The sequence below is a fragment of the Flagellimonas alvinocaridis genome (assembly GCF_004916895.1).
Taxonomy (GTDB): Bacteria; Bacteroidota; Bacteroidia; order Flavobacteriales; family Flavobacteriaceae; genus Flagellimonas; species Flagellimonas alvinocaridis.
Genome location: NZ_SNTZ01000006.1, coordinates 1 through 57,671 on the forward strand (window position 1 = coordinate 1; position 57,671 = coordinate 57,671).

General features: G+C 41.6%; 52 protein-coding genes, 2 tRNA genes and 1 other RNA gene. 27 read left to right on the forward strand and 28 right to left on the reverse strand.

Annotation, left to right across the window (positions count from 1 at the left end; all coding sequences use genetic code 11):
- A partial coding sequence (locus tag EZV76_RS17320; protein WP_236640914.1) for a hypothetical protein occupies positions 1-295 on the forward strand: 295 nt, incomplete at its 5' end.
- A gap of 17 nt (positions 296-312) precedes the next feature.
- On the opposite strand, the gene EZV76_RS11720 is transcribed toward EZV76_RS17320, so the two are convergent.
- The 3 genes from EZV76_RS11720 to EZV76_RS11730 form a co-directional block, all read right to left on the reverse strand.
- Positions 313-387 (reverse strand) — tRNA-Pro (locus EZV76_RS11720).
- 33 nt (positions 388-420) lie between these two features.
- Positions 421-504 (reverse strand) — tRNA-Ser (locus tag EZV76_RS11725).
- A gap of 112 nt (positions 505-616) precedes the next feature.
- On the reverse strand, positions 617-2,653 hold the full coding sequence (locus tag EZV76_RS11730; RefSeq protein WP_136566859.1) for an HD family phosphohydrolase: 2,037 nt from the start codon (positions 2,651-2,653) through the stop codon (positions 617-619).
- A 112-nt stretch (positions 2,654-2,765) separates the two neighbouring features.
- On the opposite strand from EZV76_RS11730, the gene EZV76_RS11735 reads away from it, so the two are divergent.
- Both EZV76_RS11735 and EZV76_RS11740 read left to right on the forward strand, forming a co-directional pair.
- Complete coding sequence (locus EZV76_RS11735) at positions 2,766-3,941, forward strand: acetyl-CoA C-acyltransferase (protein WP_136566754.1); 1,176 nt, start codon at positions 2,766-2,768, stop codon at positions 3,939-3,941.
- A gap of 20 nt (positions 3,942-3,961) precedes the next feature.
- Positions 3,962-4,714 (forward strand): C40 family peptidase, encoded by a 753-nt coding sequence (locus EZV76_RS11740; RefSeq protein WP_136566755.1) that lies wholly within the window; start codon positions 3,962-3,964, stop codon positions 4,712-4,714.
- 49 nt (positions 4,715-4,763) lie between these two features.
- On the opposite strand, the gene EZV76_RS11745 is transcribed toward EZV76_RS11740, so the two are convergent.
- Both EZV76_RS11745 and gyrA read right to left on the reverse strand, forming a co-directional pair.
- Positions 4,764-6,026, reverse strand: coding sequence for a tetratricopeptide repeat protein (locus EZV76_RS11745; RefSeq protein WP_136566756.1), 1,263 nt, complete (start codon positions 6,024-6,026; stop codon positions 4,764-4,766).
- Positions 6,027-6,056: 30 nt separating this feature from the next.
- Positions 6,057-8,585, reverse strand: a complete 2,529-nt coding sequence (gene gyrA / locus EZV76_RS11750) for a DNA gyrase subunit A (RefSeq protein WP_136566757.1) — start codon at positions 8,583-8,585, stop codon at positions 6,057-6,059.
- Between the two features lie 258 nt (positions 8,586-8,843).
- Here gyrA and EZV76_RS11755 point away from each other — a divergent pair, with 258 nt between their 5' ends.
- Complete coding sequence (locus EZV76_RS11755) at positions 8,844-11,399, forward strand: ATP-dependent Clp protease ATP-binding subunit (RefSeq protein WP_136566758.1); 2,556 nt, start codon at positions 8,844-8,846, stop codon at positions 11,397-11,399.
- Between the two features lie 156 nt (positions 11,400-11,555).
- Positions 11,556-11,960: an STAS/SEC14 domain-containing protein gene (locus tag EZV76_RS11760; RefSeq protein ID WP_136566759.1), complete on the forward strand. Its 405-nt coding sequence runs from the start codon at positions 11,556-11,558 to the stop codon at positions 11,958-11,960.
- 17 nt (positions 11,961-11,977) lie between these two features.
- On the opposite strand, the gene EZV76_RS11765 is transcribed toward EZV76_RS11760, so the two are convergent.
- On the reverse strand, positions 11,978-13,513 hold the full coding sequence (locus tag EZV76_RS11765; RefSeq protein ID WP_136566760.1) for an NAD(P)H-hydrate dehydratase: 1,536 nt from the start codon (positions 13,511-13,513) through the stop codon (positions 11,978-11,980).
- 259 nt (positions 13,514-13,772) lie between these two features.
- Here EZV76_RS11765 and thrA point away from each other — a divergent pair, with 259 nt between their 5' ends.
- The 10 genes from thrA to EZV76_RS11815 all read left to right on the forward strand — a co-directional run bounded on the left by thrA (position 13,773) and on the right by EZV76_RS11815 (position 23,412).
- On the forward strand, positions 13,773-16,217 hold the full coding sequence (thrA, locus tag EZV76_RS11770) for a bifunctional aspartate kinase/homoserine dehydrogenase I (protein ID WP_136566761.1): 2,445 nt from the start codon (positions 13,773-13,775) through the stop codon (positions 16,215-16,217).
- Between the two features lie 2 nt (positions 16,218-16,219).
- Positions 16,220-17,143 carry a homoserine kinase gene (locus EZV76_RS11775; protein ID WP_136566762.1) on the forward strand — a complete coding sequence of 308 codons (924 nt, stop codon included), beginning with the start codon at positions 16,220-16,222 and terminating at the stop codon, positions 17,141-17,143.
- 3 nt (positions 17,144-17,146) lie between these two features.
- Complete coding sequence (gene thrC, locus EZV76_RS11780) at positions 17,147-18,442, forward strand: threonine synthase (protein WP_136566763.1); 1,296 nt, start codon at positions 17,147-17,149, stop codon at positions 18,440-18,442.
- A gap of 102 nt (positions 18,443-18,544) precedes the next feature.
- Entirely contained in the window at positions 18,545-19,636 is a 1,092-nt protein-coding gene (gene gcvT, locus EZV76_RS11785) for a glycine cleavage system aminomethyltransferase GcvT (protein ID WP_136566764.1), read from the forward strand.
- 3 nt (positions 19,637-19,639) lie between these two features.
- Positions 19,640-20,461 carry a sugar nucleotide-binding protein gene (locus tag EZV76_RS11790; protein WP_136566765.1) on the forward strand — a complete coding sequence of 274 codons (822 nt, stop codon included), beginning with the start codon at positions 19,640-19,642 and terminating at the stop codon, positions 20,459-20,461.
- A 130-nt stretch (positions 20,462-20,591) separates the two neighbouring features.
- Positions 20,592-21,473, forward strand: coding sequence for a carbohydrate-binding family 9-like protein (locus EZV76_RS11795; RefSeq protein ID WP_136566766.1), 882 nt, complete (start codon positions 20,592-20,594; stop codon positions 21,471-21,473).
- The gene (locus EZV76_RS11800; RefSeq protein WP_136566767.1) at positions 21,457-21,744 is read left to right on the forward strand and encodes a 4a-hydroxytetrahydrobiopterin dehydratase; all 288 of its coding nucleotides are present in this window, start codon (positions 21,457-21,459) and stop codon (positions 21,742-21,744) included. The genes EZV76_RS11795 and EZV76_RS11800 overlap by 17 nt, the downstream gene beginning before the upstream one ends.
- A gap of 77 nt (positions 21,745-21,821) precedes the next feature.
- A complete protein-coding gene (locus EZV76_RS11805) occupies positions 21,822-22,532 on the forward strand; it encodes a YebC/PmpR family DNA-binding transcriptional regulator (protein WP_136566768.1) in 711 nt (236 codons plus the stop codon).
- A gap of 216 nt (positions 22,533-22,748) precedes the next feature.
- Positions 22,749-23,222, forward strand: a complete 474-nt coding sequence (locus EZV76_RS11810) for a hypothetical protein (RefSeq protein WP_136566769.1) — start codon at positions 22,749-22,751, stop codon at positions 23,220-23,222.
- Complete coding sequence (locus tag EZV76_RS11815) at positions 23,212-23,412, forward strand: helix-turn-helix transcriptional regulator (protein WP_136566770.1); 201 nt, start codon at positions 23,212-23,214, stop codon at positions 23,410-23,412. The genes EZV76_RS11810 and EZV76_RS11815 overlap by 11 nt, the downstream gene beginning before the upstream one ends.
- A gap of 20 nt (positions 23,413-23,432) precedes the next feature.
- Here EZV76_RS11815 and EZV76_RS11820 read toward each other — a convergent pair whose 3' ends face one another.
- Genes EZV76_RS11820 through EZV76_RS11845 form a run of 6 tightly spaced genes read right to left on the reverse strand, consistent with a single transcriptional unit; the run spans position 23,433 to position 28,604 of the window.
- The gene (locus EZV76_RS11820) at positions 23,433-23,978 is read right to left on the reverse strand and encodes a lysophospholipid acyltransferase family protein (protein WP_136566771.1); all 546 of its coding nucleotides are present in this window, start codon (positions 23,976-23,978) and stop codon (positions 23,433-23,435) included.
- A 25-nt stretch (positions 23,979-24,003) separates the two neighbouring features.
- Positions 24,004-25,128 (reverse strand): iron-containing alcohol dehydrogenase family protein, encoded by a 1,125-nt coding sequence (locus EZV76_RS11825; protein WP_136566772.1) that lies wholly within the window; start codon positions 25,126-25,128, stop codon positions 24,004-24,006.
- On the reverse strand, positions 25,128-25,832 hold the full coding sequence (locus EZV76_RS11830) for an HAD family hydrolase (RefSeq protein ID WP_136566773.1): 705 nt from the start codon (positions 25,830-25,832) through the stop codon (positions 25,128-25,130). Before EZV76_RS11830 ends, EZV76_RS11825 begins: the two co-directional genes overlap by 1 nt.
- Positions 25,823-26,536 (reverse strand): 3-deoxy-manno-octulosonate cytidylyltransferase, encoded by a 714-nt coding sequence (gene kdsB / locus EZV76_RS11835; protein WP_201741857.1) that lies wholly within the window; start codon positions 26,534-26,536, stop codon positions 25,823-25,825. The genes EZV76_RS11830 and kdsB overlap by 10 nt, the downstream gene beginning before the upstream one ends.
- 40 nt (positions 26,537-26,576) lie before the next feature.
- Positions 26,577-27,140, reverse strand: a complete 564-nt coding sequence (locus EZV76_RS11840) for a DUF4126 domain-containing protein (RefSeq protein WP_136566860.1) — start codon at positions 27,138-27,140, stop codon at positions 26,577-26,579.
- A 30-nt stretch (positions 27,141-27,170) separates the two neighbouring features.
- On the reverse strand, positions 27,171-28,604 hold the full coding sequence (locus EZV76_RS11845) for an ATP-dependent DNA helicase (protein ID WP_136566775.1): 1,434 nt from the start codon (positions 28,602-28,604) through the stop codon (positions 27,171-27,173).
- A gap of 195 nt (positions 28,605-28,799) precedes the next feature.
- On the opposite strand from EZV76_RS11845, the gene EZV76_RS11850 reads away from it, so the two are divergent.
- The 3 genes from EZV76_RS11850 to EZV76_RS11860 are packed head-to-tail and all read left to right on the forward strand — an operon-like array spanning position 28,800 to position 30,797.
- Entirely contained in the window at positions 28,800-29,447 is a 648-nt protein-coding gene (locus EZV76_RS11850; RefSeq protein ID WP_201741858.1) for a hypothetical protein, read from the forward strand.
- Entirely contained in the window at positions 29,428-30,261 is an 834-nt protein-coding gene (locus tag EZV76_RS11855; protein ID WP_236640915.1) for a DUF3822 family protein, read from the forward strand. Before EZV76_RS11850 ends, EZV76_RS11855 begins: the two co-directional genes overlap by 20 nt.
- Positions 30,261-30,797 (forward strand): RsmD family RNA methyltransferase, encoded by a 537-nt coding sequence (locus EZV76_RS11860; RefSeq protein ID WP_136566778.1) that lies wholly within the window; start codon positions 30,261-30,263, stop codon positions 30,795-30,797. The genes EZV76_RS11855 and EZV76_RS11860 overlap by 1 nt, the downstream gene beginning before the upstream one ends.
- Here the strand turns inward: EZV76_RS11860 and rnpB are convergent.
- Positions 30,795-31,097, reverse strand: an RNA gene (gene rnpB, locus EZV76_RS11865) — RNase P RNA component class A. The genes EZV76_RS11860 and rnpB overlap by 3 nt on opposite strands.
- A 108-nt stretch (positions 31,098-31,205) precedes the next feature.
- Here rnpB and EZV76_RS11870 point away from each other — a divergent pair.
- Positions 31,206-32,942 carry a DNA polymerase III subunit gamma/tau gene (locus EZV76_RS11870; protein WP_136566779.1) on the forward strand — a complete coding sequence of 579 codons (1,737 nt, stop codon included), beginning with the start codon at positions 31,206-31,208 and terminating at the stop codon, positions 32,940-32,942.
- Positions 32,943-32,989: 47 nt separating this feature from the next.
- Positions 32,990-33,571, forward strand: coding sequence for a MiaE family protein (locus EZV76_RS11875; RefSeq protein ID WP_136566780.1), 582 nt, complete (start codon positions 32,990-32,992; stop codon positions 33,569-33,571).
- Here EZV76_RS11875 and EZV76_RS11880 read toward each other — a convergent pair.
- From EZV76_RS11880 to rpsA, 9 genes are all read right to left on the reverse strand, one after another.
- The gene (locus EZV76_RS11880) at positions 33,568-34,455 is read right to left on the reverse strand and encodes a Ppx/GppA phosphatase family protein (RefSeq protein WP_136566781.1); all 888 of its coding nucleotides are present in this window, start codon (positions 34,453-34,455) and stop codon (positions 33,568-33,570) included. The genes EZV76_RS11875 and EZV76_RS11880 overlap by 4 nt on opposite strands.
- A gap of 11 nt (positions 34,456-34,466) precedes the next feature.
- Complete coding sequence (ppk1, locus tag EZV76_RS11885) at positions 34,467-36,542, reverse strand: polyphosphate kinase 1 (protein ID WP_136566782.1); 2,076 nt, start codon at positions 36,540-36,542, stop codon at positions 34,467-34,469.
- Positions 36,543-36,545: 3 nt separating this feature from the next.
- The gene (locus EZV76_RS11890; protein WP_136566783.1) at positions 36,546-37,031 is read right to left on the reverse strand and encodes a SixA phosphatase family protein; all 486 of its coding nucleotides are present in this window, start codon (positions 37,029-37,031) and stop codon (positions 36,546-36,548) included.
- Positions 37,032-37,042: 11 nt separating this feature from the next.
- Positions 37,043-37,690, reverse strand: a complete 648-nt coding sequence (gene pdxH / locus EZV76_RS11895) for a pyridoxamine 5'-phosphate oxidase (RefSeq protein ID WP_136566784.1) — start codon at positions 37,688-37,690, stop codon at positions 37,043-37,045.
- A gap of 81 nt (positions 37,691-37,771) precedes the next feature.
- Entirely contained in the window at positions 37,772-38,677 is a 906-nt protein-coding gene (locus tag EZV76_RS11900; protein WP_136566785.1) for a ribonuclease Z, read from the reverse strand.
- A complete protein-coding gene (locus tag EZV76_RS11905; protein WP_136566786.1) occupies positions 38,674-39,006 on the reverse strand; it encodes a ribonuclease Z in 333 nt (110 codons plus the stop codon). Before EZV76_RS11905 ends, EZV76_RS11900 begins: the two co-directional genes overlap by 4 nt.
- A gap of 1 nt (position 39,007) precedes the next feature.
- Positions 39,008-39,934 (reverse strand): aspartate carbamoyltransferase catalytic subunit, encoded by a 927-nt coding sequence (locus tag EZV76_RS11910; protein ID WP_136566787.1) that lies wholly within the window; start codon positions 39,932-39,934, stop codon positions 39,008-39,010.
- A 6-nt stretch (positions 39,935-39,940) separates the two neighbouring features.
- Positions 39,941-40,477 (reverse strand): bifunctional pyr operon transcriptional regulator/uracil phosphoribosyltransferase PyrR, encoded by a 537-nt coding sequence (pyrR, locus tag EZV76_RS11915; protein WP_136566788.1) that lies wholly within the window; start codon positions 40,475-40,477, stop codon positions 39,941-39,943.
- A gap of 117 nt (positions 40,478-40,594) precedes the next feature.
- On the reverse strand, positions 40,595-42,430 hold the full coding sequence (gene rpsA, locus EZV76_RS11920) for a 30S ribosomal protein S1 (protein WP_136566789.1): 1,836 nt from the start codon (positions 42,428-42,430) through the stop codon (positions 40,595-40,597).
- A gap of 257 nt (positions 42,431-42,687) precedes the next feature.
- On the opposite strand from rpsA, the gene EZV76_RS11925 reads away from it, so the two are divergent.
- The 3 genes from EZV76_RS11925 to EZV76_RS11935 all read left to right on the forward strand — a co-directional run bounded on the left by EZV76_RS11925 (position 42,688) and on the right by EZV76_RS11935 (position 44,236).
- Positions 42,688-43,068 (forward strand): LysM peptidoglycan-binding domain-containing protein, encoded by a 381-nt coding sequence (locus EZV76_RS11925; protein ID WP_136566790.1) that lies wholly within the window; start codon positions 42,688-42,690, stop codon positions 43,066-43,068.
- A gap of 261 nt (positions 43,069-43,329) precedes the next feature.
- A complete protein-coding gene (locus tag EZV76_RS11930) occupies positions 43,330-43,557 on the forward strand; it encodes a hypothetical protein (RefSeq protein ID WP_136566791.1) in 228 nt (75 codons plus the stop codon).
- 163 nt (positions 43,558-43,720) lie between these two features.
- Positions 43,721-44,236 carry a DUF4304 domain-containing protein gene (locus tag EZV76_RS11935; RefSeq protein ID WP_136566792.1) on the forward strand — a complete coding sequence of 172 codons (516 nt, stop codon included), beginning with the start codon at positions 43,721-43,723 and terminating at the stop codon, positions 44,234-44,236.
- A 176-nt stretch (positions 44,237-44,412) separates the two neighbouring features.
- On the opposite strand, the gene cmk is transcribed toward EZV76_RS11935, so the two are convergent.
- On the reverse strand, positions 44,413-45,105 hold the full coding sequence (gene cmk / locus EZV76_RS11940; protein ID WP_136566793.1) for a (d)CMP kinase: 693 nt from the start codon (positions 45,103-45,105) through the stop codon (positions 44,413-44,415).
- Positions 45,106-45,158: 53 nt separating this feature from the next.
- Positions 45,159-47,609, reverse strand: a complete 2,451-nt coding sequence (gene lon / locus EZV76_RS11945) for an endopeptidase La (protein ID WP_136566794.1) — start codon at positions 47,607-47,609, stop codon at positions 45,159-45,161.
- Positions 47,610-47,826: 217 nt separating this feature from the next.
- Between lon and EZV76_RS11950 the strand changes: the two genes are divergently transcribed.
- From EZV76_RS11950 to EZV76_RS11965, 4 genes are read left to right on the forward strand one after another with little or no spacing between them, the layout of a single operon-like run.
- Positions 47,827-48,390, forward strand: coding sequence for an RNA polymerase sigma factor (locus tag EZV76_RS11950; protein ID WP_136566795.1), 564 nt, complete (start codon positions 47,827-47,829; stop codon positions 48,388-48,390).
- Entirely contained in the window at positions 48,387-48,947 is a 561-nt protein-coding gene (locus tag EZV76_RS11955) for a hypothetical protein (protein WP_136566796.1), read from the forward strand. Before EZV76_RS11950 ends, EZV76_RS11955 begins: the two co-directional genes overlap by 4 nt.
- Positions 48,928-50,019, forward strand: coding sequence for a DUF4097 family beta strand repeat-containing protein (locus EZV76_RS11960; RefSeq protein ID WP_136566861.1), 1,092 nt, complete (start codon positions 48,928-48,930; stop codon positions 50,017-50,019). The genes EZV76_RS11955 and EZV76_RS11960 overlap by 20 nt, the downstream gene beginning before the upstream one ends.
- A 37-nt stretch (positions 50,020-50,056) precedes the next feature.
- Positions 50,057-50,782 carry a head GIN domain-containing protein gene (locus tag EZV76_RS11965; RefSeq protein ID WP_136566797.1) on the forward strand — a complete coding sequence of 242 codons (726 nt, stop codon included), beginning with the start codon at positions 50,057-50,059 and terminating at the stop codon, positions 50,780-50,782.
- An 82-nt stretch (positions 50,783-50,864) separates the two neighbouring features.
- Here EZV76_RS11965 and EZV76_RS11970 read toward each other — a convergent pair whose 3' ends face one another.
- From EZV76_RS11970 to glgB, 4 genes are all read right to left on the reverse strand, one after another.
- A complete protein-coding gene (locus tag EZV76_RS11970) occupies positions 50,865-52,190 on the reverse strand; it encodes an MFS transporter (protein WP_136566798.1) in 1,326 nt (441 codons plus the stop codon).
- A 111-nt stretch (positions 52,191-52,301) separates the two neighbouring features.
- Positions 52,302-53,111, reverse strand: coding sequence for a M48 family metallopeptidase (locus EZV76_RS11975; RefSeq protein ID WP_136566799.1), 810 nt, complete (start codon positions 53,109-53,111; stop codon positions 52,302-52,304).
- A gap of 40 nt (positions 53,112-53,151) precedes the next feature.
- Positions 53,152-55,551: a glycoside hydrolase family 31 protein gene (locus EZV76_RS11980; RefSeq protein WP_136566800.1), complete on the reverse strand. Its 2,400-nt coding sequence runs from the start codon at positions 55,549-55,551 to the stop codon at positions 53,152-53,154.
- Between the two features lie 97 nt (positions 55,552-55,648).
- Positions 55,649-57,544: a 1,4-alpha-glucan branching protein GlgB gene (gene glgB, locus EZV76_RS11985; protein WP_136566801.1), complete on the reverse strand. Its 1,896-nt coding sequence runs from the start codon at positions 57,542-57,544 to the stop codon at positions 55,649-55,651.
- Positions 57,545-57,671 lie beyond the last annotated feature (127 nt).

The window sequence follows — 57,671 nt, forward strand, 5'->3', positions numbered from 1 at the left end:
TTTAACAAAAAAAGCACTTAGACTTTTTACAGATAGATCTAATCTAAAGGTGGTCCACTTTGGCCCGGCGCGGGTGGGTCACTTTCGTCCGGCCAGCTATGGTCACTTTAACCCGGCGAGGGTGGTATACTATGTCCGGCGTTTCCAAGTTAGCTACAAATCTGGTCAACACTTTTTGATTTTTCAAATTGTTATCCGATTTGTTGACGTTTTTAATCAAAACATATCAATTCTTATGATATTCTTAAAAACAGAAAAACCTGTAAATCATACGATTAACAGGTTTTTGTTATAGATTGATACTATAATTTGTCGGGGTGGCAGGATTCGAACCTGCGACCTCCTGCTCCCAAAGCAGGCGCGATAACCGGGCTACGCTACACCCCGAACATAATTTAATTCCAAATACTTAGGAAAAAGCGGAGAGACTGGGACTCGAACCCAGGCGACAGTTACCCGCCGACAGATTAGCAATCTGCTCCGTTACCACTCCGGCACCTCTCCCAATACTTCTTATGAACTTGCACTCTAAAAATGCGGATGCAAATGTACCTTTTCATCCGAAAGAACGCAACTATTTTCCGTTTTTTTTAATTAGGAACTGATTTTATGAACATTACTCTGGATACTCAACCCGTAGATGGTAGATATTGGTCAGTTTTTGCTTCAATACTTTCTTGACCATCTCTATTTCCTTTAGGGTGATATTGGCATTTAAAAATTGGTTGGCCTGCATCTGTCCCTTCACTATTTTCTCCACAAATTCATCAATTACCAAAAAAGTTGGGTTCTTCAAACTCTTGGAGGCTGCCTCAACGGCATCTGACATCATTAAAATGGCGGTTTCTTTTGAAAATGGAATTGGACCCGGATACCTAAAGTCGTTTTCATCTACTTCCGCCTCCATCTCCTGCTGTTTCTTATAGAAATAGTATACCAATGTGGTGCCATGATGGGTTCTGATAAAATCTATGATTCTATCGGGTAGATTGTTCCTTCTTGCAATTTCAATTCCCTGGATCACATGATCAATTATAATTTTGGCGCTCTCGCGAGGTGGCAGGTCATCATGTGGGTTAACATTGGTCACCTGATTCTCTGTAAAGAACGTTGGCTTCTCCATCTTGCCAACATCATGATAAAGGGCTCCAACCCTAACCAGCATGGCATTGGCTCCTATCTCATTGGCTGCTGCTTCGGCCAAGTTGGCCACCTGTAAAGAATGGTGAAAAGTTCCTGGGGCCTTGTCTGAAAGTTCTTTTAACAGTTTAGAATTAGTGTCTGAAAGCTCTAATAGGGAAACATCGGATATTAGCCCAAACAATTTTTCAAACATATAGATAAGAGGCTGTGCAAAAAGTGTCAATAGTCCATTTAATACAAATACCCCAAACAATATCCATTCTATGTTCTCAAGGTTTCCTTCGTGAATGGCATGGAATGCAAAATAACCTATGATATAAATCAAGGTAATCTGCCCTACGGATATGAACAAATTAGCCCGTTTATACAGTTCGGATGCCGTTAAAATGGTAACTATACCTGCTATGGTCTGCAAAAAAATATACTCGAAGCTATTGGGCACCACAAAACCAAGAATCAATACGGTGAGTACATGTACAAAGAGTCCCAACCTCGCATCAAAAAAATTCTTGAGTACCAAAGGAAGAATACACAATGGTACTCCATACACATAACTCTCATTGTTCTTTACCATTAACGTAGTGGCAAGGACCATGAGCAATATGTTGAAAAAGATGAAAGTTACTTTATTGTTGTTCTTAAAAATTTCATTTCTGTACCGCTTTAAAAACAGGAACAACATAATAAGCACCAAGGCCACCAATATAGTGTAACCCAAAATGATATAATAATAGTTATTCCCTCTCCATAATTCGGACTCATATTCCTCTTTTAAGGAATTAAGTATCTTAAAATTTTCAGCTTCAACAACCTCTCCCTTAGCTATGATCAATCTGCCTTGGGACACTTCCCCCCTAGTATATGAAATTCTTGACAGCTCTTGTTCCAAAGCACTTTCCGTAAGCGCTTCATCATAAAAAAGGTTGATTCTCAAGCTGGTTTGTATTACACTTTCCAACCCAATCCTGTTTTCAATAGCGCTATGTGATAGTTCTGCGGAGACACGCCTTTTTGCACTTTCCAAATCAAGAAAATCACTGGGAGCTACCGGAACGGCTTCATTGTTTCTTACCACTATAATGGAGTTGGAACCAGGATGGTTTTCAAATACCCCAAGCGAGTATATGTTGTCAATGACATCCATACCTATTTTAAGGGCATCACGCTGTTGCCTTGCTGTGAAAGTATTGGTGGCAAACCATTGCTCCAACCCTTTTTGTACATCATTCTTTACGGTTGTAACAATAGACCCATCAAAAGTATAATAATCAGTTTTGCTATTGCGGATGGAAAGTTGTTCTTGGGCAATCTCTTCTTGGCTTTTCTTTATGGAGAAATCAATGGGTGCATATAAATTCTCGTACTGCCAAGGCTTGCCTTTTTGAAACTCGTACTTAAACTTGCCTCCTTTTGGGAAAAAGAAGACAATCAACGCTACAGATATTAGATATAGAAAATACTTGTAGGCAAGTGATTGATGTTTATATACATTGTCCAAAGCTTTTCCCATTCCGAATACTGTTATCATCAAAAATAGAAAATATAAATTAAGGAAAACGACACCAAGTCGACTTAAACCTTTGGATTTAATTTTAGTATTTTCGTAACCTAATAATGCACATATGAACAAAGTTGTAATCGTTTCAGCTGCAAGGACGCCTATAGGAAGTTTTATGGGAGCCTTGTCCACTATACCAGCACCCAAATTAGGCGCCGTAGCCATTAAAGGCGCTTTGGATAAGATTGGCTTGGCCCCGGAAAAGGTCGAAGAAGTTTTGATGGGCAATGTAGTACAAGCTGGAACAGGACAAGCTCCGGCAAGACAAGCAGCCCTTTATGCAGGTATTCCGAACACGGTTCCTTGCACCACTGTAAATAAAGTGTGCTCTTCAGGAATGAAAGCCATTATGCAAGGAGCCCAATCCATTGCTTTGGGAGAAAATTCCATTGTTGTGGCCGGTGGCATGGAGAACATGAGCCTTATTCCCCATTATGCTTACATGAGAAATGGACTGAAATTTGGCCCAGCCACCATGGTTGATGGCATGCAAAAAGATGGCCTTGTGGATGCTTACGACCAAAATGCCATGGGCGTTTGTGCAGATGCCTGCGCTGCTAAATATGATTTTAGCAGGGAAGACCAAGACGCTTTTGCCGTACAATCCTATCAAAGGTCGGCAGAAGCTTGGAAAGCAGGCAAATTCAAGAATGAAGTAGTTCCCGTGGAAGTACCCCAACGCAGAGGTGAACCTGTCATTGTGGATCAGGATGAAGAATATACAAACGTAAAAATTGATAAAATACCCGCATTACGACCAGCTTTTACCAAAGATGGTACTGTGACTGCCGCAAATGCATCCACCATTAATGATGGTGCCGCCGCCGTGGTACTCATGAGTGAAGAGAAAGCCAAAGAATTAGGGTTACAACCGTTGGCATATATCAAAAGTTATGCAGATGCCGCCCAAGAACCTGAATGGTTCACCACAGCTCCCGCAAAAGCACTGCCAAAAGCACTGGACCGTGCCGGGATTACCATGGGTGATATTGACTTTTTTGAGTTCAATGAAGCCTTCTCCGTGGTCGGTCTGGCAAACATGAAAATCTTGGGGCTAAACGATTCCAACGTTAATGTGAATGGCGGTGCGGTTTCATTGGGCCATCCTTTAGGATGTTCTGGAGCTAGGATTACCATTACGCTCCTCAATGTCCTTGAGCAGAATAATGCAAAATTAGGCGCAGCTGCCATTTGTAACGGTGGTGGAGGTGCTTCTGCCATAGTTTTGGAAAGAATTTAGACATCCTATATCATCAATAAATGCAATATGGAATTTGCCCACTGAGCATCGTTGCCATCCGGACACTTCCCGAAGATCATTCCGAAATGATTTCCCAAGTATTGTACGGGGAACATTTTAAAGTTTTGGAATATCGAAAAAAATGGAGCAGGATCAGAGTGGCCCATGATAAATGTGAGGGATGGATTTTCAACAATCAATATAAATTGATTTCTGAGGAGGTATATGTTGAAATGGACCAAAGAATCAGTCAAATGATTTCTTCTGACATTGTCTCCCACGTCTGTACTGAAGATGGCATGCTACTCCCCATCGTATTAGGTTCCACGGTATCATCAACAGCACTCTTAAACCATACCTTTGAGGGGAGTTTTATTGAAGGGAAAAACCAAAAAAGCGAATTGATAGACATTGCCTTTCTCTACCTAAAAGCTCCTTATCAATGTGGCGGTAAAACTCCATTTGGTATAGATAGTTCTGGTTTTACCCAAATGGTTTACAAAATTAATGGTGTGACATTGAGTAGGGATGCTGAAGGTCAATCCAAACAAGGTGAAGCCCTGAGCTTTATTGAAGAGAGCGAACCTGGCGACCTTGCCTTTTTTGACAATAATGAAGGGGTTATTGATCATGTTGGAATTATTTTAAAGGACAACTATATTATCCATTCCAATGGCCATGTCCGAATTGATCGTTTGGACCACACGGGAATTTTCAATACCGAAGAAAAACTATACACCCATAAACTTCGGGTCATTAAAAAAATTATCTAACAAAAAAAGGGACCAAATTGGTCCCTTTCTATTTTTATCAAGAGCTGTATTACTCGCCCAAGAGCTTTTTAATTCTCATAAAGTTATCGGTATCTCCCAAGGCTCCGTAAATATTCTTCAACTGGGAAAGAATACTTTGGTTATCGGGATTGGTTTTTACCGCATTTTCCAAAACTGTGGCACCTTCCAAGAACAAGCTGTCTTTTTTATCTTTAAGTTGATCGTACTTGGTAATATCCGCTTTTGAGCTTCCAAGTGCGTTCATTTCATCAATAAGTCCGTTACCTTCATTCACATAGGTGGTAGAAAGGTTCAAAAGGGCATTGATATATCCTGGATCAATGGCCAAGGTCTTTTTGTAAGCATCCCTTGCTTCTTCCAAGTTGCCTTGTTCCATATTGATTACCCCAATGTTGTACAACAAATCGGGGTTGTCAGGTTCCATTTCTGAAGCTTTGGCCATCAATTCCTTGAACTTATCCTTATCTCCCATGGAGTAATAAAGGTTGGCCTCTCCCAACACCAAGTTCACATCGTCTGGGTTTTCAGACCTAGCATCAGAATAAGCAGCAAGTGCTTTTTCATTATCTCCCAATTGCTGATAGATTAGAGCAATATTCTTTACGATCTCCGGTTTTTTGGAAGGACTTCTTTCCTCGTTTGGATCTTTGTGGGTACCTGCCTTTACATACAGGTCACGGGTACTCTTGTCCATGGTTTCTACCTCACCGGACTCAACATTCACTGCGGTGTAAGTAACTCCACTACCATCATAATCCAACTCTTTCAATTCGTTATAATAGGTCAATGCGTTCTCATAATCTTGACCATTTACTGCGCTACTTGCAGCATAGTAAAGGTAGATGGTATCAGTTGGGCTGAGTTTATAGCCTAGGTATAATTTTTCGGCAGCTTCAGTAAACTTTTGGTTATTATTGTCCTCTACAGCAGCATTTACCAAATCTCCGGTAATCTGTGCCAATTTCTGTCTTGCTACGGTGGCGTATTTTTCTTTACCACTGGCTTCTTCAACTGAAATTACCTTATTATAGGCATCAATGGCAGGTTGAAATGCAGTGGCATCCCCTTTTTGGGCCAAATCGGAATACACATTTCCTTTTAAGGCATAATACTGGGCCTGAAGTTTTTCATCGGCAGCATCAATTGTGGATGCAGCTCCCTCCAAAGCAGTCTTGGCACCTGCTGTATCTCCGCCTTTCAAAGCTTTTTCAGCTGCCTTGATCTCATCCTTTTGAGAGAATCCCATCACTGAAACCCCCATGGCAATTAATATCAAAAATTTAGTCTTCATGTCAAAAATGTAATTATTTAGTGTTTATGATTATTTATTTTCTTCATTCTCAGTATCAATAGCCGTGCCATCTTGCCCCTTGACCTCAATATCCATGATATCTGTATCATCCAAAGGATCATCTTCTTTCATCACTTTGGCCACTGCCGCTATGGAATCGGAATCCTTGAGATTTATAAGTCGGACACCTTGTGTGGCCCTTCCCATAACTCTTAGATCTTCAACACTCATTCTGATGGCAATGCCGGATTTGTTAATGATCATAAGGTCGTCTGTATCCGTAACATTCTTAATGGCCACAAGACCACCGGTCTTCTCTGTGATGGAAATGGTCTTGACCCCTTTTCCTCCTCTATTGGTTACCCTATAGTCTTCTATGGAAGATCGTTTTCCATAGCCATTTTCAGAAACGACCAAAATGTCATCTTCAAAATTGTGTACTGATACCATTCCGATTACCTCATCATTGTCATCAGCAAGGGTAATACCACGTACCCCAGATGCATTTCTACCCATGGGGCGAGTCTTTCCTTCCTCAAATCGGATGGCTTTTCCAGACTTTAAACCTAGGAATATCTGACTCGTTCCTGTGGTGAGTTTGGCTTCCAATAGCTCATCTCCATCACGAACGGTAATAGCATTGATTCCATTTTGACGCGGTCTTGAATATTGCTCCAAAGATGTTTTCTTGACCACACCTTTCTTGGTAGCCATAATCACATAGTGGCTGTTCACATAATCCTCATCCTTAAGATCTTGGGTACAGATAAAGGCCTTTACCTTATCCTCAGTTTCAATGTTGATAAGGTTCTGTATAGCCCTTCCCTTAGAGGTTCTGCTTCCTTCAGGGATTTCATAGACACGCATCCAGAAACATTTTCCGTTTTGGGTAAAGAACAACATATATTGGTGGTTGGTACCTACAAACAAGTGTTCCAAGAAGTCTTCATTCCTAGTAGATGAAGCCTTTTGTCCAACACCTCCCCTATTTTGGGTCTTGTATTCGGTTAGCGGTGTTCTTTTGATATAACCAGCATGTGAAATGGTAATGACCACTTGCTCATCCGGAATCATATCCTCTATACTAAGGTCACCTCCCGCAAAATTGATTTCCGATCTTCTCTCGTCACCATATTTTTCCTTAACCTCAAGCAGTTCATCTTTGATGATCTGCATTCTACGTTCTTTCTTGGCAAGAATATCCTTCAAATCCTCAATGGTCTTCAACAGCTCGGCATGCTCATCACGCAGTTTGTCCTGCTCCAGACCGGTAAGCTGACGTAAGCGCATCTCTACAATGGCCTTGGCCTGCACTTCACTGAGCTTGAACCGCTCCATTAAACTGTTTCGGGCCTCATCCACATTGGCAGAGCCACGGATAATGGCAATTACCTCATCAATATTATCGGAAGCTATGATAAGACCTTCCAAGATATGGGCGCGGTCTTCGGCCTTTTTCAGCTCATAGGTAGTCCGGCGTACCACCACTTCATGTCTGTGCTCCACAAAATGATGGATGATTTCCTTAAGGTTCAACAACTGTGGCCTTCCTTTTACCAAGGCAATGTTGTTGACACTAAAGGAAGATTGAAGTGCTGTATACTTGTACAGCATATTCAATACAATATTGGGAATTGCATCTCGCTTAAGGATATAAACGATACGCATCCCTTTTCTATCGGACTCATCCCTAATGGATGCTATACCCTCTATCTTCTTATCGTTAACCAAGTCGGCAGTCTTCTTGATCATATCTGCCTTGTTCACCTGGTAAGGGATTTCGGTGACAATAATGCATTCCCTTCCCTGAACTTCCTCAAAGTGGGCCTTGGCCCGCATTACTACACGACCTCTTCCAGTATGGAATGCTTCTTTGACACCATCATACCCATAAATGATTCCTCCTGTTGGAAAATCCGGGGCTTTAATGTGTGTTATAAGTTCATCGATTTCAATATCGCTGTTATCAATGTAAGCCACGGTCCCATCCACCACTTCGGAAAGGTTATGTGGAGGCATATTGGTAGCCATACCTACCGCAATACCTGAAGCTCCGTTTACCAATAGGTTTGGAACCCGGGTTGGCAATACGGTTGGTTCTTGCAGCGAATCATCAAAATTGAGTTGGTGATCTACCGTGTCCTTATCTATATCCGCCAACATTTCGTCAGCGATCTTTCGCATTCTGGCCTCGGTATATCGCATGGCCGCCGGACTATCTCCATCAACGGAACCAAAGTTACCTTGACCATCGATCAACATATACCTAAGACTCCATTCTTGGGCCATACGCACCATGGTATCGTAAACCGAAGTATCACCATGGGGGTGATACTTACCCAATACCTCTCCTACAATACGGGCCGATTTTTTATGTGAACTGGTAGATCTGACCCCCAATTCGTGCATTCCAAAAAGCACTCTTCTGTGAACTGGTTTGAGTCCATCACGAACATCTGGCAGGGCACGTGACACAATGACCGACATTGAATAATCAATGTAGGCAGATTTCATCTCATCCTCTATATTGATAGGAATTAACTTTTCTCCTTCCGCCATGCTAAAATCTTATAGTTTTTTGTGGTTAAAATATCATGGCAATATACGGAAAATAGGCCCTTTACAAACAATAGGGGCTTACTTTATTAAAAAAATTATCAACAGTTCAATCTGTGTTCCGCTGTAGTGATAAACCTTTGTTAAACTGTTAAAAAATGGCCATTATTTCGACAATTACCTATAGTTTATCGATAATGGGTACGGTATTTGACCACGGTAACGATACTTTTATTAATTTTAATTGCGAAAAAGAAAGGTATGGACGATAATTTTTCCCCCAGAGTAAAGGACGTAATAGCATACAGTAAAGAAGAGGCCCTGCGATTGGGCCATGATTTTATTGGCACGGAACACCTTATGCTTGGTCTTTTGCGAGATGGGAACGGCAAGGCCATTAGTATTTTGGATGCTCTTGATGTGGACCTAGATCATCTTCGCAGGAAAGTGGAAATTCTGAGTCCCGCAAATCCAAACACCGGGACAATGCAAAAGGATAAGAAAAATCTGCACCTGACCAGACAGGCAGAACGTGCATTGAAAACCACATTTTTGGAAGCTAAGCTTTTCCAGAGCTCATCCATTAATACCGCACACCTACTGTTGTGCATTCTTAGAAATGAAAATGATCCAACTACGAAGCTCCTCCACAAATTAAAGGTGGACTATGATAACGTAAAAGAACAATTTAAGTCCATGATCACCAGCGATGATGACTATATAGATTCCCCACAGGCGGAATCCTTCCCAAGCGATCCCGATGATGTTGGGGATTCCAAGGAAAGTACTTTTGGTTCCAGTTCGGCCCAAAAGGGAACCAAAAAATCAAAAACCCCCGTTCTTGATAATTTTGGGCGAGACCTTACCCGTTTGGCCGAAGAGAACAAATTGGATCCTGTGGTAGGTCGCGAAAAAGAAATAGAACGCGTTTCACAAATATTAAGTAGGAGGAAGAAAAACAATCCCTTACTCATTGGTGAACCCGGTGTTGGTAAAAGTGCCATTGCCGAAGGTCTGGCACTTCGCATCATCAACAAAAAGGTTTCCAGAATTCTTTACAATAAAAGAGTGGTCACCCTGGACTTGGCCTCTTTGGTTGCGGGCACAAAATATCGCGGGCAGTTTGAGGAACGTATGAAGGCGGTGATGAACGAATTGGAAAAGAATGATGATATTATTCTCTTCATTGATGAAATCCACACCATTGTAGGTGCCGGTGGTGCCACAGGAAGTTTGGATGCCTCCAACATGTTTAAACCAGCTTTGGCGCGAGGAGAAATCCAATGTATTGGTGCCACGACCCTTGACGAGTACAGACAGTATATTGAAAAAGATGGTGCCTTGGAGCGTCGTTTCCAAAAGGTAATGGTAGAGCCCACAAGTGTTGAGGAAACCATTGAAATCCTTATGAACATCAAGGGCAAGTACGAGGACCACCATAATGTCAACTATACCGATGAAGCCATTGTGGCCTGTGTAAAGTTGACCAATAGATACATGACAGACCGTTTCTTGCCAGATAAGGCCATTGATGCCTTGGATGAAGCCGGTTCCCGGGTACACATTGTTAACATGGACGTTCCTAAACAGATTTTGGAATTGGAAAGTCAACTGGAAGACGTTCGTGAGTTGAAGAACAGTGTCGTTAAAAAACAAAAATACGAAGAGGCCGCAAAACTTCGGGATGACGAGAAACGTCTCGAAAAAGAATTGGCCTCGGCACAAGAACGTTGGGAAGAAGAAAGCAAATTGCACAGAGAAACTGTCAGTGAGGACAATGTGGCCGATGTGGTTTCCATGATGAGTGGTATTCCGGTAAACCGAATAGCACAGACCGAAAGCAATAAATTGGCCAAACTACCAGACCTCATCAAAGGTTTTGTCATTGGACAAGATGAGGCCGTGGCCAAAGTGGCCAAGGCTATCCAGCGTAACCGTGCCGGTCTGAAAGACCCCAACAAACCTATAGGTTCATTTATTTTCTTGGGCCAAACAGGAGTTGGAAAAACCCAATTGGCCAAAATTTTGGCCAAAGAACTCTTTGATTCCGAAGATGCCCTTATCCGGATAGATATGAGCGAATACATGGAAAAATTCGCTATCTCCCGATTGGTAGGAGCACCTCCCGGATATGTAGGTTATGAAGAAGGTGGACAATTGACCGAAAAGGTCAGACGTAAACCCTACTCTGTTATCCTTTTGGATGAGGTTGAAAAAGCCCATCCAGATGTATTCAACATGCTTTTGCAGGTATTGGATGATGGATTCTTGACAGACAGCCTTGGCAGAAAAATCGATTTTAGGAATACCATCATCATCATGACTTCCAACATTGGCGCACGCCAATTGAAGGATTTTGGACAAGGTGTGGGGTTTGGTACCGCCGCCAAGAAAGCGCAAGAGGACAGCCATCAGAAAAGCGTTATAGAAAATGCCCTGAAAAAAGCTTTTGCACCTGAATTCCTTAACCGTATAGATGATGTAATTGTCTTCAATCCATTGGAAAAAGAGGACATCCATAAAATCATTGATATAGAATTGGACAAGCTGTACAAAAGAATCAAGGACATCGGTTATGATCTTAGCCTTTCTGACAAGGCCAAGGACTATATAGCAGATAAAGGTTTTGATAAACAGTATGGTGCAAGACCTTTGAAAAGAGCAATTCAAAAGTATATTGAGGATACTCTTGCCGAAGAAATTGTAAATTCCAAACTGGAGGAAGGTGACAGTATCTTTATGGATTTAGATGAAAAGAAAGAAGAACTTACCATCAAAATAAAGAAAACGGAAAAGTCTCCGGAAACAGAAAAATAAAATGAAAGGTGCAAGCCGAAAAAAGCTGACAGTTGTCAGCTTTTTTTATACCCAAACTTTACCATACAAACGATATTTGCGCCTTTAATCTAATATTTTTCCCCTCCGTTGCCTTTCAATCTATTTTCGCCATGAGACACTATAACTTTTTGGGGAATGAAATTTACTTCTACGAAGAAGACCATCGTGGTACGAGAGTATCAATTGGACATTGGATCTATACAGGTCTTTGACAATTATATGGTCGCTAACTTTGATGAAGGCGCTACGGTCACACTGGAAAGGGCCTATCAAATTATCGGAATATCGGAAATACATTTTAGGGACAGGGATTTTGGATACATCAGCCTGCGTAAAAATTCCTATGCGGTAGACCCTACCATCTACAACTACTTGCGAGGGTTGGAAAATCTAAAAGCATTTGCCATTGTTTCCAAAAAGGAGATAGACATGCACAACTTTAAGATTGAGAAGTTATTCTACAAAAAACCTATGGAATTCTTTATTGAGTTTGAAAACGCCTTGGCATGGGTAAAAAAACGCATCAAGCCCAAAAAATAGATTAAAACGCCTATTCTTTATTCCCTTTCTGCATTTTCCGTTTCTGGAGGGCTCAACAACTGTTTATAGGCCTCACCTAGATTTCCAACAATATCAGAAGCCTTCAAAGCCTCATAACCTTTTTGGGATGCAGAAATGTCGCCTGCCAGTCCATGTAGATATACGCCAAAAACAGCCGCATGCAAAGGCTCATATCCTTGTGCCAACAAACCTGTAAGCACTCCTGCAAGCACATCTCCACTTCCTGCCGTGGCCATTCCCGGATTGCCAGTAGTGTTCACATATCCCTTGTCTTTGTAAACCGTTACCGTGTGCGCACCTTTGATTACCAGAACAATATCGTGCTTGGTTGAAAAAGCTTTTGCCATTTCCAATTTCTCGAAATCGTCCTTCCATGCACCAATTAATCGCTCCAGTTCTTTGGGATGTGGGGTTAAAATAGATAATGCCGGCACATCTTTTAACAATTTCGGCTGCAATGCCAGAATGTTGAGTCCATCAGCGTCCACCACCATTGGCTCCTTAAAGTACTTCACTAGATTCTTGAACGCCGTTATAGTTTTTTCATTCGTTCCAATGCCCACTCCGACCCCTACCGTTTCGGGAACGAATGGCATATTGACTTCTGTGATGAAATCGTGTTCTTTATCAGTTAACACCATCACTTCTGGCAAAGCCGTTTGTAGGGAATGATACCCGCATTGGGGTACAAATACAGTCACCAAACCGGCCCCTGAGGTTAAACAGGCATTACTTGCCAATTGTACTGCCCCTATTTTACCGTGGCTTCCCCCAACCATCAAAGCATGTCCGTAGGTACCTTTGTGCGAAAACTTTAGCCTTGGTTTGTATAAAGGCCATAGTTCGGGTTTTCCAATTAATTCATATGCTACTTCTTCGCCATTCAAGAATTCGGGATCCAATCCAATGTCCAAAATTTCCCACTGGTTTACATATACCCCGGTACCCGGTAGAAAAAAAGCCAATTTGGGCACTTGAAAACTAAGCACGTAACTCGCCTCTATCACATAATCCGGGTCCCAAGGCGCTCTATTTGTGGGTAATCCCGAAGGAATATCAACAGACAACACAAAAGCTTGGGATGCATTAATATGTGCAATCAATTGGCCTACCCAATCGTCTGGGGAGCGATTGAGACCAATGCCAAAAATAGCGTCCACAACAATGTCGTTGGGTGAAATTTCGGGAAAGCCACTCTCCTCATTGATAAAGTCTGGCCAAATCTTTCTGTCCTTCAATCGTTCCAAGTTCAAGAGAAAATCTTTGGACCGCTTTTCACTATAATTCACCACATGCACCTTTATGGAATAATCATGCTCCTGAAGGTGTCTGGCCAGCGCTATTCCATCACCACCATTATTTCCGATTCCGCAGAACAATTGAATATTGACACTCGTCCCACGCAAACGGGAGTGTATCCATTCAAAAAGTTTGGTTGCCGCCTGCTCCATAAGAACATCACTGGTAATTTGCTGTTTTTCCATTGTGAATTTATCAGCTTGATATATTTGTTGGGCGGAAAAAATTTTCATTCAACACAAAAATTTGATTATTTGTACGGATTTCGCAAAAACGACCAGAATCATTTGACGAAGTTTCCAAAAGTACTACTTTTATCACCTCATTAATTACCAATGCAAGTTAAACAAACGGATAGTAATCTTTTATTGATGAAAACTACTTCATCTATCTTCACCGTGATTACCACCACCCCTTTGGGGTAAGTCTGCTATATATCATCCGTCCGTTTATACAATTCATTTTTTCAATATTTCATATTCATATTTCATCATGAAAGTCTTAAAATTTGGTGGCACTTCAGTAGCCAATCCAGAAAATATACGCAAGGTAAAAGCTATAGTACAAAACCTTGGAAATCAAAAATCTGCCGTTGTAGTATCCGCATTTGGAGGAGTAACAGATTTACTGCTCAATACATCAAAGTTGGCATCGGAACAAAACCAAGACTACAAAAAAACACTACAAGAAATAGAAAATAGGCACATTGGTGCTATTAAAGAACTTATTCCCGTACAAAACCAAAGTGCTGTTCTGAGTAAGGTAAAAAGTGATTTGAACGTCTTGGAAACCTTATTGGAGGGTTCCTTCCTGATTGGAGAGCTCACCCCAAAACTTTCGGATAAGATTGTAAGCTATGGCGAACTGCTTTCGGCCTACATCATCAGTGAGTTTTTTAAGTCCGAAGGTTTGGACGCCATTTTTAAAGACAGCAGGGAACTTATCATTACCGATGATAATTATGGAAAGGCCAATGTAGACTTTAAAAAAACCAATACCCACTGCAATACTTTTTTTAAGTCCAATCAACATGATGTTGTTTTATTGCCAGGTTTTGTAGCTTCAAGTGATTCCGGAGATTCCACCACTTTGGGGAGAGGTGGTTCCGACTATACCGCCGCTATCATCGCCGCGGCCGAAAATGTAGATATATTAGAGATTTGGACCGATGTAAGTGGTATGTACACTGCCAACCCAAAATTGGTAAAACAGGCAAAATGCGTTTCAAACATTAGCTATGAGGAAGCCATGGAGCTTTCACATTTTGGTGCAAAAGTGTTGTACCCCCCTACTATTCAACCGGTTTTGGGCAAGGAAATTCCCATTGCCATAAAGAACACATTCGACCCTGAAAACCCAGGAACGTTGATTGCAAAAAACAACAATGGCAATGGTAAAACCGTTCGTGGTATCAGCCATGTTGACGATATCTGCTTGCTTTCCCTGGAAGGTCCCGGTATGATCGGCATTCCCGGAATATCCAAACGCTTTTTTGAAACCCTATCGCTCAAGAACATTAGCGTGGTGCTCATTACCCAAGCCTCTTCGGAACACTCCATTTGTGTAGGAATATCGGATGACGATGCCCAAAAAGCGGAAAAAGCAGTCAATGAAGCTTTTGAATATGAAATGGCCACCAAGAAAATAAAGCCCGTTATCGTAGAAAAAGACCTTACGATTGTAGCTCTGGTGGGCGACAATATGAAAAGTCATCAAGGACTGAGCGGAAAAATGTTCAGTACCCTTGGTAAAAACAACGTAAATATCAGGGCTATTGCACAAGGAGCATCAGAACGAAACATTTCTGCGGTAATCCGAAAAGAAGATGTTAAAAAGGCACTAAACTCACTTCATGAGACCTTTTTTGAGGAAAACATCAAACAGCTCAACCTGTTTGTAATGGGAGTGGGCAATGTTGGTTCTAAATTTCTGGAACAGATACGTCAACAGAAAAAATATTTGAAGGACGAACTTAAACTCAATGTTAGGGTTATTGGAATCAGTAACTCAAGGAACATGGTGTTTAATGAGAACGGGGTTGCCCTGAATGACTGGAATACTCTTTTGTCCCAAGGTGAAAAAGCGGACAAACAGGCATTTTTTGACCGCGTAAAATTGCTGAATTTCCGCAATAGTGTTTTTGTGGACAATACGGCCAACGAAGAAGTATCAAAAAGTTACCCAGATTATTTACGGAATAGTATTTCCGTGGTTACCTGCAATAAAATTGCATGTTCTTCGGATTATGCCTACTACAAAGAATTAAAACAACTGGCCAAAAAGTACAACGCTCCCTTTCTGTTTGAAACTAATGTTGGGGCCGGACTTCCCATCATAGACACCCTAAAACATTTAATTGCATCGGGTGATAAAGTGAAGAAAATCCAAGCGGTACTTTCGGGCAGTCTTAATTTTGTGTTCAACACCTTCAATGACGCTGTTACTTTCCACGATGTGGTAAAAGAGGCTCAGGAACAGGGGTACACCGAGCCAGACCCTACCATAGATCTAAGCGGTATAGATGTTATGCGAAAGATTTTGATTCTGGCCAGGGAAAGTGGACATGAATTGAATATTGAGGACATTGAAAACGAAGCCTTTTTACCCAAAGAAAGTTTGGATACCAACTCCAATGAAGCCTTTTTTGAATCCTTGAAGAAATATGAAGCTAACTTTCAAAAAATGTATAAGGAGGCCGCAGGTGCAAACAGCAAGCTCAAATATGTAGCCCAATTTGAGGAGGGCAAGGCCAAAGTTGGACTTCAAAAGATACCAAAAGGACACGATTTTTATAATTTGGAGGGGAGCGACAACATTGTATTGTTCTTCACGGAGCGATACCCCAACCAACCCTTGATCATAAAAGGTGCCGGAGCTGGGGCAGATGTTACTGCTTCAGGTATCTTTGCGGATATCATTAGAATTGGAAACTATTGATCATGGAAGAAATCAAAGTTTTTTGCCCGGCCACTATTGCCAATGTTTCGTGCGGATTTGACGTCCTCGGTCTAGCCTTGGATTCCGTTGGGGATGAAATGGTGGTTCGTAAAACTGAAGAAAAGGTCATCCGGATCACCAAAATCAAAGGACAAGATTTGCCCTTGGAAACCAATAAAAATGTTTCTGGTGTAGCAGGTCTTGCCCTCTTGGAAAAGAGTGGTTACAATGGTGGTTTTGAGATTGAAATAGACAAGCGCATAAAGCCCGGTAGCGGTATTGGTAGCAGTGCTGCCAGTTCCGCAGGGGCGGTTTGGGCCATGAACGAATTGTTGGGAAGGCCCTTTTCCAAACTCGAACTGGTACAATTTGCCATGCAAGGCGAAAAATTGGCCAGTGATGTAGCCCATGCAGATAATGTGGCGCCCGCTATTTATGGTGGCTTCACCTTGGTTCGCAGCTATGAGCCTTTGGATATTGTTGCCATTCCCACTCCAGACGAACTTTTCGCCACGGTGATCCATCCACAAATAGAAATAAAGACATCGGATTCCAGGAAAATTTTAAAAACAACCCTATCCCTTGAAAAAGGCATAAAGCAATGGGGAAACCTAGGCGGGCTTATTGCTGGCCTCTTCCAAAGCGATTATGATTTGATCGGACGCTCCCTTCAGGATCATATTGTGGAGCCTATTCGCTCGATATTGATTCCAGCCTTTGACGACATCAAAACCAACGCAATGGCCGCTGGGGCATTGGGTGGTGGAATTTCCGGTTCCGGCCCATCCATCTTTGCGTTGAGCAAGGGAGAAAAAATAGCTCAAAATGTCGCTAAATCCATGGAAGCGACCTATAAGACCATTGGAGTTCCTTTTGACATCCATATATCGAAAGTAAATGTCCAAGGCGTTAAAAAATTAGCATAGAACATGAGGTTTTACAGTTTAAACGATTCCAACATACAAGCCACTTTTAAGGAAGCTGTGATAGCGGGCATTGCTCCGGACAAGGGTTTATATTTTCCAGAACGGATAACACCGCTATCCCCCAATTTTTTTGACAACATCGAGTCGCTTTCAAACCATGAGATTGCCTTTAAGGCCATTCAGCAGTTTGTAAGTGATGATATTCCGGATGCGGTTTTGAAAGAAATCATTGCCAATACCTTGGATTTTGATTTTCCTGTGGTGGATATCGAAGAAAATGTAGCTACGCTTGAGCTGTTCCACGGTCCAACCATGGCCTTTAAGGATGTAGGTGCCCGGTTTATGGCCAACTGCTTGGGGTATTTTTCCCAAGGCGAAACCACGGAAGTTACCGTGTTGGTGGCCACTTCCGGAGATACCGGTGGTGCTGTGGCCAATGGCTTTTTAGGGGTTGATGGTGTAAATGTGGTGATTTTGTATCCCAGCGGCAAAGTGAGCGACATCCAAGAAAAGCAATTGACCACCTTGGGGCAGAATATTGTGGCCATGGAGGTCAATGGCACGTTTGACGATTGCCAACGTATGGTGAAAGCTGCTTTTTTGGATTCGGAGATTACGGACCATAAAAAGTTGACATCGGCGAACAGCATCAATGTAGCCCGTTGGCTGCCTCAGCTGTTCTACTTTTTGTTTGCCTACAAGCAAGCCAAATCCAAAGGAAAGGAAATCGTTTTTTCGGTACCTTCTGGAAACTTTGGAAATATCTGTGCCGGAATGGTCGCCCAAAAATTGGGTATGCCCGTAAAGCACTCTGTTGCCGCTACCAACGTAAACAAAGTGGTACCCAATTTCATGCAGAAAGGAGTTTATGAGCCTATGCCTTCCATAGCTACTATTTCCAATGCCATGGATGTGGGCGATCCCAGCAATTTTGTCCGTATCAGACATTTGTACCAAGACGATTTATACACACTTCAAGGAAGTCTTTCCTCCTTTTCCTTTACCGATAAAGAGACCAGAACAGCCATGGAAAAGATCCATTCCCAAACAGGATATGTAATGGATCCACATGGTGCTGTTGGATACCTTGGGTTGAAGGAGTATCAAAAAAATCATCCAAATACCTATGGTATTTTTCTGGAAACAGCACACCCCGTAAAGTTTTTGGACGTTGTTGAAGAGACCCTGGGAATCACTCCTGAAATTCCGGCGCAAATTCAAAAGGTATTGGGCAAAACAAAAAAATCAAACAAGATTACCAATTATGAAGAGCTAAAATCTTATCTACTGGAGAATTAGAAGGTTTTGGTTTTCAATTAACAAAGGTTTGTTCAAAACAATGATCAAGATCGAAGTTGGTCTAGCCTGAAATCAATAAATTTATCCCATAAATTAATTGAAATGAAAACTACAGCATTGTACGATACCCATGTTGCCTTAGGCGCAAAAATGGTTCCCTTTGCAGGATATAATATGCCCGTTTCCTATGAGGGGGTGAACATTGAACATGAAACCGTCAGAAAGAGTGTCGGCGTATTTGATGTTTCCCACATGGGTGAGTTTTTAGTTGAAGGCCCCAAAGCTTTGGAACTCATTCAAAAAGTATCTTCCAACGATGCATCGAAGTTAAGCATTGGTAAAGCCCAATATAGCTGCATGCCCAACGAAACAGGAGGTATTGTGGACGATCTTATCATCTATCAAATAAAAGAGGAAACTTATCTTTTGGTGGTCAATGCTTCCAACATCCAAAAAGATTGGGACCATATCTCAAAATATAATGCGGCCATAGGTGCCGATATGCGAAATTTATCTGATGATTATTCGCTTTTGGCCATTCAAGGCCCAAAGGCAGTGGAGGCTATGCAATCGCTATCCTCCGTAGACCTCTCTGCCATTACATTTTACAATTTTGTAGTGGGTGATTTTGCAGGAGTGGAACACGTCATCATTTCGGCAACAGGATATACGGGTTCTGGTGGGTTTGAAATTTACTGTAAGAATTCCGAAGTCAAACAAGTATGGGACAACGTATTTAAAGCTGGTGCCGATTATGGTATCAAACCCATTGGTTTGGCGGCCCGCGACACCCTTAGATTGGAAATGGGTTATTGCCTTTACGGAAACGATATTGATGACACTACTTCGCCTTTGGAAGCTGGATTGGGCTGGATCACCAAATTCACCAAAGATTTTGTAAATAGTGATGCCTTGGCCAAAGAAAAAGAGGTAGGCCCCAAACGGAAACTCATCGCTTTTCAGATGGAGGAAAGAGGGATTCCCAGAACGGGTTATCCCATTTTGGATACTGAAGGCAATCAAATAGGAAAAGTGACCTCGGGAACCATGTCGCCATCACTTTCAAAAGGAATTGGTTTGGGCTATGTTCCGGTAGAGCACGCCAAGATAGACCAACCCATTTCTATTCAAATCCGAATCAACAAAGTGCCGGCAACCGTAGTGAAACTGCCATTTTATAAACCTTCATCGTAGCGTTTGGACAAAAAAAAGATATTGATACTGGGAGCAAGCGGTTTTGTGGGCAATGCCATATACAAAGAGCTCTGCTCCTATTTTGATACCTATGGTACCTATTGTTCCAACACTTCTTTTGCTACGAACAAGCAATTTTTGAGATATGATTTGCAGGAGGACGACATCTTTCAGGTACTTGAAAATGTACGACCCGATGTCATCATTTCAGCTTTAAGGGGAAGTTTTGGCGCCCAAATCCAAGCGCATCAACATTTGATGGAGTACTTGATGAAGTACAAGACCAAACTGTATTTTATCTCATCAGCCAATGTTTTTGACGCTTACAGCAAGTTTCCTTCCTATGAGTATGACAAGACTCTATCTGAAAGTGTCTATGGTCGTCTCAAGATCAAAATTGAGAATATGATGATGCGACTTCCGAAGGAAAAAACCGCGATTTTGAGGATTCCCATGGTCTTTGGCAATACTTCCCCCCGGGTCAGGGAAATAAAAACGAGCTTGGAGAATAACGAGGCCATTGAAGTGTTTCCCAATCTTATCATCAATGTAACCAACGATGACCGTTTGACCCAACAAATCCATTACCTGATCAACAGGAACAAAACCGGGATCTTTCATTTGGGCAGTACCGATCTTATCCATCATGAAGATTTCATCAAGGACATTATAAAGCGCATGGGCAACTATCACCCGTTGATAAAGCGGGTTTACACCACCAATGAGGATCGTTATCTCGCAGCACTTCCCAAAGACCATATGTTACCCAAAAACCTAATGATCACAAGTCAGGAAATTATTGACCACCATATTCCTGTGGATTAAGAGATTCTTTCTCTTTCTTTGGTTTCTTTCAGACTAAAATGGTAAACGAAAGAAAATATGCTTATTTTTAAGTGTGATAACCATCTAACATCAACCTTAAAAACCAACCGTGAATAAATATCGTTTTTTTTTGATCATAGCTTTGACAGGTCTTGTAACTGCCATGGGGCAAAATTCAAAGTCCAAAGAAAGCATAAGCCATCCACCTTGTAACGAGTTTGCGATTCCAAGGTATATTGCCCAAAAAATTAAAAGCCCAATTACACTTGATGGTAAACCAGATGAAGAAATCTGGCAAAAAGCAAAAAAGTCAAGGAATTTTGTAGACTTGATTTACGACACTGAGACCATACACGAAACCAAGGCGGCAGTAGTTTGGGATGATGAATACCTATATGTGGCCTATTGGGTAACCGAACCGGATGTTACGGCCACATTGACCGAACGTGATTCTCCCATATACAAAAATAATGATGTTGAACTGTTCGTTGCCGGTAAGGATGCGTATTACGAGTTTGAAATAAATTCATTCGGCACTATTTACGAAGTGTTTTTTGTTTGGGAAGATGCTTACCTGTCCCAGGGATATGACAAAGTGCCCAATCTTGGTCCCAACGCAGAGAAAAAAAGGGATTTTCGGGGAGTTGGCTACAGACATCCCAGGGGTAACCGTTATGGATTTTGGAACTGGGATCTTGAAGGGTTAAAAACCGCCGTCCATGTAGACGGAACCATAAATAAGTCTGATGATAGGGACCGGGGCTGGACTGTTGAACTTGCGCTTCCGTGGAGCAGTTTGGATATCCTGACCCGAAATAGCGATAAAACCACCCCCCCAAAAAACGGTGATGAATGGCGGATGGATTTCTCCCGTTTCAACCAATATAAAGAAGCAGAGCCCGCCAAAGATTCAGGCGGATGGGCATGGAGCAGCCACCGTGTTTGGGATTCGCATGTTCCAGAATGTTTTACCTTTATTCAATTTTCAGATACCTATGTCGAAGCGCCTTGAAAAAATAGAAATTGAAGAACGTCTTGCACAGATGCAAGGATGGACATTTGTGGATGGCTCAATCACAAAATCGTTCATATTCAAGGATTTTAAGGATGCTTTTGCCACCATGACCCGCATTGCCTTTGAGTGTGAAAAGATGAACCATCACCCTGATTGGGAAAATGTGTACAACACCCTCAACATTACATTGAACACCCATGATGTTGGAGGAGTGACCGAGAAGGATTTTAAATTGGCCCAGTTTATCGAGACTATTATTGCCTCTTGATTACGGAACTGCATTCTACCACTTGACAGGGCTTCTTTTTTTGCTAAATTTGCCCCCATCCATAAGCAAACTTTTATATGGGAAGAGCATTTGAATTTAGAAAGACACGTAAACTAAAGCGTTGGGCGGCCATGTCCAAGGCATTTACCCGAATTGGAAAAGACATCGTAATGGCGGTAAAGGAGGGTGGACCAGACCCTGACGCCAATTCAAAGCTACGTGCGGTAATTCAGAATGCCAAGGCAGTAAACATGCCCAAGGACAATATTGAGCGGGCTATTAAAAGGGCTTCGGACAAAAGTCTTGGAGACTATAAAGAGGTTTTGTTTGAAGGATATGCTCCCCATGGTATTGCCATATTGATTGAGACCGCCACGGACAACAATACCCGAACTGTGGCCAATATCCGAAGCTATTTCAACAAATGTAATGGCAGCTTGGGAACTTCCGGCTCCGTGGAATTCATGTTTGACCATACGTGTAACTTTACCATAAATGGTGAAGGATTGGATCCAGAGGAACTGGAACTGGAGCTGATAGATTTTGGCGCCGAAGAGGTTTTTGTGGATGAGGACGGGATTCATATTTACGCTCCCTTTGAAAACTTTGGGGCCATCCAAAAGGAACTGGAATCTCGGGAGATTGAAATTATTTCTTCAGGTTTTGACCGTATTCCACAGGTAACAAAGGAGCTTTCTGAGGAAGAAGCAGCCGATGTGGAAAAACTACTGGAAAAAATTGAGGAGGACGATGACGTGCAGAACGTCTTCCATAGTATGAAAGAATAGTTTATACCCTCAGGCAGCATTTTTTCAAATCCCTTGGTCCAAATTGGCTAAGGCCAGCATCACACCTTCTTGTTTTTGTTATACTTAAGTTGAAAATCAAGATTTCATGTCTAGAGGATAAAAATAACTAAAAATGTAAAGTTTATTTGTTATAATGTAAAATATACTTTACATTTAGACGTCTAATTTTCAGTTTTTAATCCAAAACTTCCTATTATGAATACTAATTATTTGCTTCCCAATAAATACAAGTCCATTGGTTGGATACTGTTTACTATAGGTATCATCAGTGGTCTGTTCTCCTACTTTATCCCGATGGAGAAAGAACCCATACAAACCAAAGTACTCTCTATTTTAAATAATTTTGCCGCTGGGCCAAATGAAATGGAATACTTTAAAATCATTGAAGCCGGGATTGGTTTTGAACTTATTCTCCTATCCATTATAATTGGAGGGTTGATAGTTGGCTTTACACGAGAAAAAATAGAAGATGAATTCACCTATAAACTTCGGAACGATTCTTTGGTTTGGGCTATTATTTTAAACTACCTTGTTTTAATTGTGTTAGTTCTTTTTGTACACAGTTTCACCTTCATTTATGTCATGACCTTAAATATCTTAACCCCATTGATATTTTTTATTTTACGCTTCAACTTTATACAATTAAGACATCGAAGTCATGAAGAATAATATTAAGGTACAGCGGGCCATTCATGACATGACTCAAGCAGATTTAGCTGAAAAGATTGGTGTGAGCAGACAAACCATAAATGCTATTGAAAAAAATAAATATGTGCCTTCCACTGTACTTTCTTTGAAAATAGCCAGGCTTTTTAGCAAACCCCTTGAAGAACTATTTTTTCTGGATGAAACGGATTAGGATTCTTATCCTTACAAATCTCAATCACTAAAACTATACTCGGGTACCCTTCCTAAGACTCCGCGATAAAATTCGTGGATTTTTTCAAAGTCCTGTTCCATATTTTCTGTTGGGTGAAAAGGTTCGGAAATTTTCACCTCTTTTTTGCCAAAATCGAAGGCTACCATTACAATAGGCACTTTGGCCTTTTGGGCAATATGGTAAAAACCCGTTCTTAATTTGTCCACTTTCTTTCGGGTACCTTCAGGGGCAAGTGCAAATCTGAAAATGGTCCTCTCGTTAAAAATTTGAACCACCCCGTCCACGGTATTGGAACTTTTGGAGCGATCTACGGGCGCACCACCAGTCCAACGAAAAAACCATCCAAAGGGAGGTTTAAACAAACTTTTTTTGCCGATATAGTTGATTTCTTGGTTCACAACCTTTCGTACCAAAAGGCCCAAGAAGAAATCCAACCAATGGGTATGTGGCACCACGATAACCACACATTTGTCCAAATCAGGAAAAAAACCATTTAGTTTCCATCCCAAAATCCTAAAATATATGAATTTGGAGAGCCGGTGCATTTTTATGTGGCAAGCTAGTTAGCTTTTATATTTTTTGGTACAGGGACTGTAATCGTTCAGGAGTCATTATTTTTTTCCATCCTTCTCCCAGCGCATTTTCCCAAAGGGGTTCCATGCCCAATGAAACATTCACCATAATATCAAAATCGTTTTGGGTGAGGTGGGAACAGATGCCTTGGGGCAATTGAATATTGTGCTTTTCCTGCATTTTTTGAAAAAGCTCTACTCCTTCGGGGTAAAACTCTTCCAAATGCTGAAACACCAAACAGTTACCAATACCGTGCTTGGTACCCAAAAGATATGAAAGTCCATAACTCATGGCATGGGCAATCCCTACTTGTGAGTAGGCAATGCTCATTCCACCGTGCCAAGAGGCCATCATCAATTTATCCCTAGATTCGCTTGCTGGTATATCTTCCAAAAATACCTCCTTACAAAGTTCCATGGCTTTTTCACCATAACTCTGACTAAATGCGTTCAAATAACTTCCTGTAAGTGATTCCACACAATGGATAAAACAGTCCATTCCCGTAAAAAACCATTGTTCCTTGGGAACTGTTATAGTGAGGTCTGGATCAAGGACAACTTGATCATAGGTTGTATAATCGGAATTGATTCCCAATTTTTTTTCTGGTCCCAATAAAACCGTAGTTCTTGAAACTTCGGCACCTGTACCGCTTATAGTAGGAATCCCAACATGATATACGGAAGGTCTACTGACCAAGTCCCAACCTTGATAATCTTTGGCCATACCATTATTGTTGAGCAAAATGGAAACGGCCTTGGCCAAATCCAAAAGTGTACCCCCTCCAATTCCAATAATTCCGGATGGGGATTCATCGAACCTATCTTTTATAAGGGCCACCAAAGCATCCACTTGTGCCGTTTTGGGTTCTTCTTCGGCAGAAACAAAAATAATTTCATCATTGAACATCAAGGGAATCTTGGATACAAACTCCTTGTTCTCAAAAAAGTCATCCACCAAAAAGATAAATGGTGCGTCTGAGTTCTTTCGTTTGGGCAATAAAATTTCTTCCAATTGGGAAAAACTACCTTGTCCAAACACCACTCTGGGCACCATAGGAAAATTGCGGTATGTTTTTTTGTTTGATGTGATTACGTCTTTTTTCAAATCGCTACGAATCTTCATTAATCCAATAAATACTTTAAAATATCCTTGATGCTATTAAGCTTCAAGTGGTCGTTCACCTGTTCCGTTTCTGCTACCATCTCGTGTATCCAAGTGGTATGGAAAGGAACATGGACTGCTTTTGCCCCAATATTCAATATAGGCAATACATCCGATTTTAAGGAATTCCCTATCATCAAAAATTCATCGACATTTATCTTGAGATGTTCCAATAGATTGCTATAGTTGGCTTCTTTTTTTTCACTAAGTACCTCTACATGATGAAAGTACTTTGATAGGCCGGATTTTTCCAATTTTCTTTCTTGATCCAATAGATCGCCCTTGGTTAGTACGATCAACCTGTATTTACCCTCAAGCTTGGAAAGCACCTCCTCTACCCCATCCAACAATTCTACGGGGTGGGCAATCATTTTTTTACCCAAATTGAGTATTTCCGATATAGTCTCCTGGGAAACTTTGCCGTTGGACAAATCCAAAGCAGATTCTATCATGGACAACATAAATCCTTTAATACCATATCCGTAAAGGTCCAAGTTATCCATTTCCATCTTAAAGAGCTCTTGGTCTACCTTGTTCTTAGTCTCGTACTCCTCCAGGAGTTCGGCAAAACGTTCTTCGGTTTCCCGAAAATAGGTCTCGTTCACCCAAAGGGTGTCATCCGCATCAAATCCAACTACTTTTATGTTTCCAAAATCTATTTCCATGCTTTAATAGCTCTTTCCAAATCTTCAGGGGTATCAATTTCTATACCAGTTACATGGGTTTCCACCATTTTTATTTTTTTTCCATATTCCAAAAAGCGGATGGCCTCAATTTTTTCTTTTGCCTCCAAAGGCAGCATGGGCAGTTTCTTAAAATCCATCAATGCCCTTTTTCTAAAGGCATAAATGCCCTTGTGTTTGTAATAAGTGGCTTCCACCTCTTTATCCCTTGGATAGGGTATGGGGGAACGTGAAAAATACAATGCGCAATTTTGGTTGTCCACAATCACCTTGACTGTATTGGGATTGGAAATTTCTTCCCAATCGGTTATTGGGGTCATCAATGAAGCCAAATCTATCTCTTTTTTTTCATCCTTGTTGAACACTTCTATGATCTTTTCCAAACTTTCGCCGTCTATAAAAGGTTCATCTCCCTGCACATTGATCACAATATCCACATCCATATCTTCCACTGCCTCTGCGATTCTATCGCTTCCACTTTCATGTTTTTGTTTGCTCATAATGACCTTTCCCCCAACTTCTGAGACCACTTTGGAGATAATGTCACTATCGGTTACTACATACACCTCATCAAAAAGTCCTGTGTTCACCGCAGCCTCATACGTTCTGAGGATAACAGGTTTGCCCTGTAGGTCCTGCATAAGTTTTGCGGGGAATCTAGAGGCCTGATATCGGGCCGGAATCATGGAAATTATCTTCACTACTTTAAGGTTTTTTGATTGATTGTTATTTTTTTGGGCGCATTTTTCTGTAAATCCGAAAAATGACCACAAGAATGATGATCACAAGAATTGCTGCAATTGGTGGGGCCAAAATAGAAGCTGTGGAAACGGCCACCGCCGTTCCTGTCTCCAAGGTAGATACAATAGGGTTGGCCACTCCTCCTGTAGTTGTGGTGGATGCCATTCTTCCTGCGGCATTGGCGCCTTTTATGGCTGTTGCGGTTCCTCCCCCTGCAATAATGGCCAAAGACCAAGTAACTACGGGATCCAAATTGGCCACGGTAGATACCATCACCGCCGTTCCGGCAATCCCAGCCAAGGGTACTGCCAAACTATCCAAAACATTGTCCACCCATGGAATAAAATATGCGAATATCTCAACAAGTGTTGCCACCCCCAAGGTAATCAGGGCTGCCAAGCTACCAATCCACTGCCAGCTTTCATTGAGTTCCCAAACATTTAAATAGGCTGCCAAACTAAGGGCAAAAAGTGGAAGAAATACCCTAAACCCAACGGAAGCCGCTAGGCCAATACCCAAGAATATACTTATAATTGTATCTGGTTCAATGTTCATGGTATTGACTAAAATAGCGTATTCCTAGTCAAGAAAAAAATCATCCTTGAATCCAATTAGAAAGAGTTGACGTTTGGCCCTTGTAACCGCTGTGTACAACCATCTTAAATAATCTTTGTCCACCCCATTGGGCAAATAAGGTTGTTCCACAAAAACTGTATCCCACTGACCTCCCTGGGACTTATGACAAGTAATCGCGTAAGAAAATTTAACCTGAAGGGCATTAAAAAAACGGTTGTTCTTTACCCCAAGGAACTTTTTATATTTTGATTTCTCATGTGCATAATCCTTCATGACCTCTTGATACAGTCTATTACCATCTTCATAGGAAAGTGATGGTGTCTCGGAATTGATGGTATCCAAGAGGAGAACTGTTTCAAAAGGTTTCTGATTGGGATAATCCACCATCTTTACCTTCACCTCGGCAAATTTAAAACCATACAGTTCTTTTATCGACATTAACTCCAAAATCTCAATAATATCGCCATTGGCAATAAATCCAGCTTCCGAATTGGGTCGCAACCAAAAGTAATTGTTCTTCACCACCATCATGTAGTCTCCAACAGCAATTTCATGGTCCAGAAAGAGTATGCGTTCCCTAATATTCTGATTGTACAGATTGGCACGCTTGTTTGAACGGACTATGATGGCAGTTTCTTCTTTCCCGTGTTCATGGTAGGAACTGTCTATGGCTTCCTGAATTTCTGTACCATCTACAAGCCTAATGACATCCGTGAATGGGCCTATCTCAAATTTAAATTCATCGAAAAAATGACTTTGCAATTGCTCTCGTAGGTTGGTCGCATTGTGTAAAATTCCAGAGTCATCGGTTTGCCGCATCACCTCATCCAATTCCATACAATTCACTTCCTTATCATAATTAAGGGATAACCGATTTTCATCAAGGGCAGGGCTCAATTCCAATTTCACCGGTGGCAACTGGGCCGTATCCCCTATCAATACCAACTTGCAATTATGACCCGAATGCACATAAAATATAAGGTCGTCCAACAAAGAACCATTTTCAAAAAGTTTGGAATCTGCTGGACTATCGGGTATCATGGAGGCTTCATCCACGATAAACAAGGTATTCCTATGCTTGTTGGGGGCCAACACAAATTGTATGCCGCCACCCGACTGTTTCTTTGGAAAGTATATCTTCTTATGAATAGTAAAAGCTTGATTTCCAGAGTAAACCGACATTACCTTGGCTGCACGCCCTGTAGGTGCCATGAGCACTGCACTTTTCTTTATCTTCCAAAGACTACTCACAATGGTGGCCACTATGGTCGTTTTTCCCGTACCTGCAAACCCCTTAAGCAGGAAAACTTCGTCCTTTTTATCACTCAATACAAACTGAGCCAATTTGGTCAGGGCCAATTCCTGTTTTTGGGTAGGAATATGGGGAAACTTTTCGGTTAGAATTGCTAAAAATTTTGGTACTGTGGGATGGTCCATGAACGACTAAAGTAAGCATGGATTTTTAAAGCAAAAAGTTTCGTGATTAAAAAAAAATTGTAGATTTGTCTGTAACCACTAAATTAACTTAGAAAGACAGAAGCAGATATGTTAAACTTAATCCTTATCGTTGTATTGATTGCCCTTCTGACCATAGGGCTTGTATTCTTGATTGACAGATTTTTACCTCAAAAAATAAAGCCTGTTCTCGTTATTGCCTTTGGTCTTTTGAGCATTTTCCTTGGTTATAAAATTTACCAATCCATCAATGCACCCATTGAATTTAACAAAATAAGAAAAGAAAGATTTTCCCAGGTAATTGCCAAACTTAAGGACATCAGGGATTCCCAAGAAGCATATAAAACCGTTAATGGAAGGTACGCAGGTGATTTCAACAGCTTAATTCAATTCATAGATACCGGCAGCTATACAATCACTTCCCAAAAGGATTCTTCCTTCATGAGATTTGACAAAACATATCAGATTGAACTTCAGCAAGATACCATCATCATCGACACCCTTGGACAGGTAAAGGTGAAAGATTCCTTGTTTGGAGCCGATAACCGGTACAAGACTATGATGGACGTTCCTTTTGCCCAAAACGGAGAAAAGTTCGAAATGAAAGCGGCCATTATTGATAAGAGTGGATATAAAGCTCCTGTTTTTGAAGCCAAAGTGAAGAAAAATGTTGTTCTGTATGACCAACCCAAGGATTTATTGGATAGAGAAAATTCGCACCAGAGTGTAGAAGAGGTCAACGGTACAGAGATTAAAGTAGGTTCACTTACCGATGTAAGCACAAATGGTAACTGGCCCCCTATCTATGACAGAAAAAACAACTGATATAACACAGTCGAAGAAAAATAACACCTTTAGAAAATTGTCCATTCAAGTCGGCTTGAATGGACTTTCTTTTTGTGTTTTGGACACTATTTCCAAAAAGATATTGGCTTTTGAAAAAATAGCGTTCAAAACACCTTCCACTCCCTATCTCATGTTAAAGGAGTTAAAGGGGATGTTCGGTCAAAAGAGTAAAATTGGGAATGAGTTTTCCGAAGTGGTGGTCATCCATAAGAACAATATGTTCAGTTTGGTACCCAAACCGCTCTTCAATACCGATGAACTGCCCAACTATTTAAAGTTCAATGCCAAGATTATGGCCAATGACCTTATTGCCCATGATGAAGTTCCCAATCAGGACATTGTCAATGTCTATGTACCTTATACCAACATCAACAATTACATTTTTGACCTTTTTGGTGAGTTTGAATTCAAACATAGCGGTACGGTCCTCATCAATACATTATTGAACCAAAACAGAGTTTCCAACCAACCCGTTTGCTACATTCAGGTGTCCGAAAAGGATATGGAAATGATGGTGGTTTCCGAAAAAAAGTTGCTTTTTTATAATCAGTTTGAGTACAAAACAAAGGAAGACTTTTTGTACTACCTGCTTTTTAGTCTGGAACAGTTGCAAATAGATTTGACGAAAATCCAATTAAAGCTTTTTGGAAGCGTAGAAGAAGGGGACGGTATTTACGAATTGTCGCGAAACTATATTGAACATGTATCGGTTTTTGTTCCAGGGAACTTGTCCTTCCCTTTTGAGCAACTGGCAGACGAAACCATTGACTTCTCCATACTCAGCACGCTCTAATGCGAATTATCTCTGGAAAATATAAAGGGAAACGCATAACAGCTCCTAAAAAACTTCCCGTACGTCCTACCACGGATATGGCCAAGGAAGGGCTTTTCAACATCCTTAACAATCGCTTTTATTTTGATGGACTTAAGGTGTTGGATCTCTTTTCCGGGACCGGGAACATCAGTTTTGAATTTGCATCACGGGATGCTGGCGAAATATTGGCCGTGGACAGTTTTGCCGGCTGTGTACATTTCATCTCTAAAACAGCCAAGGAAATGGACCTATCCATTATCCCCATTAAGGCCGATGTATTTAAATTTTTACAGCGAACTTCGGATACCTTTGATATCATATTTGCTGACCCTCCATACGATTTTGAAGAGGACAAATTTTTAAATATTGCCCATTTGGTTTTTGAAAGACAACTACTACTTGAAGATGGCCTTTTGGTCATTGAACATTCAGATAAGACCAATTTGTCCCATCATCCCCATTTTTCAGAAAGTCGAAAATACGGAGGAAGTGTGTTCAGCTTTTTTGAAGCTTAAAAAAGCAGGCCATAAGCCGGATTCTGTCGAGCCTTACCATTTATCTAGACTTTTGGTTGCCCAAAAGCTCTAACCGCCTACCCTCCAACTTGGGCGTGCAGCCCTCAAGCATTGGTTTACATGGCGTTTCACCGCATAGAGTTTACCTGATTTCACTACAGCCGAACTGTACTTGCTTTCTGTTGCACTGGTCCTCGCCTTTCGGCGGACGGGCGTTACCCGCTATGCCGCACTATGGTGTCCGGACTTTCCTCTTCAGCCTTGGTTACCCAAAACCGCAGCGGTAAGGTGGCCTGCTGGCGGCAAAGGTAACTTAATTGTTAATAAAAAAAAGGTTCCTAGAGCCAGCAGATACAACTTTGATGCATGCTATTTTTATATTTGTAGAAACTCAATTAGTACCAGATTTTGGAACCCTTTATTGTTTCAGCAAGAAAATATCGTCCCCAGACGTTTAAGGATGTAGTGGGCCAAGCGGCCATTACCAATACCTTGTTGAATGCCATAGAGAATAACCACTTGGCGCAGGCACTTTTGTTTTGCGGACCGCGGGGCGTAGGAAAGACTACATGTGCCCGAATCTTGGCCAAAAAGATAAACCAGGATGGTACAGAAAGGGAAGATGAGGATTTCGCCTTTAATATTTTTGAGCTTGATGCTGCCTCCAACAATTCTGTAGATGACATCCGAAGCCTGATTGATCAGGTTCGGATACCTCCGCAGGTAGGAAAATACAAGGTTTACATCATTGATGAGGTACACATGCTCTCCCAATCAGCGTTCAATGCTTTTTTAAAGACATTGGAAGAGCCTCCTAAGCATGCTATCTTTATATTGGCAACCACGGAAAAGCACAAAATAATCCCCACTATTCTGTCCCGATGTCAGATATTCGATTTCAAGCGCATTACCGTAAAGGATGCCTCTGAATATCTAAAATACATAGCTGAGCAACAAGGAATTGAAGCCGAGGAAAGCGCTTTGCATATTATTGCACAAAAAGCGGACGGAGCCATGCGAGATGCCCTTTCCATTTTTGATAGGGTAGTTAGTTTTTCTGGTAAGGAACTAACCCGAAAAGCCGTTACCGAAAACCTGAACGTGCTCGATTACGACACTTACTTTTCTGCTACGGACTTTATTCTGGATAACAACATCCCGGAACTTTTGATACTTCTCAATGAAACCCTGTCCTACGGTTTTGATGGACATCACTTTATTACTGGGTTAGCTTCTCACTTTAGGGACCTAATGGTATGTCAGCATGCGGAGACCATTGAATTATTGGAAGTTGGTGAAGATGTAAAACAACATTATAAGGAACAAGCCGGAAAAGCCTCAAAAACGTTTCTATTGCAAGCCATAGATATGGCCAATGATTGCGATCTAAAATATAAGTCCAGTAAAAACCAACGTTTATTGGTTGAACTCACCCTTATGAAATTAGCCTCCATCACTTTCGATGGAGAAAAAAAAAACTCTAATTTCATAATCCCGGCTTCCCACTTTTCTATAAAGGTCCCAAAAAATGGCATTTCTGTTCCCAAAATAAATGAGCAACCTAAGGTAGAAGTAGAAATTGCTCCGCCAACTACTTCGAAACCATCAAAAACCGAAGAGACTGTCGTTCAAGAGCATAAGGAACCCCAAAAAACAGTAAAGAAGATTAATATCATATCTTCTGAAAAAAGAGTTTCCGGGTTATCCCTATCCAGTATCAAGGCCAAAAAAGCCCATGAAAACACCAAAGCTCCCGAGGTTGACCATGACGAGCTTCCAAAGGAAATTTTTACGGAAGAGGAAATGCAACAACATTGGGATGATTTTGTAGACCAATTAGAACAAAAAGGGCGAAAAATACTGGCCAGCAACCTTCAGACCGATGTGCCCAAATTAAAAAATGACCATACCATCTGGATAGAACTTCCCAATAGCACCATGAAAAAAGAGGTGGAACGGGAACAAAGCCTAATGCTGGATTACTTAAAGGAGAAACTGAACAACTATTCCATTAGCCTACATATTACCGTAAATGAGGAAGTGGCCAAAAAATTCGCCTTTACTCCTGAGGAAAAATACCAAAAGCTTCGGGAAAAGAACCCGGCCATAGATTTACTCAGGAAGGAGTTCGACCTAGATTTTTAACGGTACCATTACATTATCTTTGTATTTGAAAATAAAAAAGTGCCATTATGCTAGGGCTTAAATTACCAACTGACCCAAGATGGGTAAACATTGTTGAAAAGAATATAGAGGAAATCCTTACCGACCACGCATATTGCGAGCAAAAAGCAGCCAGTACGGCCATTTCGCTTATTATTGGTTTTCCCGAAAAATCAGAGTTGGTAAAGGAAATGACTGCTCTAGCACGCGAAGAAATGGGGCACTTTAACATGGTGCACGACAAAATCTTAAAAAGAGGTTGGGTCTTAGGGCGCGAACGAAAGGACGAGTATGTGATTGAGTTGATGAAGTTTTTCCCAAAAGGAGGTAGCAAAGAAACCCATTTGGTACATAAGCTGCTCTATGCCGCTTTGATAGAAGCCCGTAGCTGCGAACGTTTCCGATTGCTTTCCGAAGAAATTGCAGATGAAGAACTCTCCGAATTTTATCGCAATCTTATGGTAAGCGAAGCCAACCATTATACCATGTTCCTAAAGTTCGCCCGAAAATATGGAAACAAAGAAGAGGTAGAACAAAAATGGCAAGATCTATTGGAGTATGAAGCCGGCCTTATGAAAGATTTGGGCAAAAAGGAAACCATGCACGGTTAGGCCTCTTGATAATATAGGGTTTTGATCATTCCATCGGCCAAGCCTATTTTGGGTACATGAATTTTCTTGGCCCTGCTCCACTTCGCCGCATTCAAGAATATTTTGGTTGCAGGTATGATTACATCCGCCCGGTCTTGGTTTAGACCTAACTCGGCAATTCGGTCTTCATAATCCATACTGTTCAGAAAATGATACTGGGCATTCAACCAGATATAGGACAAAGGCTGCCCAATTTTTCTACCGGACATCTTGTGGAGCTTATTAATGTTTCCTCCCGAACCAATAATTTCAAGCTGCCTATCCTGTCCAATGTGGGATATTATCCAGGATTTAATATCATCCCAAACTGTTTCCGTGACCAAATTGTTCAGAATACGTACTGTTCCTATTTCAAAAGAACGGGACAGAACGGGTGCTCCCTTATCAAAAATTGTAAATTCCGTACTTCCTCCACCTACATCAACGTAGAGATATAAACGGTCCGTCTTAATGACATCCTTTAAATCTGTGGAAGTAATAATCTCAGCTTCACGTTTGCCATCTATAATCTCTATTTTAATATTGGATTCTTGTTGAATCCGTTCAATGATTTCCCGGCCATTTTTTGCATCGCGCAGTGCAGAAGTGGCACAGGCCATGTACTTTTCCACACCATAAACCTGCATTAGAAGGTCAAAGGATTGCATGGTTTTAATGAGACGTTTTAGGCTGATATCTGAAATAGCACCCCGTAAAAAAGCATCTTCCCCTAATCGTACAGGCACCCTTACCAGTTCACTCTTCTTGAAAAGCGTAGGCCTGTCTTTCTGTTCTATGACGTTATTGATGAGCAACCGTATAGCATTGGACCCAATGTCTATAGCCGCAAATTTTCGTATGACCAAATTTCAAAGTTTTAGGATTGCAGTTTCCTCTGATAGTAATGGTACAATTCAAATTGAGATCTTAATTCTGGCTCACCCTTTGGACGCTGTCTGTACGCATTGTCCTGTTTATCTGAAAACACACGGGCCTTGAGGTTGTCCATCCATGAGATTTCAAAGGTATCCAACATTTCCTGTTTTATTTCAGGATCGTAAATAGGGCAACCAACTTCTACCCTAAAGTCGAGGTTTCGTGTCATCCAATCTGCCGAAGAAATGTAAACCTTTGGGTCTCCCCCGTTGCCAAAAATGAACAATCTGGGGTGTTCCAAAAATTTATCCACTATACTAATGGCCTCAATGTTCTCACTCATGCCTGGAACACCTGGCACAAGGCAACAAATTCCCCTCACGATCATTTGGATCTTCACACCTGCCCTACTGGCTTCATACAGCTTATCTACCATCTTGTACGAAGTAAGACTGTTCATCTTTATTTTGATGTAGGCCTCGCGTCCTGCCTTAGCATTATTGATTTCCTTATCAATGAGTTTAATAAAAGTGGACTTGGTATAATGCGGCGATACAATCAAGTGTTTGTACTTATTGATTTTATAATTGGTCTCAAAAAAGCCAAAAACCTTGTTCATGTCCTTAAGAATACCATCATGAGCGGTAAATAACGTATAGTCTGTATAGATTTTTGCTGTGGACTCATTGAAGTTTCCTGTACTGATGAAACCATACCTTCGTATTCCATGGGCTTCTTCACGCTCAATCAAACAAATCTTGCTATGCACTTTTAGCCCAGGAACACCAAAAATTAAATTAATGCCCTCTGCTTGAAGCTGGTTGGCATACTCAATATTGGCCTGCTCATCAAACCGGGCCTGAAGCTCAATTTGTACCGTAACCTGTTTTCCATTCTTTACCGCGTTTATTAAAGCGGAAGCTATTTGGCTATCATTTGCCAATCTATACACAGTGATTTTGATGGTCCTCACCTTGGGGTCCAATGCTGCTTCCCTTAAAAACTTGGTCACATAGCTAAAAGTATGATAGGGTGCATAGATCATATAATCCTTGTGGGCTATCATTTCCAAAAGACTTCCCTTCATGCTCAGTCCTTTTACCGGTAAGGGATTAATCTTTTCGTACATAAGGTCGTGTCTACCCAAACTTGGAAAGCCCATGTAATCGCGTCGATTATGGTAACGTCCTCCAGGAATCACACTATCCGTTCCCATGATATCCATCTTTTCCTTGAGAAACTGGAGTGTGTCCTTATCTATATTTTTATCGTAGACAAAACGAACCGGGTCACTTATTTTTCTATGCTCAACGCTGGAGGATATTTTTTCTATAAAACTCTTGCTCAGGTCGTTGTCTATATCCAGTTCGGCGTCCCGGGTTATCTTGATCATATGGGCCGAAATGGATTCAAATTCGAACATGGTGAAGACACTATCCAAGCAGAACCGTATCAAATCATCCAAAATGATGATATAATCCTTATCGCCTTCCTTTGGCAAGACCACAAAGCGGTCTATCCCTTTTGGTATCTCAATTAGGGCGTATCGGTTATGTTTCCCATTTCCAGAACCATTTTTCATAACGATCTTTACCGCCAAATAGGCCGCTGTATCTTTCAGAATGGGAAACTCTGTAAGATCGTTCAGGATAATGGTCATCAACTCTTGGTTGACCTTGTGGAAGAAATAATCCCGTATAAATTCGGCTTGGTTCTCGTTGACTTCCTTTTCATTGATGATGAAAATGTTTTCAGATTCGAGTTCCTTTTCAATGGTCTTAAAAATTTCAAGGCTACGGGCCTGCTGGGCAATCACAATTTTGGTGATCTCTTCCAAAAGATCTTTTGCTCTTTCTCCCCCTAAGACACTTTTCCCGGTTTTTCCCGCATCCACAATGCGTTTTACCGTGGCATATCTAACTTTAAAGAATTCATCAAGGTTATTGCTGAAAATCCCCAAAAACCGAAGTCGGTCAATCAAGGGCACTTTCTTGTCGGCACTTTCCTGAAGTACCCGCGCATTAAAATGCAACCAGCTGATTTCCCTATTTATATATTCATTCTTTGTTTTGACCATTATTTATTTTAAGTGTTTTGGAAAGATGACTTGCTCTGTTTTTCCCTTTGAAATTTTGGACCAGTCCTCTGTATTAAATATGACATGAACCAGTCCGGCGGTGGGAACGTTTTCAATATACTGATCTCCCCATGTATTTGCAAGCGAAGTGAACGCATAATTATGGCCAAAGAGCGCCACTACTTGGATGGTATTGTCCAGTTTCTTCACAAAACGTTGCACATTGTCCCCGGAAAAGTCATAGAGTGCCTTATCTACCCGAAATTGGTTTAGATCAAAGTTAAGGTTCCGCAAACAGATCATGCTAGTGTGAAGCGCTCTGTTCGCTGGGCTGGAATATGCAAAATCTATTTTTGGCGCTTTGTTCTTAAAAGTGTTTGATACCAGATGGGCATCGTTGATACCCCTTTGAAGTAGCGGCCTATCCTTATCGGACACCTCATAGTCCCAAGAGGACTTTCCATGTCGCATCAATATCAGTTGTTTCATATTCGATTGAATTAGGGTGCCAAACGTTCTATTTTCCAGTTATAATCTTCTTGGAGGGTATATCTTATCCTGTCGTGCAGCCTATTGGGTCTGCCTTGCCAAAATTCCAAGGAAATGGGGCGAACCAAATAACCTCCCCAGTAAGAAGGTCTTGGGATTTCCTTCCCCTCATATTCTTTTTCCAAGGCTTCCAAATCCTTTTCCAAAGCTTCGCGTGATCCAATGACCTCACTTTGATTGGAAACCACTGCTCCCAATTGACTTCCCAAAGGTCTAGACTCAAAATACCCATCGGAAAGATTTTCCGCAATCTTTTCAGCAGTGCCCTTTATTATGACCTGGCGTTCCATATTGGGCCAAAAAAAGGACAAACAAACAGAGGGATTACTGGCTATGGCCCTTCCTTTTTCGCTTTGGTAATTGGTGTAGAAAATAAACCCTTCATGGGTGAACTTTTTCATCAGTACCACCCTATTTTTAGGAAACCCATCCAAACCCATAGTAGAAATCGTCATGGCATTGGGTTCGTCCACTCCATTGGCTGCTTCCACCTCATAGAACCATTTTTGGAACTGTTCCATGGGATTTTCCTTAATGGTACTTTCCAATAAGGCTCTTTTTTCGTAGGATTTACGGTAGTCGCTCAAATCTTTCTGCATGATGTGAATTTCGTCAAAATTCAAATCTCAGCAAAGAATAGCGGTTGGAAAAGTTGTTTTATTTGTGTTAAGATACCTTCTCTAGATTTCAAAGGTTTTTCCATCATCGGCCAGAGCAACATTCGGGAACATTTCTAGGGCTTCATCCCTAAAAAGCTCTATGGACTTATACCTAGTGGAGTAATGCCCCAAAATTAACTCTCCCACTTTGGCTTTCTTGGCAATTTGAGCCGCTTGCTTGGCTGTGGAATGCTTTGTTTTGGCACAAAGATGGGCTTCGGACTCTAGAAAAGTGGATTCATGATAGAGAGCGTCTACCTCTTTAATAATAGGTACAATGGATTCATTATAGACCGTATCACTACAGAATGCATAACTTTTTGGCTTTGGTGGATCCAACGTTAATTTGGCGTTGGCAATAGACTCGCCCTTTGGGGATACACCATCCATTCCTTTCTTGATGTTGTTGAACTGGCTGCGGTCCACACCCATTTTTTTGGCTACTTCCACGTTCAATGTTCTTGGAGCGGGCTTCTCCCGAAACACAAAGCCATTGGTGTAAACCCTATGATCTAGTGGGACGGTGCTCACACTCACTTTTTCGTCTTCAAAAAGAAGTTCAGGCTCCTTCATGTCCAATTCATGGAAAATAAGGGGAAAATTGGTCCAAGAATCCCCAAGCTTCAATAAAAGGGTAATGGCATTTTTTATTCCTTTTGGTCCATAAATATGCATTTCGTCCTCTCTTCCCAAAAGGCGAAAGGTTGAAATCAGCCCTGGTAAACCAAAAAAATGATCCCCATGAAGGTGTGATATAAAAATATGTTTGATTCTTGAAAACCTAACCTTATATTTTCTAAGTTGTACTTGGGTTCCTTCCCCACAATCAATCAAAAAATGATGATTCCTGATTTCCAGCACCTGCGAAGTTGGATTGGTAAACGTTCTTGGAGTTGCGGAATAACATCCTAGAATGGTCAACTTCATAGATCCAAATCACGTTCAATTTCTTCCATTTCAATCAGGTCCTTTGCTTCTTGAATGGTTGGAACAACGCTGATTTCATCTGGAACATCATCATATGATACTTTGCTGGTAACCAATACAAAGGATTTCCCAGAACTCTTATGCGTATTTGAGATATCCAAAAATTCCAAAATATCATCCGATGTTAACTTGGAAAAAGAAAATAGGTTAACAATAATGTGGTCATGCTTAAGCTTTGGATAAGCCTTGTTCAAATTTTCCATAAAAATGGAAAGAGAGGTCTTTTCTTGGAAAACAATGGTCGTTGTTCCTTCTTTGTCGAAAATCATCCTACTGAATTTTTGATGCCAATAAATATAATACTGCCATACGGATGGCCACTCCATTCTCCACTTGATGCAAGATAATGGACTGGTCTGAATCCGCCACATCACTTGTAATTTCCACTCCCCTGTTGATCGGGCCGGGGTGCATGATCACAATTTGCTTGTCCAAGGAGTCCAACAGCTGTCTGTTTACCCCAAATTGTTGGGTGTATTCACGTATGGAGGGAAAGTAGCTGATATCCATTCTTTCGTGTTGTACACGCAGCATATTGGCTACATCGCACCATTCCAATGCCTTTTTTAAATTGGTCTCCACAGTTACCCCTAATGATTCAATATATTTGGGCATCAGGGTTTTAGGACCGCACACTTTTACATTGGCCCCTTGCAATTTTAGGGCAAAAATATTGGAAAGCGCCACTCTGGAGTGCAAAATATCACCCACTATCACCACATTCTTACCTCCCACGTCTCCCAATTTTTCACGAATGGAATACGAATCCAACAGGGCTTGGGTAGGATGTTCATGCGCACCATCACCCGCATTGACAATCGCTGCCTTAACATGTTTGGACAGAAAAATTCCCGCTCCAGGGTTGGGGTGGCGCATCACCACCAAGTCCACTTTCATGGACAAAATGTTGTTGACCGTATCAATGAGGGTTTCCCCTTTTTTTACTGAAGATTGGCCCGCAGAAAAATTGACAACATCTGCTGAAAGCCTTTTCTCGGCCAGCTCAAAAGAAAGTCGGGTACGGGTGCTGTTTTCAAAGAAAATATTGGCAATCGTGGTATCCCGCAAGGTAGGAACCTTTTTAATTGATCTGTTGATGACTTCCTTAAAATGGTCCGCCGTTTCAAAAATGAGCGCTATATCTTTTTTGTTCAGATACTTTATTCCCAGCAAGTGATTTACACTCAGTTCACTCATCTTAACTTATTTGCTTACTAAATATACCATATCCTCACCGTCATTTTCCTCCCACATTACCTTTACTTTTTCCTCATTGATGGCATCTACCTGTCGACCTCTATAATTAGGCTGAATAGGCAAATGCCTGCTAAAACGCCTGTCTATCAAAGTTAATAATTCAATGCTCTGGGGTCTGCCAAAAGATTGGATGGCCGTTAAGGCGGCTCGGATGCTTCTTCCTGTATAAAGTACATCATCTATGAACACTACTTTCTTTTCCTCGACCAAAAAATTCATTTTGGTGGAATTGGCCTTGAGGATTTCCCCTCTTCCAAAATCGTCCCGAAAAAAAGTGATATCCAAGAATCCTAGGGCAATTTCTTTCACCTTGTACTCTTGCTTAAGTATTTTGGCCAAACGTTCGGCCAAAAAAACACCTCTCGGCTGTATGCCAATCAGGGCTGTATCCTTAAAATCCAAATGGTTTTCTAAAAGCTGACAGGCCAGCCGGTGCAGTATGATATTTATTTCTTTTGAAGTAAGCAGTACTTTTTGGCTCATATGCGTTGCGACCGACTCATTTGTATGCAAAAGTAAGCAATTCTTTAAAATGCCAACACCATAAAAAAAGCCCTGCTGTTTCCAGCAGGGCTTCTTGTATATTCAGGAAGGTTCTGATTACTTCTTTTTGGAATCAGCTTCCATCTTATCCTTCAATGCTTGCAATTGTGCATTGGCATCACCAAGGGTTGGTGCTGCTTCGTCAGACGAAGTAGACCTTTTCTTGGCAGCTCTGACATTCTTCTCTTCTTGCTCTCTAAAGATTGCGGTGTGGCTGGCCACAACACGCTTGAAATCCTTATTGAACTCGATGATCTTGAATTCAGCTTCTTCACCTTTCACAAGTTTTTTGCCATCTTCTTTCTCCAAGTGTCTTGATGGAACAAATCCAACAATATCCTCATTGAAGTCAATGGTAGCTCCTTTATCCACAATCTCTGCAATGGAAGCTTTGTGAATAGTACCTTCAGCAAACTCTTCGGAGTATTTGTCCCAAGGGTTTTCTGTGGTTTGCTTGTGACCTAGGCTCAACTTTCGGCCTTCAACGTCCAATTCCAAAACTTCCACTTCCAAGGTATCGCCTACGGCAACAAACTCGGATGGATGTTTGATTTTCTTGGTCCAAGAAAGGTCGGAGATATAGATCAAACCATCGATACCTTCTTCCATTTCAACAAATACACCAAAGTTGGTAAAGTTCCTTACAATTCCTTTGTGCTTGGAACCTACAGGGTATTTGGTAGTGATATCGGTCCATGGGTCTGGAGTCAATTGCTTGATACCCAATGACATTTTACGGTCTTCACGATCCAAGGTAAGAACAACAGCCTCAACCTCGTCACCAACGTTTACGAAATCCTGGGCAGAACGCAAGTGCGTAGACCAAGACATTTCAGAAACGTGAATCAATCCTTCAACACCTTCAGCAACTTCGATAAAGGCACCGTAATCAGCAATAACTACTACCTTACCTTTAACCTTGTCACCTACTTTGATTTCATCACCTAGGGCATCCCATGGGTGTTTCTCCAATTGTTTAAGACCCAATTGGATTCTTGATTTGTTATCATCGAAGTCAAGGATAACCACGTTCAATTTCTGATCCAACTCCACAACTTCGTTGGGGTGGTTGATACGGCTCCAAGAAAGGTCGGTAATGTGAATCAATCCATCTACACCTCCAAGGTCGATAAATACCCCGTAAGACGTGATGTTTTTCACTACACCTTCCAATACCTGGCCTTTTTCCAATTGACCAATGATCTCTTTTTTCTGCTCTTCGATATCCGCTTCGATCAAGGCTTTGTGCGAAACCACTACGTTCTTGAACTCGTGGTTGATCTTCACTACCTTGAACTCCATGGTCTTACCTACATACTGATCGTAATCACGGATAGGCTTCACATCGATTTGCGAACCGGGCAAGAACGCCTCAATTCCAAAAACATCAACGATCATACCTCCTTTGGTACGACATTTAACAAAACCGGTAACGATTTCTTCTTTGTCGTGGGCGGCATTTACGCGATCCCAAGCCATGATAGTCCTAGCCTTTCTGTGCGAAAGTACCAATTGACCTGTCTTGTCCTCACGGATGTCTATTAGGACCTCAACTTTGTCACCTACTTTTAGGTCTGGGTTGTAACGGAACTCGTTCAATGAGATAACACCTTCAGACTTCGCATTGATGTCGATGATGGCCTCGCGATCGGTCATGTGGACCACGGTTCCCTCAACAACTTCCTCATCTGCGGTGTCCACAAAGTTCTCCTCAACCAAAGTTTCAAATTCCTTGAGTTTTTTATCGTCTACACGCTCAATTCCTTCTTCGTACTTGTCCCAATCAAAATTCTCAAGGTACTCCTTAGGGTCCTGTTGGGTCTGAACTTCTTCTTTTACTTCTGGTGCTGCTACAGTTTCTTCTACAGCAGCGCTTGTTTTTTCTTCAGCCATGTGCTGATTTAAATTTGTATTCCACGTTTTACAGGAGCGGGGCGATTCCGTGAAAGTGATTTATACTTGTTTTTTCCTAATTCCTTTTATCTCCTGATATTCGCCAAAAAGGAGTGCAAAATTACAATTAATCTTTTGATTTACAAAGTATCCGGGCCAAAGGTTTGTCCCAAAAAAGTATTACAAAAATTTAATGGTAAAATGTTGGCATAATGGTTATCTTGAAAGCTCTAATTGTTAACTAAAAAAATACCATTATGAGTGTAAAAGCAAAGTACCAACCGGTTTTGGACCTTGGTCTTAAATTGGGCATCAAGGACGGTGATGTTTCTGAGGAAAGCGGTATCCTTAAAATAAAGGGAATAGCCTCAACACAGTATGAAAAAAACATCCTTTGGGACAAAATAAAGGAGATTGGTGGGGAAAAACCTTCCGATATCAAGGCCAATATCACTGTGGAGGATGATTCCGTATACCACAGACATACGGTAAAGAGCGGGGAATCCTTGAGCAAGATCGCCAAGCACTATTATGGCGATCCCATGAAGTACACCAAAATTTTTGATGCAAATACCAATATTTTAAAAAATCCGGATGTGATCCACCCCGATCAGGTGTTGGTAATCCCAAATTTGTAATGATTGTCAGTTCGAGCGCAGTCGAGAACATACAACTAACAAAAAAAAGACGCCCTTTTGGGCGTTTTTTGTTTTATGGAGTTTCTATGTCAACTGAAAATCGTATTCTGCCAACCCAAAAAGCACATCCATCAATTCCATCTAGGTTATCATCCAAAAAAATGCGAACTTCACGAATCTGTTGAGATAAAACCCCAACAACAGATGTTTCTTTGAATATTGCTATCCTTTTAGCTTAAAACAAATAATAACGACCACATTATGGACAACGATTTTCTAACACTCATAAAAAGAATAAAAGAAGTCAAAAACCTTGATGAGTTGGACGATTTAAAGGAATTGAGTGAAAACTTTCTCAGGAATAAGAAACGCCAAGCCATTCTAACCTTATTGTCCATTTCTGAGGAAATGGGGGAAGAAGAGATTTTAAGCTCTATTAAGGACTTATCCGGCTATTTAGAAAGTATTGCCAAGCAAGGAAACAAATAAAGGTTTATAGAGACATAGCCAAAGGCGACATATCCATTTCCAGTAGCATCTTCAATGAAAAAAAACCAACTTCACTTACCTGTGGCGAACTTGTTTCGGTATCGGTCGATATAATTCATTTTTAAACGGACCATATCTTAAAACGTTACCTACAAGCTAAAAAATGAACGCAAAAGAAAAACAGACTGAATTCATAAAAGGCTATTTAAAACCAAAACTGAAAGAAAACGGATTTCGAACTTCAGGAAACAACTGGTGGAAACTTAATGACGATTTTTTCATTTTAATAAATCTTCAAAACTCACAATGGAATAGTAAAGATGAGTTGAGTTTTTGTTTCAATATAGGAGTTGGATTAACCGAAAAGATGAATGACGCAAAAAAGAAAAAACCGACTTATTTTGACCTTGCTACTCAATTGAGAGAAAACTCATATTTATCAGAATCAAGAATAAAACACAAATATCGGCAAGGTGGGTGGCTTGGATATTTGATGACTGACAAAACTGATTTGAATGACTTTACGAATGAATTGTTGACGGATTTTGAAAAAGAGATCCTACCCAAATTAAATCGACTTGAATCAATTGAGGACTGTTTAAGATTTTACGAAAAGTTTGACTTTTGGGGAAATACATTAAAAAAACAAGTCGAAAAATTAAAAATGGAAAATAAATAAAAGCCAGCTCGTAACAATGTATACCCGCAATTACGACTGATTTGACTGCTTCTGAATCCACTCGAAATTGCGAGCATCTGTACTGGACCTAAGGACCTAAAAAAAGTAACTTAAAACCCGTAGCTGACGGTTGTGCTTTCCAATAAGTGCAACTCCAAAACGGTTCTCTACTAACCTCAACCCTGCTTCGCAATCACCCGTTGGGAAAAATCGTAAATACGTTCAAACTGTTCTTCCAAGCCCATATCGCTATTGTCAAACTCAATGGCATCCTTGGCCTTTTGTAATGGGGATATGCTCCGGGTAGAGTCTATCCGGTCCCGTTCCTGTACGTTTTTCAATACTTCTTCAAAAGTCACCTGTTCCTCCTTGTCCAACAATTCCTTGTATCGCCGGGTAGCCCTGATTTCTGGGGAGGCGGTCATAAACAATTTTAGCTCGGCATCTGGGAACACCACGGTACCAATGTCACGGCCATCCATAACAATGCCTTTGTCCTTGCCCATCTGCTGTTGCATTTCCACCAACTTGGTACGTACCTCGCCAATGGCGGCCACTTTGCTCACCTGTCCGGACACCCTCATGGACCGTATCTCCTCTTCCACATTTTGGCCGTTCAAGTACATGTCGGATTTTCCAGAATCGGGGTTGGGCACAAACTTCAACTCCATTTCGGGCAAATGCGCAATCAATTCCGGGATATTGTCCTCTTCCCCAACAAATCCATGGTCAAGGGCAAACAAGGTCACGGCCCGGTACATAGCGCCAGTATCCACATAAATGTAATTCAAGGCTTTGGCCAAACGCTTGGCTAGGGTACTTTTCCCGGTGGAAGAATAGCCATCAATGGCTATGGTGATTTTTTTCATGCCCTAAAAATAGCCAGAAAAGGTTTTACTGAATCATGACATCCGTCATTCCATTACAGGGTTTTCGCATTTTTCACCTTTTGCTTGGTGATGGCAATGTCGATCACCTCGCTCATATCGGTTACATAATGGAATGTCAGTCCCTTTAGATATTCTTCCTTGATTTCTTCAATATCCTTACGGTTATCGGCACAAAGAATAATTTCCTTGATCCGGGCACGCTTTGCCGCCAAGATCTTCTCTTTGATTCCGCCAACGGGCAACACTTTGCCCCTTAGGGTAATCTCGCCGGTCATGGCCAAGCTTTTCTTCACCTTACGTTGGGTGAACAGCGACACCAAGGACGTCAACATGGTAATCCCAGCACTAGGTCCATCCTTGGGTGTGGCCCCTTCGGGAACGTGGATGTGCACATTATACTTCTCAAATACATTGGGGTCTATACCAAAGGCCTCGGCATTGGATTTTATGTATTCCATGGCAATGGTGGCCGATTCCTTCATAACTTTACCAAGGTTTCCCGTAATGTTCAAGGCACCTTTTCCTTTGGACAAAATGGATTCTATAAAAAGGATATCGCCCCCAACACTGGTCCATGCCAATCCAGTGACCACCCCGGCCACATCGTTGTTCTCATATTTATCCCGTTCCAATCGTGCAGGTCCCAATATCTTTTCTACATCCTCATTGGTGACCTTAATGTTGTATTCTTCCTCTATGGCGATGGACTTTGCGGCATACCGTACCATTTTAGCCAGTTGCTTTTCCAATCCACGCACCCCGGATTCACGGGTATAGCCTTCCACAATTTTCTCCAACTGGGGTTTACCGATTTTCAAATCTTTGATGGACAGTCCGTGTTCCTTCAATTGTTTGGGCAGCAAATGCCTTTTGGCGATTTCCACCTTTTCCTCAATGGTATAACCTGTCACGTTGATAATCTCCATCCGGTCGCGCAATGCAGGCTGAATGGTGGCCAGATTGTTGGCCGTGGCGATGAACATCACTTTGGATAGGTCATACCCCATCTCCAAGAAATTATCGTGGAACTCGGCATTCTGCTCTGGGTCCAATACCTCCAACATGGCAGAGGACGGGTCCCCTTGATGACTGTTGGAAAGCTTATCTATCTCATCCAGAATAAAAACGGGATTCGATGTTCCGGCTTTCTTCAAGCTTTGGATGATACGACCCGGCATGGCCCCGATATAGGTTTTTCGGTGACCACGAATCTCCGCTTCGTCCCGAAGTCCACCCAAGGACATACGCACATATTCCCTGCCCAAAGCCTCGGCCACAGATTTACCCAAAGAGGTCTTCCCCACTCCGGGAGGGCCATATAGACAAAGGATGGGCGATTTCATATCGTTTCGAAGCTTCAAAACCGCCAAATACTCAATGATCCTACGTTTTACATCCTCAAGACCGTAATGGTCACGGTCCAAAATCTGCTGGGCCCGTTTTAAATCAAATTTATCCTTGGAGAATTCGTTCCAAGGCAGATCCAATATCAAATCCAGATAATTGCGCTGGATGGAATATTCGGCTACCTGAGGGTTCATGCGTTGCATTTTGGCCAATTCCTTCTCGAAATGCTCCTTGACCTTTTTGCTCCATTTTTTCTTTTTGGCCTTAATCCGCATTTCCTCCACTTCTTCTTCATAGGACATGCCACCCAACTCTTCTTGAATGGTCTTCATTTGTTGATGAAGGAAATATTCGCGTTGTTGTTGGTCCATATCGCTACGAACCTTGGACTGGATATCGTTCTTCAATTCCAGTTTTTGAAGCTCCATGTTCATATACCGTAGCGTGGCCAAGGCCCTATCCTGCAAATTCGGGATTTCCAGAAGTTGCTGTTTTTCGGCAACTGTTAAATTAAGGTTGGACGAAACAAAATTGATCAAGAACGAATTGCTCTGGATATTCTTGATCGCAAAAGTGGCCTCGCTGGGAATATTGGGGTTGTCCTTGATAATCTTAAAGGCCAATTCCTTGATGGAATCAATAATAGCCCCAAATTCCTCACTTTTCTCATCAGGTCGCACCTCAGTAGCCTCTTTCACTTTGGCGGTCAAATAGGGTTTTTCGGAAATTACCTGCTCTATTTGAAAACGTTTTTTTCCTTGAATGATCACCGTGGTATTCCCGTCGGGCATTTGGAGTACCCGTAAAATACGTGCAACAGTTCCCAAGGTATTAATATCGTCCACACCAGGATTTTCGGTCTCCTCATCTTTTTGGGAAACCACCCCAATGGTCTTTGAGCCATTATTGGCATCACGGATCAGGTTAATGGATTTATCCCTACCCGCTGTTATTGGAATAACCACCCCGGGGAACAACACCGTATTTCTCAGGGGAAGCACGGGCAATGTTTCCGGCAAACTTTCTCGATTCATCTGTTCCTCATCCTCAGGGGTAAGCAACGGAATCAATTCGGCATCCTCATCCAAGCCTTGAAAGTCTATATTGTCAAAATTTGAAATTTTTATCTCTCCCATATCCTATTTTCGGTCATTTTGTCATAAACGACAAAAACAATTCACTTTTTTCGCATCGTTTCTCCCATTTAAACTCCTAAAAATCAACAACTAAAAAGGAAAAACGATTTTTTTACAATTGTTAAAAGGCAATTCCTGTGCCATTAAAATTTAAAAATTCCAAAAAAAGTGTAACAATTGATAAATTCATACCTCTATAAGACAAACCATTCATTTTTTGAGCCACCAAAATGAACATATTGACGCACTGCTAGAGCTGTGCCTAAAAGGCAAACAAAGTGCACAAATGGAGGTTTACAATCGGTATTACAGGGCCATGTTCAACACGGCCTACCGGATTGTAAAAGACTCGGCCGAAGCGGAAGATGTAATGCAGGAATCGTTCTTGAGCGCGTTCACGAAACTGCACACATTTAAAGGGGAGGTCACTTTTGGCGCATGGTTAAAGCGGATCGTGATCAATAACAGCATTTATCAGTACAAAAAGCAGCAAAAAACAAGGGCTGTGGACTTGGATGACATAATGTACAAGGTCGAAGATAATGATGAAGTTGCTCCGGACCACAATGGTTATACAGAACTGAAGGCTCAAAAAGTAATGGAAACCATGAAAAGTTTGAAAGACAATTACAGAGTTTCTTTGACCTTACATTTAATTGAAGGTTACGATTATGAAGAAATCAGTGAGATTATGAATATAAGCTACGCTAATTGCAGGACCACCATATCAAGGGCCAAGGAAAGCTTACGTAAAAAATTGAACCAAAACGTTTTGCCATGAAAAAGGATACTATAGACCAACTGTTTGAGAGGCTACACGGACAATTTGACCTTGAAGAACCCCAAAGTGGGCATCAGGGGCGGTTTTTGGAGAAATTGAACCAAGACAAGGGCACAATTTCCCTGAACAAAAAGAAAATGAACTGGTGGAAGCCTTTATCCATTGCAGCATCCATTGCGCTGATCGGCGTACTGTCCTTTCAGGCATTTGGACCAAAGCCCAGCTTGAAAGAGCAAGTGGTCAAGATCGCTCCAGAGGTTTCCCAGACCGAGTTTTACTTTGCCAACCTCATTGAACAACAGGTACAACAGTTGGAGAGTGAAAAATCGCCCGAAACGGCCCAATTGGTGGATGACACCTTATTTCAGTTGCAAAAACTAAAAAACGACTATGAATCCCTGGAAGAGGATTTGGTCAATGGCGGCGACAGTAAAATTATTTTGAATGCCATGATCACCAACTTCCAGACCCGTATAGATTTATTAAAAGAGGTACTGAACCAAATAGAAAATATTAAAAATTTAAATTCATTCAATGATGAAAACATTACGATATAAAGTTACCCTTTTGGCCTTGGCCTTACTTCCTCTTGCACTATGTGCAGGTACGGGGGAGATGGAAGGCAAGTACACCAAGGAGAAGACCATTAAGAAAGAGTTCAACGTAAACTCCGATGCGCTCTTTAAAGTGAACAACAGCTATGGCAACCTCAACATTACCTCATGGAATGAAAACCGGGTGGTCATCGAGGTCAATATCAAGACCAATGGCAATGACGAAGATCGTGTACAGGAGCGATTGGATGAGATTGACGTGGACTTTGAAAACAGCTCCAGCATGGTATCCGCCCGCACCCTCTTTGGGGACCGAGGTAGCAGCTGGGGATGGAACTGGGGCAAGCGCAGAAATGTGAATGTCCAAGTGAACTATACGATCAAGCTCCCTGTAAAGAACAGTGTAAACTTGAGCAATGACTATGGAAACATCTTCTTGGACCGCATAGACGGACACGCCAAGATAAAATGTGATTATGGTAAAATTGATGTGGGAGAACTTAGAGGCAGAAACAACGAGCTTAAGTTCGACTATACTTCTAGATCTACCTTTGACTACATTAACAGTGGTGAAATTGTTGCTGATTACTCAGGCTTCACCATCCAAAAAGCCGGAAACTTGCGTATTAGGGCCGATTATACCAATGCGGTCATAGAGGAAATGGGAGATTTGGACTATTCCAGCGATTATGGGTCCATAGAAGTGAACAATGCCAAAAACGTGTCTGGAAATGGGGATTACATTGGAGTGAAATTGGGGGAAATCCATGGCAATGTTTCCATTACTGGGGACTATGGCTCCTTAAAAATAGATCAACTGGCCCCTGATGCCGGTGATGTAACCATCAGAACGGACTATACAGGGATAAAAATAGGATACCATCCCGAGTATGCTTTTGATTTTGAAATCAGGACGGAATACGCTGGGGTAAGTGGCAAAGATGATTTTGAGCTGAACATCAGTATAGAAAAATCACATGAAAAATATTTCAAGGGATATTACGGAAAAGAAAACTCTGGTAACATGGTAAACATTACCAGTGACTATGGAGGCATCACTTTCTATCAGAATTAATAAGTCGAATCAAAAAACAAAACTAAAAAACACCATCATGAAAAAACTCATCACACTGACACTGGCTTTTTGTTCAGTAATTGCAACCAATGCCCAATGGGGAAAACGAATCTATGGGGACGGCAATGTAGTAACCATTGAACGTTCCGTGGGTAATTATGAAGAAGTGGCCTTGGCCGGTTGGTTCGATGTGGACCTTGTATCAGGAAATGAAGGCGAACTTACCCTTGAAGGAGAATCCAATCTTTTGGAACACATTAAAACCGAAGTAAAGAATGGCACCCTGCTCATTAAAGTTGAAAAAGGGGTAAATCTAAAGCCTTCCTCATGGGGAAAGGGAATTCGTATCACCGTACCCGTTGAATCCATAAATTCGGTCACCCTGTCAGGTTCAGGAGATATTGTGGGCAAAACTACCTTGGTCACGGATAGGTTCAGTACGCGGATTTCTGGGTCTGGAGATATTTCCTTGACCGTGGAGGCCAAAAGTGTTGATGCTGCCTTATCAGGTTCTGGGGACATCACCCTAACTGGAAAAACCACCGATTTGGATATTCAAGTATCTGGTTCTGGGGACGTAAAGGCCTATGAACTTGATGCCGATTTTGTTACCATCGCTGTATCCGGTTCTGCCGATGTGAGGGTTACCGCAAATCAGTCCATTGATGCCCGGGTATCGGGATCTGGGGATATCAGTTACCGAGGCAATCCCAAAAAAATTAACAGCAAATCATCAGGTTCCGGGGATATTTCAAAGGGATAACGGAGTTTAGCCATCAATCAATAAATTGTAAAAGCCCCGACATGTAGATGTCGGGGCTTTTGCATATGGCGTACGGTGTTTTTTATTTTTTGATGCTATTGACCCTTGTCAGTAGATAAATCCCCATTAAAAAGAACAAGCCCAAAAAAATGGTACTGTTTCGCATGCTTCCCGTAAGTTGGGCCACTGCCCCATATAAAAATGTGCCTATGATGATTCCTATTTTTTCGGCCACATCATAAAAACTGAAAAAAGAGGTGGTATCGGTGGTCTCCGGCAAAAACTTGGAATATGTGGATCGGGACAAGGCTTGGATTCCTCCCATTACCACACCAACAAAACCTGCTGCTATGTAAAAATCCATAGGGGTTTGCAGGAAATAGGCATACACACACAAGGCCACCCAAATGCAATTGATGACCATAAGAGTATTAATATTTCCATACTTTTTTGAAACCTTTGCAGTGACTGTAGCTCCAAAAATGGCTACAATCTGAATCACCAAAATACTGATAATCAATCCCGTAGTGCGTTCACTATCTGTTCCCCAATTGATTTCTTCTTCACCAAAATAGGTGGCAATAAGCATAATGGTCTGTACGGCCATACTATACACAAAGAAAGCTCCCAGATACCGTTTCAACCTTACGTTTTCACCTAATTGATGCCAAACACTCTTTAATTCCTTGAAGCCGTTGAGTACAATATTTTTTCGTTCACCTTCCCGTTTGTAACCTTTAGGTAGATGGGCAAATGTGTACTGACTGAAAAGTATCCACCATATCCCTACAGAGATGAAGGAATATTTCATCGCCTTAATCTCGGCCACTTCGCCACCATTGTCCGTAATACCAAACACATCTGGCTTCATCACCATGGCCAAATTGAACACAAGCAAAATGACACTGCCCACGTATCCCAAAGAAAATCCTTTCGCACTGATTCCATCTTGTTGTTCGGGGAAGGCAATATCTGGCAAGTAGGAGTTATTTATGGCGAAACTCACCCAAAATCCAACCAAGCCAAAGAAATAGCATATCAACCCAAAATAGATGTTTTCCAAGGAAAACCAATACAATCCAATACACGACAAGGCACCGAGGTAACAGAAAAATTTTAGGAACAATCTTTTGTTCCCCAGATAATCCGCAATACCGGAGACCAGCGGGGTGACAATCGCAATAAACACAAAGGCCAAGGAAGTTACGTAGCTGATTAAGGGAGCCCGTGCAATTTCGCCCCCAAATATCATAACTTTTTCAATCCCGGCAACCCGGAACAAGGCCCCATAAAAAATGGGAAAAATGGCCGAGGAAATCACCAAACTGTATACAGAATTGGCCCAATCGTAGAAGGCCCAAGCGTTCAATAACTTTTTACTTCCTTTCAATGCCAATGCTTGTGCCATGTGTTGTTTTTAAAAAAAGAAGATGTCATCCCGATTGTTAAAGAAACCCATCGCAGATAAAAATAGGTCTTTTAACGGAATCGAAATGACATCTTTTTGTTATATATCAATTCACTTAAATGAGGTTACTCCAAATTTTCTTGCTTCCTGTTTGGCTGCAGGGGCCCAAGCGGTCAAATTTTGGATTCTGGTATCATTGGAAGGGTGCGTACTCATAAATTCAGGGGGGGCTTGTCCACCTGATTTTTCTTTCATCCGTCTCCATAGATTGGCAGCCTCATCAGGATTATAACCAGCAATGGCCATAATCTGTAATCCAATCCTATCGGCTTCGGTTTCATGGCCTCTACTAAAGGGGAGCATAACTCCCAAGGTAGACCCCAATCCATAGGCTTGGTTAAACATATTTCGCTTTTCTGGATCTTGAATGGCCACATTCCCTGCCACAGCCCCAATCTGCTGTACCATACCGGCACTCATTCGTTGTGCCCCATGGTCTGCCAAGGCATGTGCCACTTCGTGCCCCATTACCACCGCTACTCCTGTCTCTCCTTGGGTAATGGGCAAAATCCCGGTATAGAATACAATCTTTCCACCAGGCATGCACCACGCATTAACCGTTTCATCCTGTACTAAATTGTATTCCCATTTATAATCTTTAAGGTATCCTGGATAGCCATTGGCATCCAACCAACGTTCCGCAGCCGAAGCAATCCGCTGCCCTACCCTAGTGATCATTTGGGCATCAGATGTTCCGGTAATCACCTTATTGTCGCCCAAAAACTGATCGTACTGGGCAAAGGCCATGGGAAATATTTGGCTATTGGGATAAAAGTTCAATGTGCTTTTCCCCGTAAATGGATTTGTCTTACATGCTGCTACCGCCAAAAAAATGGAAACGGTAATAAGAAGTCTTTTCATAATATTTAATAGTGTTTAGTCTATGTAAATTACAAAAAAATTATTTTCCGATTAGGTGGAGTTCGGTGAAATCCTTGCTCACTTCTATGGAGTTGTTGCCATTCAGTTTTATTTCCGAAAAGTCCACTTCCTCATTATCTACCTCTACTGTTCCAATGGTAAAAGGAAGTCCATGGAAATTTAATTTGAAGGTAGTGTATGATGTGGTAAAGTTTCCATCCTTAAACTGCTGTATGATCAATTCATTCTCCTTGCCCCTCAATCTAAACTTTCTTAAACTGAAACGTCCTTTCTTGTAATCATACCCGTCTTGTTGGTCCTCGTACACACTGGAATTCTCTATTCCCTCCTTATAGTAAACGTCAATCCTCAACTCCTTGATTTCCTTTTCACCCACATACTGCTGTACGGGATATTTGGGTATCATTGCACCTTCCTTCACGTAAAGAGGAATTTTATGGAGTTCTGCCGGCACCCATCTTTCCACTCCTCCGGCTATCACTTCATCAGTCCAATAACTAAACCAATTTCCCTTTGGGAAATACATTCGTCTACCCTGTGCATTGGGTTCCTGCACCGGACATACCAACATATGCTCCCCGAACAGGAATTCATCGGTTCTAAAATGGGTCTGGGAATCTTCTTGATCGTAAAAAACCAAGGATTGTAACATGGGCATACCATTATTGATATACTTGTAGAACATGGTATACAGATAAGGCAACAATTGGTACCTGAGCTCTATATATTTTCTGACAATATTGGTGATTTCTTCTCCAAAAGACCATGGTTCTTGGTCTCCATGATCCCCACTGGAATGTACCCTGCAAAAGGGATGGAAGATTGCCAACTGTACCCATCGGGCAAACAATTCACCGTTGGGCTGTTCCGCAAATCCCCCAATGTCTGAACCTACAAAAGAGTATCCGCTCATGCACATCCGTTGCATTTGCACATTGGCAATCCATAGGTGTTCCCAAGTTGCCACATTATCCCCGGTCCAAGTGGCACAATAGCGCTGGGTCCCAGAATATGCAGCCCTAGTCAACACAAAAGGTCTTCTTGGAAAAGTATACTTCTTTATGCCTTCATAGGTAGCCCTTACCATTTGCATGCCGTAAACATTGTGTGCCTTTCTATGACTGCAAGGATGGCCATCATAATCATGGCGCACGTCCAAATTGGCAGTTTTGCTGGGGACTTCCATGACAGCAGGTTCATTCATATCATTCCATACCCCGCGCACTCCTATTTCAGCGATCATTTCCTTATATAGCCCTGCCCACCATTCCCGTACTTCAGGATTGGTGAAATCCGGGAATTTACACTCCCCTGGCCATACCTTGCCCTTGAAGTGGGGGCCATCTGCCCTTCTGCAGAAAAAGCCATGGTCCATAGCCTGTTGGTACACCCAATAATCCCTATCAATCTTGATTCCGGGATCGATCATGGTCACTACCTTAAAACCATCCTTTTCCAGGTCTTGCACCATTTTTTTGGGATTGGGAAAGTAACGGTTGTTCCAAGTGAAACACCTGAACCCTTCCATATAGTCAATGTCCAGATAAATGGCATCACAGGGTATATTGAGTTTTCTGAAGGTAGAGGCTATCTTTTTTACGTTTCGTTCCGGATAGTAGCTCCATTTGGATTGATGAAAGCCCAAGGCCCACAGCGGAGGTAGCTCTGGAACACCGGTCAAATCAGTATAGGCTTCCACTACTTGGCTCATTTTGGGTCCATAGAAAAAGTAGTAGTTCATTTCTCCCCCATCGGCCCAAAAACTGGTTACATTCCTTTTCTCATTGGCAAAATCAAAATAGGTGCTGAAAGAATTGTCAAAAAAGATACCGTAAGCAATACTTTCCTTGAGTCCCACATAAAAGGGAATGGCCTTGTACAATGGCTCCTGATCCTTGCCATAAGCGTAGGAATCCGTTACCCAATTGTTTAACCGCTTACCTTTTAAATTGGTATGCGAAGCCTTGTCTCCCATTCCGTAATAGCTTTCCCCGGAATGACATATCTTGCTCATTTTAACAATGTTTCCCCCATAATCATAATTCTCTTCCCAGTGGAATCCCAACTCATCTTCATTGAGCACATTGTCTTCCAAATCCGTAATCTGTACTTTAAGATCGGATTTATTGATGAAAATCTTGATTTTATTCGTGGTGATAACATACTCGGGGATTTCATCCTGTACGTCTAGTTGGTTGAATCCAGTGTTCACATCATCACTGATGGCGTATGAAAAATCAGGTTCAAAAACGTGTTCGGTAGCATATCGAAACCTGACCACACTATCCCGTAAGATGGAAATTTCCAAAACAACCCCATTTTGGGTGGTAAAGAGCAGTTTCCGATTCTCTTGTTTAAAATCGACTATATGGTTGGGGTGCTGATTCCCCCTTTTCTCTATTTCGGTGTTGGTTATCATTGTTAGTTTATTGAGACTAACAAAAGAAATACTTTAGACGGACAAAATAAAATGATGTTTTGAACAACTCACCAACTATATCGTTGTAGTTTTTTCGCTACTTGTAGACAACAATAGACAAGGGTGGAAGGGTCATTAAAACCGATTGCGGATGACCATTCCATGCGGTCTTACCTGGCTTTAGTGTTTTCTTGCCCATACCACTTCCCGAATACTTGGCATCATCGCTATTAAAAACCACCTTCAATTGGGAGTTCTTAGGTACTCCTACCCTATAGTTTTCACGGGGTACCGGGGTAAAATTGCAGACCACGATCAAGTCGTCCTTGGGGTCACTTCCCTTTCTCATGTAACTGACCACGGTATTTTCCCTATCGTTATATTCTATCCATTGAAAACCCTCTGGATCGAACTGTTTTTCATAAAGTGCCGGACTTGTTTTGTAAACCGAATTAAGATCTTTGATAACTTTCTGTATTCCAGAGTGGAAATCGTATTGCGTAAGGTGCCAATCCAAACTTTCTTGAAAATTCCACTCGGATGATTGCCCAAACTCTCCTCCCATGAACAAGAGATTTCCCCCGGGATGGGTGAACATATATCCAAAGAGCAAACGTAAATTGGCAAAACGTTGCCATTCGTCCCCGGGCATACGATACAAAAGGGATTGTTTTCCGTAGACCACTTCATCGTGCGAAAAAGGAAGCATAAAATTTTCGGTGAAGGCGTAGGTCATGCTAAAAGTTATTTCATTAAGGTCATACGATCGGTGGATGGGGTCTTTTTTAAAGAACTCCAAAGTATCGTGCATCCAACCCATCATCCATTTCATACCAAAACCAAGCCCGCCAAAATGTACAGGTTTGCTTACCCCGGAAAAGGCTGTAGACTCTTCGGCAATAGTCTGAACCCCTTTAAAGCTACCATATACTTCTTGGTTCATTTCCCTTAAAAAGGAAATTGCCTCTAAATTTTCATTATTACCATAGATGTTGGGTTCCCATTCCCCATCTTCACGCGAATAATCCAGATATAACATCGAAGCTACGGCATCCACCCGTAGTCCATCCACATGATACTGATCCAACCAAAAAACGGCATTGCTGATCAAAAAGGCCCTTACTTCATTCCTTCCATAGTTAAAGATTAGGCTTTTCCAATCTGGGTGATACCCACGTCTACGATCCGGATGCTCATACAAGTGGGAACCATCAAAAAAGCCAAGACCATGGGCATCTTCCGGAAAATGGGACGGCACCCAATCCAAAATCACCCCAATGCCCTTTTGATGGAATTTATCCACCAACAATTTAAAATCCTCAGGCTTTCCAAATCGGGACGTCGGGGCAAAATACCCTGTTAACTGATACCCCCATGAAGGATCATACGGATATTCCATAATTGGCATAAACTCCACATGGGTAAAACCCATCTCGTCCACATAGTCCACCAACTCATCGGCCAATTCCATATAAGAAAGGTATTCCCAACCATTTTTTTTACGCCAAGAACCCAAATGCACCTCGTAAACGGAATAAGGCCTGTCCAACCCATTATGCTTTTCCCTGGAGTCCATCCATTTTCTATCCTTCCATTCATGCTTTGCGCTCCAAACAAGCGAGGCTGTATTTGGGGGCTGTTCACAGTATCGGGCAAAAGGATCCGCCTTCTCGGTCCAAATGTCATTGTTGTGCGACTGTATTTTGTACTTGTATTTGGTGCCTTGGTCAACACCGGGGATGAACCCCTCCCAAATACCGCTAGAGTCCCAACGGACATCGAGCTTGTGCTCCTCGGCATTCCAGTAATTAAAATCCCCAATTACCGAAACCGATTTTGCCGAAGGTGCCCAAACAGCAAAATAAGTACCCTTTTTACCATCCACTTCCGTTAGATGGGAACCCAATTTTTCATACAATCGAAAATGTTTTCCAGCCTTAAAAAGGTCAATATCAAACTCCGTGAACAAACTATGGGTAACTACCTTGGACATATTTCTGTTTTAGTATTCACAATATAATACTTCTTGGCTAAGATTACCATTTTCAGCTAATCCTTTCCAATAAAATTGCAATTGTTCCAAAAATGGAATGCTTTTTGATTTTGATGAAAAAAGAAAC

Coding starts and splice junctions, on each gene's coding strand:
- EZV76_RS11730 (WP_136566859.1), bottom strand. CDS start 2,653: ATGGGAAAAGCTTTGGACAATGTATATAAACATCAATCACTTGCCTAC.
- EZV76_RS11735 (WP_136566754.1), top strand. CDS start 2,766: ATGAACAAAGTTGTAATCGTTTCAGCTGCAAGGACGCCTATAGGAAGT.
- EZV76_RS11740 (WP_136566755.1), top strand. CDS start 3,962: ATGCAATATGGAATTTGCCCACTGAGCATCGTTGCCATCCGGACACTT.
- EZV76_RS11745 (WP_136566756.1), bottom strand. CDS start 6,026: ATGAAGACTAAATTTTTGATATTAATTGCCATGGGGGTTTCAGTGATG.
- gyrA (WP_136566757.1), bottom strand. CDS start 8,585: ATGGCGGAAGGAGAAAAGTTAATTCCTATCAATATAGAGGATGAGATG.
- EZV76_RS11755 (WP_136566758.1), top strand. CDS start 8,844: ATGGACGATAATTTTTCCCCCAGAGTAAAGGACGTAATAGCATACAGT.
- EZV76_RS11760 (WP_136566759.1), top strand. CDS start 11,556: ATGAAATTTACTTCTACGAAGAAGACCATCGTGGTACGAGAGTATCAA.
- EZV76_RS11765 (WP_136566760.1), bottom strand. CDS start 13,513: ATGAAAATTTTTTCCGCCCAACAAATATATCAAGCTGATAAATTCACA.
- thrA (WP_136566761.1), top strand. CDS start 13,773: ATGAAAGTCTTAAAATTTGGTGGCACTTCAGTAGCCAATCCAGAAAAT.
- EZV76_RS11775 (WP_136566762.1), top strand. CDS start 16,220: ATGGAAGAAATCAAAGTTTTTTGCCCGGCCACTATTGCCAATGTTTCG.
- thrC (WP_136566763.1), top strand. CDS start 17,147: ATGAGGTTTTACAGTTTAAACGATTCCAACATACAAGCCACTTTTAAG.
- gcvT (WP_136566764.1), top strand. CDS start 18,545: ATGAAAACTACAGCATTGTACGATACCCATGTTGCCTTAGGCGCAAAA.
- EZV76_RS11800 (WP_136566767.1), top strand. CDS start 21,457: ATGTCGAAGCGCCTTGAAAAAATAGAAATTGAAGAACGTCTTGCACAG.
- EZV76_RS11805 (WP_136566768.1), top strand. CDS start 21,822: ATGGGAAGAGCATTTGAATTTAGAAAGACACGTAAACTAAAGCGTTGG.
- EZV76_RS11810 (WP_136566769.1), top strand. CDS start 22,749: ATGAATACTAATTATTTGCTTCCCAATAAATACAAGTCCATTGGTTGG.
- EZV76_RS11815 (WP_136566770.1), top strand. CDS start 23,212: ATGAAGAATAATATTAAGGTACAGCGGGCCATTCATGACATGACTCAA.
- EZV76_RS11820 (WP_136566771.1), bottom strand. CDS start 23,978: ATGCACCGGCTCTCCAAATTCATATATTTTAGGATTTTGGGATGGAAA.
- EZV76_RS11825 (WP_136566772.1), bottom strand. CDS start 25,128: ATGAAGATTCGTAGCGATTTGAAAAAAGACGTAATCACATCAAACAAA.
- EZV76_RS11830 (WP_136566773.1), bottom strand. CDS start 25,832: ATGGAAATAGATTTTGGAAACATAAAAGTAGTTGGATTTGATGCGGAT.
- kdsB (WP_201741857.1), bottom strand. CDS start 26,536: ATGATTCCGGCCCGATATCAGGCCTCTAGATTCCCCGCAAAACTTATG.
- EZV76_RS11845 (WP_136566775.1), bottom strand. CDS start 28,604: ATGGACCATCCCACAGTACCAAAATTTTTAGCAATTCTAACCGAAAAG.
- EZV76_RS11855 (WP_236640915.1), top strand. CDS start 29,428: ATGACAGAAAAAACAACTGATATAACACAGTCGAAGAAAAATAACACC.
- EZV76_RS11860 (WP_136566778.1), top strand. CDS start 30,261: ATGCGAATTATCTCTGGAAAATATAAAGGGAAACGCATAACAGCTCCT.
- EZV76_RS11875 (WP_136566780.1), top strand. CDS start 32,990: ATGCTAGGGCTTAAATTACCAACTGACCCAAGATGGGTAAACATTGTT.
- ppk1 (WP_136566782.1), bottom strand. CDS start 36,542: ATGGTCAAAACAAAGAATGAATATATAAATAGGGAAATCAGCTGGTTG.
- EZV76_RS11890 (WP_136566783.1), bottom strand. CDS start 37,031: ATGAAACAACTGATATTGATGCGACATGGAAAGTCCTCTTGGGACTAT.
- pdxH (WP_136566784.1), bottom strand. CDS start 37,690: ATGCAGAAAGATTTGAGCGACTACCGTAAATCCTACGAAAAAAGAGCC.
- EZV76_RS11900 (WP_136566785.1), bottom strand. CDS start 38,677: ATGAAGTTGACCATTCTAGGATGTTATTCCGCAACTCCAAGAACGTTT.
- EZV76_RS11905 (WP_136566786.1), bottom strand. CDS start 39,006: ATGATTTTCGACAAAGAAGGAACAACGACCATTGTTTTCCAAGAAAAG.
- EZV76_RS11910 (WP_136566787.1), bottom strand. CDS start 39,934: ATGAGTGAACTGAGTGTAAATCACTTGCTGGGAATAAAGTATCTGAAC.
- pyrR (WP_136566788.1), bottom strand. CDS start 40,477: ATGAGCCAAAAAGTACTGCTTACTTCAAAAGAAATAAATATCATACTG.
- rpsA (WP_136566789.1), bottom strand. CDS start 42,430: ATGGCTGAAGAAAAAACAAGCGCTGCTGTAGAAGAAACTGTAGCAGCA.
- EZV76_RS11925 (WP_136566790.1), top strand. CDS start 42,688: ATGAGTGTAAAAGCAAAGTACCAACCGGTTTTGGACCTTGGTCTTAAA.
- EZV76_RS11930 (WP_136566791.1), top strand. CDS start 43,330: ATGGACAACGATTTTCTAACACTCATAAAAAGAATAAAAGAAGTCAAA.
- EZV76_RS11935 (WP_136566792.1), top strand. CDS start 43,721: ATGAACGCAAAAGAAAAACAGACTGAATTCATAAAAGGCTATTTAAAA.
- cmk (WP_136566793.1), bottom strand. CDS start 45,105: ATGAAAAAAATCACCATAGCCATTGATGGCTATTCTTCCACCGGGAAA.
- lon (WP_136566794.1), bottom strand. CDS start 47,609: ATGGGAGAGATAAAAATTTCAAATTTTGACAATATAGACTTTCAAGGC.
- EZV76_RS11955 (WP_136566796.1), top strand. CDS start 48,387: ATGAAAAAGGATACTATAGACCAACTGTTTGAGAGGCTACACGGACAA.
- EZV76_RS11960 (WP_136566861.1), top strand. CDS start 48,928: ATGAAAACATTACGATATAAAGTTACCCTTTTGGCCTTGGCCTTACTT.
- EZV76_RS11965 (WP_136566797.1), top strand. CDS start 50,057: ATGAAAAAACTCATCACACTGACACTGGCTTTTTGTTCAGTAATTGCA.
- EZV76_RS11970 (WP_136566798.1), bottom strand. CDS start 52,190: ATGGCACAAGCATTGGCATTGAAAGGAAGTAAAAAGTTATTGAACGCT.
- EZV76_RS11975 (WP_136566799.1), bottom strand. CDS start 53,111: ATGAAAAGACTTCTTATTACCGTTTCCATTTTTTTGGCGGTAGCAGCA.
- EZV76_RS11980 (WP_136566800.1), bottom strand. CDS start 55,551: ATGATAACCAACACCGAAATAGAGAAAAGGGGGAATCAGCACCCCAAC.
- glgB (WP_136566801.1), bottom strand. CDS start 57,544: ATGTCCAAGGTAGTTACCCATAGTTTGTTCACGGAGTTTGATATTGAC.